This window comes from bacterium (assembly GCA_035505375.1).
GTDB lineage: Bacteria > Hydrothermota > Tepidihabitantia > Tepidihabitantales > Tepidihabitantaceae > UBA2258.
This window is the reverse complement of record DATJQV010000025.1, coordinates 1-57,671: the sequence shown is the minus strand read 5'-3', so window position 1 is coordinate 57,671 and position 57,671 is coordinate 1. Positions and strand designations below refer to the sequence as shown.

General features: G+C 62.1%; 48 protein-coding genes, 1 other RNA gene and 1 CRISPR repeat array (1 of these 50 running past the window's edge). Of the genes, 14 read left to right on the top strand and 35 right to left on the bottom strand.

Annotated features, from left to right (window positions below):
• The 14 genes from lon to cas6 all read right to left on the bottom strand — a co-directional run.
• On the bottom strand, window positions 1-1,158 hold the start of the coding sequence (gene lon / locus VMH22_04225; GenBank protein ID HTW90894.1) for an endopeptidase La. It extends 1,260 nt beyond the left edge of the window; only the first 1,158 of its 2,418 coding nucleotides appear in the window; its start codon is at window positions 1,156-1,158; its stop codon lies beyond the left edge, outside the window.
• Window positions 1,151-1,573, bottom strand: a complete 423-nt coding sequence (locus tag VMH22_04220) for an Hsp20/alpha crystallin family protein (protein ID HTW90893.1) — start codon at window positions 1,571-1,573, stop codon at window positions 1,151-1,153. Before VMH22_04220 ends, lon begins: the two co-directional genes overlap by 8 nt.
• Before the next feature lie 15 nt (window positions 1,574-1,588).
• Window positions 1,589-2,488, bottom strand: coding sequence for a TIGR00282 family metallophosphoesterase (locus VMH22_04215; protein HTW90892.1), 900 nt, complete (start codon window positions 2,486-2,488; stop codon window positions 1,589-1,591).
• 36 nt (window positions 2,489-2,524) lie between these two features.
• A complete protein-coding gene (gene rny / locus VMH22_04210) occupies window positions 2,525-4,099 on the bottom strand; it encodes a ribonuclease Y (protein ID HTW90891.1) in 1,575 nt (524 codons plus the stop codon).
• A 17-nt stretch (window positions 4,100-4,116) separates the two neighbouring features.
• Window positions 4,117-4,290, bottom strand: a non-coding RNA gene (ssrS, locus tag VMH22_04205) — 6S RNA.
• 56 nt (window positions 4,291-4,346) lie between these two features.
• Window positions 4,347-4,631 carry a cell division protein ZapA gene (locus tag VMH22_04200; GenBank protein ID HTW90890.1) on the bottom strand — a complete coding sequence of 95 codons (285 nt, stop codon included), beginning with the start codon at window positions 4,629-4,631 and terminating at the stop codon, window positions 4,347-4,349.
• 20 nt (window positions 4,632-4,651) lie between these two features.
• Window positions 4,652-4,891, bottom strand: coding sequence for a hypothetical protein (locus VMH22_04195; GenBank protein ID HTW90889.1), 240 nt, complete (start codon window positions 4,889-4,891; stop codon window positions 4,652-4,654).
• A 44-nt stretch (window positions 4,892-4,935) separates the two neighbouring features.
• Complete coding sequence (locus VMH22_04190; protein ID HTW90888.1) at window positions 4,936-5,739, bottom strand: hypothetical protein; 804 nt, start codon at window positions 5,737-5,739, stop codon at window positions 4,936-4,938.
• Between the two features lie 180 nt (window positions 5,740-5,919).
• The gene (locus VMH22_04185; protein ID HTW90887.1) at window positions 5,920-6,768 is read right to left on the bottom strand and encodes a hypothetical protein; all 849 of its coding nucleotides are present in this window, start codon (window positions 6,766-6,768) and stop codon (window positions 5,920-5,922) included.
• Window positions 6,769-7,072: 304 nt separating this feature from the next.
• Window positions 7,073-8,034: direct repeats of the CRISPR family, unit length 28 nt; unit sequence GTGCTCAACGCCTTTCGGCATCAGAGGG.
• Between the two features lie 19 nt (window positions 8,035-8,053).
• A complete protein-coding gene (cas5, locus tag VMH22_04180) occupies window positions 8,054-8,701 on the bottom strand; it encodes a type I-MYXAN CRISPR-associated protein Cas5/Cmx5/DevS (protein HTW90886.1) in 648 nt (215 codons plus the stop codon).
• Window positions 8,702-8,708: 7 nt separating this feature from the next.
• Window positions 8,709-9,638 (bottom strand): type I-B CRISPR-associated protein Cas7/Cst2/DevR, encoded by a 930-nt coding sequence (cas7i, locus tag VMH22_04175; GenBank protein ID HTW90885.1) that lies wholly within the window; start codon window positions 9,636-9,638, stop codon window positions 8,709-8,711.
• Window positions 9,639-9,648: 10 nt separating this feature from the next.
• Window positions 9,649-11,133: a type I-MYXAN CRISPR-associated Cas8a1/Cmx1 gene (cas8a1, locus tag VMH22_04170; GenBank protein HTW90884.1), complete on the bottom strand. Its 1,485-nt coding sequence runs from the start codon at window positions 11,131-11,133 to the stop codon at window positions 9,649-9,651.
• A 14-nt stretch (window positions 11,134-11,147) separates the two neighbouring features.
• Complete coding sequence (gene cas3 / locus VMH22_04165; GenBank protein ID HTW90883.1) at window positions 11,148-13,412, bottom strand: CRISPR-associated helicase Cas3'; 2,265 nt, start codon at window positions 13,410-13,412, stop codon at window positions 11,148-11,150.
• Window positions 13,412-14,065, bottom strand: coding sequence for a type I-MYXAN CRISPR-associated protein Cas6/Cmx6 (gene cas6, locus VMH22_04160; protein HTW90882.1), 654 nt, complete (start codon window positions 14,063-14,065; stop codon window positions 13,412-13,414). Before cas6 ends, cas3 begins: the two co-directional genes overlap by 1 nt.
• Window positions 14,066-15,564: 1,499 nt before the next feature.
• Here cas6 and VMH22_04155 point away from each other — a divergent pair.
• Complete coding sequence (locus VMH22_04155) at window positions 15,565-16,725, top strand: M23 family metallopeptidase (protein ID HTW90881.1); 1,161 nt, start codon at window positions 15,565-15,567, stop codon at window positions 16,723-16,725.
• An 11-nt stretch (window positions 16,726-16,736) separates the two neighbouring features.
• Here VMH22_04155 and VMH22_04150 read toward each other — a convergent pair whose 3' ends face one another.
• The 5 genes from VMH22_04150 to hypD form a co-directional block, all read right to left on the bottom strand.
• A complete protein-coding gene (locus VMH22_04150) occupies window positions 16,737-17,477 on the bottom strand; it encodes a ComF family protein (protein HTW90880.1) in 741 nt (246 codons plus the stop codon).
• Window positions 17,478-17,499: 22 nt separating this feature from the next.
• Window positions 17,500-18,297 (bottom strand): prolipoprotein diacylglyceryl transferase, encoded by a 798-nt coding sequence (gene lgt, locus VMH22_04145; GenBank protein HTW90879.1) that lies wholly within the window; start codon window positions 18,295-18,297, stop codon window positions 17,500-17,502.
• A 219-nt stretch (window positions 18,298-18,516) separates the two neighbouring features.
• Window positions 18,517-19,566 carry a site-2 protease family protein gene (locus VMH22_04140; GenBank protein HTW90878.1) on the bottom strand — a complete coding sequence of 350 codons (1,050 nt, stop codon included), beginning with the start codon at window positions 19,564-19,566 and terminating at the stop codon, window positions 18,517-18,519.
• Window positions 19,567-19,668: 102 nt separating this feature from the next.
• Entirely contained in the window at window positions 19,669-20,652 is a 984-nt protein-coding gene (hypE, locus tag VMH22_04135; GenBank protein HTW90877.1) for a hydrogenase expression/formation protein HypE, read from the bottom strand.
• Window positions 20,653-20,751: 99 nt separating this feature from the next.
• On the bottom strand, window positions 20,752-22,050 hold the full coding sequence (gene hypD, locus VMH22_04130; protein HTW90876.1) for a hydrogenase formation protein HypD: 1,299 nt from the start codon (window positions 22,048-22,050) through the stop codon (window positions 20,752-20,754).
• Window positions 22,051-22,313: 263 nt separating this feature from the next.
• Between hypD and VMH22_04125 the strand changes: the two genes are divergently transcribed.
• The 3 genes from VMH22_04125 to VMH22_04115 all read left to right on the top strand — a co-directional run bounded on the left by VMH22_04125 (window position 22,314) and on the right by VMH22_04115 (window position 24,915).
• Entirely contained in the window at window positions 22,314-22,655 is a 342-nt protein-coding gene (locus VMH22_04125; protein HTW90875.1) for a nucleotidyltransferase domain-containing protein, read from the top strand.
• Complete coding sequence (locus VMH22_04120) at window positions 22,652-23,047, top strand: HEPN domain-containing protein (protein HTW90874.1); 396 nt, start codon at window positions 22,652-22,654, stop codon at window positions 23,045-23,047. Before VMH22_04125 ends, VMH22_04120 begins: the two co-directional genes overlap by 4 nt.
• 419 nt (window positions 23,048-23,466) lie before the next feature.
• A complete protein-coding gene (locus VMH22_04115) occupies window positions 23,467-24,915 on the top strand; it encodes a FlgD immunoglobulin-like domain containing protein (protein HTW90873.1) in 1,449 nt (482 codons plus the stop codon).
• A gap of 471 nt (window positions 24,916-25,386) precedes the next feature.
• On the opposite strand, the gene VMH22_04110 is transcribed toward VMH22_04115, so the two are convergent.
• The 14 genes from VMH22_04110 to VMH22_04045 all read right to left on the bottom strand — a co-directional run bounded on the left by VMH22_04110 (window position 25,387) and on the right by VMH22_04045 (window position 42,978).
• Complete coding sequence (locus VMH22_04110) at window positions 25,387-25,812, bottom strand: hydrogenase iron-sulfur subunit (protein HTW90872.1); 426 nt, start codon at window positions 25,810-25,812, stop codon at window positions 25,387-25,389.
• The gene (locus VMH22_04105) at window positions 25,813-27,822 is read right to left on the bottom strand and encodes a CoB--CoM heterodisulfide reductase iron-sulfur subunit A family protein (protein HTW90871.1); all 2,010 of its coding nucleotides are present in this window, start codon (window positions 27,820-27,822) and stop codon (window positions 25,813-25,815) included.
• A gap of 70 nt (window positions 27,823-27,892) precedes the next feature.
• The gene (locus VMH22_04100) at window positions 27,893-28,852 is read right to left on the bottom strand and encodes an electron transfer flavoprotein subunit alpha/FixB family protein (protein HTW90870.1); all 960 of its coding nucleotides are present in this window, start codon (window positions 28,850-28,852) and stop codon (window positions 27,893-27,895) included.
• Between the two features lie 199 nt (window positions 28,853-29,051).
• Window positions 29,052-29,810: an electron transfer flavoprotein subunit beta/FixA family protein gene (locus VMH22_04095; protein ID HTW90869.1), complete on the bottom strand. Its 759-nt coding sequence runs from the start codon at window positions 29,808-29,810 to the stop codon at window positions 29,052-29,054.
• 403 nt (window positions 29,811-30,213) lie between these two features.
• Entirely contained in the window at window positions 30,214-30,411 is a 198-nt protein-coding gene (locus tag VMH22_04090; protein HTW90868.1) for a DUF2283 domain-containing protein, read from the bottom strand.
• The gene (locus tag VMH22_04085; protein ID HTW90867.1) at window positions 30,408-30,668 is read right to left on the bottom strand and encodes a DUF4258 domain-containing protein; all 261 of its coding nucleotides are present in this window, start codon (window positions 30,666-30,668) and stop codon (window positions 30,408-30,410) included. Before VMH22_04085 ends, VMH22_04090 begins: the two co-directional genes overlap by 4 nt.
• Window positions 30,669-30,701: 33 nt before the next feature.
• Window positions 30,702-31,220, bottom strand: coding sequence for a BRO family protein (locus tag VMH22_04080; GenBank protein ID HTW90866.1), 519 nt, complete (start codon window positions 31,218-31,220; stop codon window positions 30,702-30,704).
• A 128-nt stretch (window positions 31,221-31,348) separates the two neighbouring features.
• Window positions 31,349-31,861 carry a hypothetical protein gene (locus VMH22_04075; protein ID HTW90865.1) on the bottom strand — a complete coding sequence of 171 codons (513 nt, stop codon included), beginning with the start codon at window positions 31,859-31,861 and terminating at the stop codon, window positions 31,349-31,351.
• A gap of 43 nt (window positions 31,862-31,904) precedes the next feature.
• Window positions 31,905-32,141 carry a hypothetical protein gene (locus VMH22_04070; protein ID HTW90864.1) on the bottom strand — a complete coding sequence of 79 codons (237 nt, stop codon included), beginning with the start codon at window positions 32,139-32,141 and terminating at the stop codon, window positions 31,905-31,907.
• A gap of 304 nt (window positions 32,142-32,445) precedes the next feature.
• The gene (locus tag VMH22_04065) at window positions 32,446-35,286 is read right to left on the bottom strand and encodes a sigma 54-interacting transcriptional regulator (GenBank protein ID HTW90863.1); all 2,841 of its coding nucleotides are present in this window, start codon (window positions 35,284-35,286) and stop codon (window positions 32,446-32,448) included.
• A gap of 300 nt (window positions 35,287-35,586) precedes the next feature.
• On the bottom strand, window positions 35,587-35,736 hold the full coding sequence (locus tag VMH22_04060; protein ID HTW90862.1) for a hypothetical protein: 150 nt from the start codon (window positions 35,734-35,736) through the stop codon (window positions 35,587-35,589).
• 877 nt (window positions 35,737-36,613) lie between these two features.
• Window positions 36,614-38,746 carry a tetratricopeptide repeat protein gene (locus VMH22_04055; protein ID HTW90861.1) on the bottom strand — a complete coding sequence of 711 codons (2,133 nt, stop codon included), beginning with the start codon at window positions 38,744-38,746 and terminating at the stop codon, window positions 36,614-36,616.
• A gap of 281 nt (window positions 38,747-39,027) precedes the next feature.
• A complete protein-coding gene (locus VMH22_04050; protein HTW90860.1) occupies window positions 39,028-40,767 on the bottom strand; it encodes a T9SS type A sorting domain-containing protein in 1,740 nt (579 codons plus the stop codon).
• Window positions 40,768-41,139: 372 nt separating this feature from the next.
• Entirely contained in the window at window positions 41,140-42,978 is a 1,839-nt protein-coding gene (locus VMH22_04045) for a T9SS type A sorting domain-containing protein (protein HTW90859.1), read from the bottom strand.
• A 436-nt stretch (window positions 42,979-43,414) separates the two neighbouring features.
• Here VMH22_04045 and VMH22_04040 point away from each other — a divergent pair, with 436 nt between their 5' ends.
• The 7 genes from VMH22_04040 to VMH22_04010 all read left to right on the top strand — a co-directional run bounded on the left by VMH22_04040 (window position 43,415) and on the right by VMH22_04010 (window position 53,343).
• Window positions 43,415-44,029, top strand: a complete 615-nt coding sequence (locus VMH22_04040; GenBank protein HTW90858.1) for a TetR/AcrR family transcriptional regulator — start codon at window positions 43,415-43,417, stop codon at window positions 44,027-44,029.
• A 9-nt stretch (window positions 44,030-44,038) separates the two neighbouring features.
• Complete coding sequence (locus VMH22_04035) at window positions 44,039-45,424, top strand: TolC family protein (GenBank protein ID HTW90857.1); 1,386 nt, start codon at window positions 44,039-44,041, stop codon at window positions 45,422-45,424.
• A 7-nt stretch (window positions 45,425-45,431) separates the two neighbouring features.
• The gene (locus VMH22_04030) at window positions 45,432-46,325 is read left to right on the top strand and encodes an efflux RND transporter periplasmic adaptor subunit (protein ID HTW90856.1); all 894 of its coding nucleotides are present in this window, start codon (window positions 45,432-45,434) and stop codon (window positions 46,323-46,325) included.
• On the top strand, window positions 46,322-49,465 hold the full coding sequence (locus VMH22_04025; GenBank protein HTW90855.1) for an efflux RND transporter permease subunit: 3,144 nt from the start codon (window positions 46,322-46,324) through the stop codon (window positions 49,463-49,465). The genes VMH22_04030 and VMH22_04025 overlap by 4 nt, the downstream gene beginning before the upstream one ends.
• Before the next feature lie 132 nt (window positions 49,466-49,597).
• Window positions 49,598-51,241: a hypothetical protein gene (locus VMH22_04020; GenBank protein HTW90854.1), complete on the top strand. Its 1,644-nt coding sequence runs from the start codon at window positions 49,598-49,600 to the stop codon at window positions 51,239-51,241.
• A 595-nt stretch (window positions 51,242-51,836) separates the two neighbouring features.
• Window positions 51,837-51,998, top strand: a complete 162-nt coding sequence (locus tag VMH22_04015; protein ID HTW90853.1) for a hypothetical protein — start codon at window positions 51,837-51,839, stop codon at window positions 51,996-51,998.
• Window positions 51,999-52,095: 97 nt separating this feature from the next.
• Entirely contained in the window at window positions 52,096-53,343 is a 1,248-nt protein-coding gene (locus VMH22_04010; protein HTW90852.1) for a hypothetical protein, read from the top strand.
• 336 nt (window positions 53,344-53,679) lie between these two features.
• Here VMH22_04010 and VMH22_04005 read toward each other — a convergent pair whose 3' ends face one another.
• Complete coding sequence (locus VMH22_04005; GenBank protein ID HTW90851.1) at window positions 53,680-55,182, bottom strand: MFS transporter; 1,503 nt, start codon at window positions 55,180-55,182, stop codon at window positions 53,680-53,682.
• Between the two features lie 64 nt (window positions 55,183-55,246).
• Window positions 55,247-55,564 carry a DUF6506 family protein gene (locus VMH22_04000; GenBank protein ID HTW90850.1) on the bottom strand — a complete coding sequence of 106 codons (318 nt, stop codon included), beginning with the start codon at window positions 55,562-55,564 and terminating at the stop codon, window positions 55,247-55,249.
• A 308-nt stretch (window positions 55,565-55,872) separates the two neighbouring features.
• On the opposite strand from VMH22_04000, the gene VMH22_03995 reads away from it, so the two are divergent.
• The 3 genes from VMH22_03995 to VMH22_03985 all read left to right on the top strand — a co-directional run.
• Window positions 55,873-56,124, top strand: coding sequence for an AbrB/MazE/SpoVT family DNA-binding domain-containing protein (locus VMH22_03995; GenBank protein ID HTW90849.1), 252 nt, complete (start codon window positions 55,873-55,875; stop codon window positions 56,122-56,124).
• Between the two features lie 18 nt (window positions 56,125-56,142).
• Window positions 56,143-56,937: an ATP-binding cassette domain-containing protein gene (locus VMH22_03990; GenBank protein ID HTW90848.1), complete on the top strand. Its 795-nt coding sequence runs from the start codon at window positions 56,143-56,145 to the stop codon at window positions 56,935-56,937.
• Window positions 56,938-56,940: 3 nt separating this feature from the next.
• The coding region (locus tag VMH22_03985) for an ABC transporter permease (GenBank protein HTW90847.1) at window positions 56,941-57,671 on the top strand (731 nt) is incomplete at its 3' end.

The window sequence follows — 57,671 nt, the reverse complement described above, 5'->3', positions numbered from 1 at the left end:
CTTGCCCACGCCTGGCGGTCCGATGAAGCACAGGATTGGACCCTTGGAGTCCTTCTTCAGCTTCCGTACCGACAGGTACTCCAAGATCCGCTGCTTCACCTTCTCGAGATCGTAATGGTCCTCGTTCAGTATCTTGCCGGCCTGCTTCACGTCGAGGTTGTCCTCGGTCCGCACCTTCCACGGCACGGCCAGCAGCCAGTCAAAGTAGTTGCGCGTCACCGAGTACTCGGACGCAGCGGGCGACATCCGCGAGAGCCGATCCAGTTCCCGGCGGGCCGCTTCCAGCGCGGCCTGAGGCATGCCTGCCTCCTCGACCTTTTTGCGCAGTTCGTCGATTTCTGCCTGGGTCTGGTCAGACTCGCCCAGCTCTTTCTGGATCGCCTTCATCTGCTCGCGCAGGAAGTACTCGCGCTGGGACTTGTCGAGCTCACCCTTGACCTGGTCGCGAATCTTCGCGCCCAGTTCCAGGATGCCGATTTCCTTGGAGAGGAGCGGCAGCAGCGCCTGTAACCGCTCCTTCACGTCGAGCATCTCGAGCAGCCGCTGCTTCTCTGATAGGTCGAAGTTGACGTAGGTGGCTGCGAAATCAGCCAGCCGGCCAGGCGAGTCGATGTTCGTCACGACTGTGGTGACATCATCCGGCAGATAGGGTGCCAGCTCGGACAGCTTGCCGAAAGTATCTGCCACGCTGCGCATCAGGGCTCGGGTAGCCACATCCTTCTGGCCCGCATCTTCCAGCGGCTTCACCTTTGCTCGCAGGTAAGGAGTGGTTGACACGTACTCCTCGACTCGCGCCCGCCGCATGCCCTGGAGCAGCAGCCGCATGGTCCCGTCCGGGAAACGCAGCATCTTGAGTATGACGGAGATTGTGCCGATGCCGTACAGGTCAGCCGGCTCGGCCTCGTGTTCAAGCGACGAGTCGCGCTGTGTCACGGCGCATACCAGCTTGTCGCCGGCAAGCGCATCGTCCACCAGCTTTGCCGAACGCTCGGTCGAGACGACCAGCGGTGATACCAGTCCGGGAAATACCACGCCGCCCTTCACTACCAACACCGGCAACTCGGCCGGGAACTGGCCGAGACGAACCTGCGGCAAGTCCTCCGGCCCGTGCTTCAACTGCTCATCGGTTTTGACAATTGTATCAGGTTTATCACTCAAGTCGTATCACCCTCACGGTGCTGACACCCGTCCGGTCCAGCTCCAGGCTCAGCACACCGTCCTTGATCTCAACTTTGATGCTGTCGGGATTAACCGCAAACGGCAGGCTTACCCGCTTCTCAAATCCGCCGTACGGAATCTGGGATTCATAGAAGGTTACTCCGCGCCGGACCTTTTGCGGCGGCCGCTTGATGCCTAGAATCTGGACCATCCTGGCGCCGACCCGGACGTGCACCTCAGACCCGGGGACACCCGGCACCTCGGCCATAAGGTAGACTTTTTGCTCGCTGGCGAAGAGGTCGACCGGCGGCTCCCAGACCGCGTTGCTCTCCTGAACCCCGAAGAACCTCTCGAACAGCTCGTCTATCTCATGACTTACAGATATTATTGCGCTGACGCGCCGCTGCCCATACATCGACTTTGTTAGACGCTACCCGGTCGGGAGCTGATTCGGGCCAGGCGCAACCGTGTGGACCAGTCGTCCGATTGACAGGGCGCGACCGCTCGACGGCTCGACATCGACCCACACACCGTTGATGCGCACGTCCCCGGTCGCCGGCTGCAGCCTCACCGGCACCATCTCGATCATCCGGCGCAGAGACGTGTCCTTGCTCATGCCGAGCACCGAGTCGAACGAGCCGCACATGCCGGCGTCGGTGATGTAGGCGCTGCCGCCCGCCAGTATCGCCTCGTCCGCGGTCTGGACATGCGTGTGGCTGCCCAGCACGGCCGACACCCGTCCATCCAGGAACCAGCCCATTGCCTGCTTCTCTGCGGTCGCCTCGGCGTGAATGTCCACGAATACCACCGGGGTTTCGCGCCGGATTTCGTCCAACGCCGGCAGCATTCGGCGGAACGGGCAATCCAGCGGCTTCATGAACACGCGCCCCTGCAGGCTCACCACCGCCACCTTCACTGTGGTCGCTTCCCTTTCGCCTGTGCCTTCGGCATTCGTCATTCGACACTCGTAGATCCCGCTGCCCCGCCCCGGCGCCTGCGGCGGGAAATTGAGCGGGCGGAGAATCCTGGACTCGGTGCCGAGATACTCCCAGACTTCCTTGCGGTCGAACGCGTGGTCCCCGGTCGTGATGCAGCCGACCCCTGCCTTCAGCAGTCCGTCTGCAATAACCGGCGTAATCCCGTACCCGCCCGCGGCGTTCTCGGCGTTGGCAATGATGAAGTCGGCACCCAGTCGCTGCCGCAGTCCGGCGATCTCCCATTCTACCGCCTTGCGTCCCGGCTCCGCGCATACGTCGCCCAGAAAGAGCACGCGCAACGCCCCGGGGAGACGCCGAGGTCCGAGCTGAGGTTGATATTCAGACGGACTCATGTCCTGTCTTGACCTTAACCTTGACCTTGGCCTGTCCTAGCGAGCGTAGTCGACTGCACGCGTCTCGCGGATGACGGTGACCTTGATCTGCCCGGGGTATTTGAGTTCTGCCTGAATCTGGGCCGCAACCTTGGCCGCCAGTTCCGCCGAGTCGTGGTCCGTGACCTTGTCCGGCTCGACCAGCACCCGGATCTCGCGCCCGGCCTGTATCGCGTAAGCCCGCTCGACCCCCTCCATCGAGGACGCGATTGTCTCGAGCGTCTCCACGCGTTTGACATACGTCTCGAAACTCTCACGCCTGGCCCCGGGCCGTGAGCCGGACACACCGTCGGCCGCAGCTACGAGGAAAGCGTAGGGCGAATCGAGCATCACTTCCTCGTGGTGCGCCGCCACCGCGTTCACCACCAGCTCGTCCTCGCCGTACCGGCGGGCGAGTTCCGCGCCGATGCTCGCGTGGGGTCCCTCGATCGACTGGTCCGCGGCCTTGCCGATGTCGTGCAACAACCCGGCCCGCTTGGCCAGGGCCGGGTCGAGGTCCAGTTCCTGCGCCATCAACGCGGCAAGATAAGCGACCTCCTTCGAGTGAACCAGCACATTCTGTCCGTAGCTGGTTCGGTACTTCAGGCGGCCCAGCAGCTTGGAAAGCTCCGTGTGGAGGCCGACGATGCCCAGTTCCAGCACGACCGATTCGCCGGTCGACTTGATGAGAGCGTTCATCTCGTCCCGGGTGCGACCGACCACCTCCTCGATTCGCGCCGGGTGAATCCGGCCGTCGGCCACGAGCCTCTCCATCGCCAGCTTGGCGACCTCGCGCCGGACCGGGTCAAACCCGGAGATAATGATCGCACCGGGGGTGTCGTCGATCATCACCTCGACGCCGGTCAGCGTCTCGAAGGTACGGATGTTGCGGCCCTCGCGGCCGATAATCCGGCCCTTCAGCTCATCCGAGGGCAGGCTCACGACCGATATCGTGGTTTCGGCCGCGTGCGACACGGCGCAACGCTGGATGGCGCACGTGATAATCTCCCGCGCCTCCTCCTCGGCCTGTCCCCGTGCCTCTTCCTTGATGTCCCGGACGAGTTGGGCGGCCTCGAGCCGGGCCTGGTTCTCCAGGTTCCGACAAAGCTCGCGTCGCGCCTCCTCGGAAGAGAGGCCCGCGAGCCGTTCAAGTTTGGAATTCTCCTGGCTGATGAGCTGGTCCAGCCGCTCCATCTTGGCCCGTACGATCTTATCCCGGGCAGCGATGTCGCGGTCTTTCCTGATGAGGTCCGCCTCCTTCTGGGTCAGAACGCTGTCCCGGCGGCCGATGAAACTATCGCGCTCGGATAGCTTCGCTTCCAGCCGTTCCAGCTCCCTGCGCGTGGTCGCGGTCTGGGTCTCGAACTTCAGCTTCTCCCGCTCCCACTCCAGCTTGGCCGCGGCCTCAGACTTCTCCCGCGCCCGGTTCACCTCTTCCTGCGCCTGCTTTAAGGTCCGGTCGCGCTCCTGCTCGGCGCCGTTCACTAATTGGCGGGCGGCGCGCCGGCTGATGACGAACCCGAACCAGAATCCTGCCACTCCCAGAACTAAGAAACCGGCAATTGCCAGCACTATTTCCACCATCAGACTCATGATTCCTCCAAACAAAACAAAACCCCGCGGTGCCGTGTAGTGACCAGTCTATGAACCCGTCGTAAACCGGGGCGCCTCAGTGCCGCTTCGCGCCGCTCAACGAGGAGTGGCAGTCCACGGCGCTATCGAGCGCCCACTTCACGGGTGTTGGCTCAAGACTTAGCCAACTATCACGAACACAGCAGGGAGCCTTATGTAAAAGTGCGAAGTGCGAAGGACGAATGTCGAAGTCGTGCCCCGACATTCATCACTTGGCGCTCGTTACTCCAAGAACGGACTCCAACTTGTCAATCAGCAAGCCGACCTGTCGCGACGCCCAGCGCGCGTCCTCCTGACGCTGAATGAGGTGTTCATCGACCAGATTCATGCTGGCCAGCACCGCCGTGCGCGTGCTTGAGCCCTGGTGAAACTGGCCATCGATCTCCTTCATCTTGTGGTCAACTATTTCCGCAACTCTCTTAACGTGATCGCCGTCACTGTCGGCTCTAACATTATAATCACTGCCAAAGACACTAACGATAACTGATTTCATCGGCTCCCATCGAACTCAATCTATAGCAGACCGTCAATCTTGTCAATCAGCGCGTCAATCCGCTGCACTGTCTCGGCCCGGGCCCGGGTCGCCTGCTCAAGCCGTGCCTGGAGTTCCAGCTTCTCGCGCCTCAGGTTGGCGATCAGCCGCGTCGCTTCATCGACCTTGGCTTCAAGCCGCCGGAACAGCTCGACCAGCTCCGACGAAGGGCCAGCACCTGCAGCCGGCTTTGGTTGAGGCTGAGATTGGGAGGGAATCATGTCCTATCTTGACCTTAACCTCTGCCTAAGCCTTAGCCTCGACCTCAGTGCCCGGTCAGCCGCAGCCCGGGTACGAGTTGGTACCACATCTCCGCCCGCAAGCACTGGTGCTCGACATCGACGGCGACAATCTTCACCAGCGCGTAGTGGTTGCCGGCGGTGAGACAGCCGACGCTGCAGGGGACCCTCAGGATATCGGTATAGTTGAAATAGGCCGTCTCCGAAAATGCCGGCAGCATCGCGTTCTCATCGGGCAGTGAGTCAGTGAAAGCGCTGGCCTGCCAGGAATCGGTCGGCACGACGTCGGCAGGGTCGCTCGGCCCCATGTCCGGACTGGCGATCGAATACGGCCCCTGGTTCATCCCTGCGGGCTTGAAATCGGTGACATAGAAGTCAACCGATTTCACGTTGTGCTCGTCGGTCATCGCAAGAGGCCGGCCCTGACCACTCTGCCGGTCCCAGCCGAAGCCGGAATTTCCCGTTGCATTCAGCTCTGCCAGCGTCACCGTGTCAGTCCACACCGGAACCGTGGTCGGATTCGCGCCGGCAGCATAGTTCGCGGTTCCGTACCTCGCCTCGACCCGGTACCAGCCGGTCGCGCCGCTCGGATTGTGGACCCAGATATTCGCGGTTGTCTCCCCAACCAGGCTGAAGCTGGTCTCGTGTGCCGCCCGGAAAGAGACCAGGTACTCATCCGGCTTGGCGTCGGTCGGCACGCTCCAGATGACCTTAACCGTGCTGTCGGTGTCGGCCTCAAGCCTCAGGTTCGACGGCGCTCGCCCGTTGCCGCCGCACCCGACCAGAACAAGCAAGCCAATCAGGACGGACTTCCCCAGCCAGTTGCTCATTGGTGTTGTGACTTCCGGTAAGCCTCGAGTACCGAAACTCGAATGACGAGTACTGCTGCAAGCGCGAACGACCGCTTCCGGCTTCTTCTCCATTGGGGCTTCAATCGTCACTCTGACTTCGCGCTTCGGGCCTTGCCGTCATCGATACCGCCACGCGGTCTTCGGACTGCGGCCTTCTCCTCAGTGCCTGATCAACCTCAGTCCGGGGACGAGCTGGTACCACGACTGCATCCACAGCTTGCCCGAAGCAACGTTGAAGCTGTCAACCTGTATCAGGGCATAGTGCTTCAGAGTATCACCGGCCGTGTAGCACCCGATGTAGCACGGCTGCGTCGTAATGACCGTGTATATGAAGTAGTCGGCGTTCGGCGGCGCCGTATAAGCGGGCAGCGGGCTCTGCGGGTCCATCACCGGATTCGAGAACCCGTTCGAACGCCAGCCGGCCTTGGGCACGATCCCGGCCCCGGGGTCGATGGTGTCAACGTTCGGGCTCACAACCTTGAGCAGTGACTCGCCGTACCCGGTTTGCCGGTCGGATATGTAGAAGTCAACCGACGCGCAATTCGCGCTCTCGGTCATGGCGTACACGTGGCCGATGCCCGAGTCACGAGTCCAGCCAAAGCCGCAGTAACTCGAGTCCTTGTTGATCTCGTACAGAACAGTCGCGGCGCTGTAAATCGGCACCGTGGACGGCTTCTCCGCCCCCTCGTACGTGTCTTTTCCGAACACGGCCGTCACCTTGTATTGACCGGTCATGCCGTGCGGGCTGTGAGCGTAGGAAGTCGCGGTTGTCTCGCCGACCACCGAGTACCCCGAATCGGTAAGCTGGCGGAACCACACCATGTACTTGTCGGGTGCGCCTTCGGCCGGAGTTGTCCACGACACCACAACGGTGCTGTCGGAGTCACCGGGGCCGGCACTCACTGCCACCCCGGTCGGCGGTCCACCCAATACGCCGCAGCCCTGAATCAGGACCAACGCCGCGAGCGCCCCCGCACCGGCCAGCGCGACCAATAGCATCCTCTTCATCGCATACTCCTTTGTCAGCTTGCGTAGTTCCAGGGGCTGTTCCACTTTGCCGGGAACCGCCCCGGAACCTCTGTTAGGCTACTACCAAAACCGGCACTGTCAAGAAACAGGAACGCACCCCATCGCGCCCCTGTCCTATCTCCGCCCGCCCGGCCGCGGTACTACTTCGTCAGCACCACCTTGCGGACAGATTGGGGCTTGTGCTTCTCCAATCCACCTGCACGACGGCCTTCCGCCCTCCGCCTTCATCCCTCACCATTTCTCAACTCGCTGAGCAGGCAGGGCCTCGTATTGTATCACGATTTGCCGCAACGCCTTTCGGCATCAGAGGTTTCGTCATTTCGGTCAGGATAGCCCTGACGATAACATCATCAAGTGCTCAACGCCTTTCGGCATCAGAGGGTTCATCCTGGTCCCCGCAGTCATCGAACGCATGACCTACCTGGAGTGCTCAACGCCTTTCGGCATCAGAGGGTTCGTCACCGGTGACAAGGTCAACGAGGAGCTCGGTTGCCCGAAGTGCTCAACGCCTTTCGGCATCAGAGGGTTCATCATTAGCGCTCAAGGATTGGGTCCCAAACCTCGGCCAGGTGCTCAACGCCTTTCGGCATCAGAGGGTTCATCGCGCCACGGAAGTCGAAGGTGGTCTCGGTGGCGTCGAGGTGCTCAACGCCTTGCGGCATCAGAGGGTTCATCACGTCTTGCCAAGCAGGCGCTCGGCGGCGTTCCACCCGTGCTCAACGCCTTTCGGCATCAGAGGGTTCGTCACGTCATTCTCCTCGGTCCAGACGACAAGCCAGAGGCGTGCTCAACGCCTTGCGGCATCTGAGGATTCGTCACAGCTGCAAGGTAATGTCGCAGCCGACTGCGTTAAAGTGCTCAACGCCTTTCGGCATCAGAGGGTTCGTCACCAGCCCTGCATCTCGATGACTCTGCGTCGGATGTGTGGTGCTCAACGCCTTTCGGCATCAGAGGGTTCGTCACGTGTAGGAAGCGACCAGCTTGGATCCGTCTTGGTTGTGCTCAACGCCTTTCGGCATCAGAGGGTTCGTCACCCGAATCCCGCGATTGAATCGAGCACGGCACGTTCTGTGCTCAACGCCTTTCGGCATCAGAGGGTTCGTCACGTCACCACAGCGGCTACAATGCTACGCGGCTGGCACGGGTGCTCAACGCCTTTCGGCATCAGAGGGCTCGTCATTTGAGGACTTGTCCGGGAACAGTCGATACTTCCCGTAGTGCTCAACGCCTTTCGGCATCAGAGGCAATCGTCTAGCTCCGTAGCTCACGCAGGCGGGCGGATTGCGGTCCACGCCTCCGTCGGCGGCTCGGCGGGCAACGGTGTGCGGTCGCTCAGCCGGAACTGGCACCAGCGGGTGCCGATGGAACCGACGTGGTCGGGCCAGACCGGCAGGCTGAGGTCACCCTGAGGGTCGTTCAGCACGAGGTTGCCTTCGGGCGGGTCGCTGTCACGCCACTGTCTGACCTCATTGACTAGATGTGTGCTCTCGCCCAATGACAGGCCGCCGGAGCGCGACACGTCGCCGGGGCTGAGCATGGCTGCTGTCACGCGGTCGTACAAGCTCGACGGCGCTTGCTCTGCTTCGCCGCGGCGAAGCCAGACCGAAAGCCGTACGTCGCTCAGGAGTTCTTGAAAGTCCGGCCGCTTGTTTGAGCCTTGTCCCGGACCGGACTCAGTCTCCTTCACGCGCCAGAGCGTGCGCAGCACGGTTGACCTTTCCGGGGCAGAGACCAACGCGACCGCTATCTCTGCGCCCTGATGAGTGAGGCGGTTTGGCTCGCCGACGAGTGAAAGCAACATGCCGTAGACCGTTGCCGGCGGGGGAATGGGATAGGTTTCCCAGAACTCGCGTGCCTGTGCCACACGAAACCCGGCAACCGGGACAGACACGAACAGCCGTAAGCTGTCCATGGCTGTCCTACTTCAGACCGAGGTCAGTCCTGATGCGTTTCTTCACCTCGTCGGCCGCGGCCTTGACGCCGGACGCGAGGAAAGCACCTTCGTCCATCAGTTCTCTCACGCCCGGGTCCGCCGCGATTGTGCCTCCGATGACCAGTTCATCCGGGTCGATGTCGCCGGACTCAACGACGCGAAGCAGGGCCGGCACTGTGAGCTTGCCCTCGGCGTCCTGCGCGTAGGCGTAGAGCATGCGGGGGGCAAAGTCGTCGGTCCAGCGGAAGACGACCGACTCGGGTGAAAAGTCGAAGAGGAACCGCGACTGATTGCCCGCGACTTCAGACAGGCTTATGGCGGCGTCCACGACTGCGAGTGCCCGCTCAGGCTCGGCGAGCGCCTTGGGCGTGAGCGCCAGCCCATACTGGTAGCGCGTCGCGTGGATTTCGGTTCCGTAGAGACTGGTGCTACCCTTTTCGCCGCTCTTGGCGTTGAAGGTGATGTCGCCGGAGAACGGTGTCAGCGAGACTGAGCGGGTGAGTTCAAGCGGGCCGCGACGTTTGTCACAAGTGCCCTTGGTCCTTTTCCCCTTGCCCGCCTCGGCGTCGTTGCCTTCCGTCTTGCCGGCTTCGGCCAGCATGAAGCCCATGACGTCATCATCGATGAACGTGTCCTTGCCCTTGCCTTTGCCGGTCGGGTCTGTCCACGGCAGCCACTTCGGGTCCTGCCAGACGTGGTCGTTCTTCTGTTCGTCCCACTTGCGGTTGACCGGCAGGCCGGAACGCTGCCAGAAGTAGCGATATGCCCAGCGGATGGCCTCGGCGGACACGGTCGAGTGGACTTCGCCGTTCCAGAGCATCTTCTGGAGCGTCGTGATGTTGCCTTCGTTCTCACCCCGGTTGTTGGCGGCGGTCCCGAACGGCGTGACGATGATACCGAAGAGATGTTTACTCATGCTTTCCTCCTTACTTGTCTTCTTCCTTGCCGCCCGGATACGACGCCAGCGCGAGCAGGGCAAGGTCCTTGGCGCGGCGCCAGTTCTTCTCGTTGAACAGCGGCAACACCTGCTGCCACCAGAGGCCTTCGCTCTTGAGCAGGGACTTGTCGCCCTGGTGCAGCGCGCCACCTCTGGCCCAGAAATCGGTCATGGTCTCCCTCAACGTATGTGCGTTCTTGCACCGGGCAAAGCTCACGCGTACCTTCTCAAACTCGGTGCCCCAGTCTGCCCCGCCGGCTCGGCCGAACTTCTGGCCCATGTACCGGCGCAGGGCTTCCTGGCAGGCAAGGATGAACGTCCGGTCCGCACCTTCGGGCATGGTCTGTGAGTCATCTACCATCTTTGTCAGTCCTCCTCTCTCATATCTGAATACGTGTTCGCGGCGGTCTTTGTCGGCTACTAGGTCCGCGAAGCCAATGTACCACGGTTGTCCGGATGCCGCGTTGCGAGCGACCATGTCGGGCACAAGCGGTACGTCCCAGAAGGGCGGCTTGTCCTCGCGCCGCACGAGCTTCGGGGACAGGACCGCGCGGCAGGCAGCATACGTGCGCAGTCCTTCTGCCGAGCCGGGCCGCACCGTCAGCAACTGGACGCGGGTCTTCTGTTGCGACGACCACGGCACAACACCGAATGACACAACCCGGCAGGAAGCCGAGCGTACGTCGGCGAGGATGCCCGCAGCATGGAGTTCGGCCAGCACGCGCATACCGGCGTCGGCTGAGCCGGACGCAACGAGCTGCTGGATGCCGTAGCGGACGAACAGCGCGCGGGCGCGGGCGTAGGCGCTGAGGTCTGTGACTTCGGGCAGCACGATTGAGTACGCTGTCCGCGTGCCCTGACCGCGCCGCCTGACTTCGAAGTATACTGCGCCCACAACTGCGAACTGCAAGGCAAGCGTCCGGCCAAGCGGTTCCTCAAGCGCGGTTGTATTACCGAGCCCAGTGTGGCGAACCGCGCCGCCCGGGAAGTGCCAGCCGGCAAGCCGGACGAGTCCGTCCGGTGGGAAGTCGGCGTCCTGATGAGCGTAGTGCTGCACGCGCCGATACGTAACGACCAGTGGCGCGTCGTCTACCGTTACGGACAGGCTGCCTCCAGCCTCGATGGACTTGTCGGCCTTGCGCGTTCGGCCATGCTGCAGGAACGACCCCAGCACGGCTGACTGCAGGACTACTGCCTGCTGCGGGTTGGCTATTGGCTCGCCAAGGGCCGGGAACCAGAATAGCCCTTTCTTGTCCAGCTTGAAGGACTCGTCGATGAGCCAGGCGAGGAACTGGGCAAGGTTGCCGTCCCAGACGAGCTTCACAGCATGGTCGCCAAGTTCCCATCCGCATCCGGTCGGGCGGCGGAGGATCGCGGCCTTGTCTGTGTCGAGCACCTTGAGTGTCATCCACAGTCCGGCAAGGCCCACCTTGTGCAGGGCGGTCATGCCTGAATCGAACAGCCCTATGGTCAACGGACTCTCAACGGTCATTTGTTTTTCTTTGCCCATTTGCCTCCCCATTGTTCGGAGTATTCGATACGACCGGCGGGCGCAACCAGTGCAGACCCGACGTGGTCCCAATGCTCAACTTCCTTCGCGACCCGGCCCAGCGGCATCGGAATTGCGAGACGAGTCACCTGCTTCGTGTCCGGTCTGCCCGAGCGAGTCAGGCATGCCGCTTTGTCCTCGGGCAGTAGCACCGACACTGACCCTTCGCCTTCGCGCGCGGGTTGCTGATAGGCCAGCGGGCCACCGTCGAGCCACGCAGATTCCACGGGCTGAGGTTCGACGCCATTGTCCTCGGCGGCAAAGGCCTCGGCCAAGTCACGCTGAGACACCGGTCGTCCGGCAAGCCGAGCCAGCCACTTCTCGATAGTCGCGAAGTCGAATTCCTCTTCATCATAGGGGAACCGATTGTCAGGGCGCAGAACGAGCGCGCGGCACACCGGCCTCGGGTCGTCCGGCGACGCGCGACGGTTGAGGCGACCGAGGCGCTGGATGAGCGCGGGTATCGGTGCCATGTCGGTGACGAGCAGGTCGGCCGAGATGTCCAGGGACACCTCGCATACCTGCGTTGACACGGCCAGCGAGACCTTCGGGTTGCCGTCGTCAAACGCGGTCATCACGGCCGCGTGTTTCTTCAGGCGGTCTACGTAGCGGTAACGGCTGTGATAGATGAGCGGGTTGCGGCCGTTCGCGGCCTGCGCGAACGAGACCGCCCGGTCTATCGTGTTCGCTACCCACAGGACCTTGCCGCCTCGGGCGAGCGTCTGGTCAACCTGCTGCCAAGGTTCCTCGGTCTGAACGCCGGCCACTTCGTACCGCGGTAGCTCTTCGAGTCCGGCCGGGCCATCGACCACCTGTAGTTCCGCGCCCGAGTCGGCCGTTGCCTGCCGCAAAGCCTGAAGGCGCTGGTCCGGCAGCATGGCGGTCATCAACAAGACCGGCGTACCACGGAACGTGTCCATGAACCTCAGTAGCTCGGCGAAGAGGCGGTCACCGTACTGGTGCACCTCATCGAAGACGAACGCACCGTTGGCTATGCCCGGAAACGAGAAGAGCGCGGAACGGTAGTTCTGGATGAGGCCGAGAACATAGTCCACCGTGCAGAGCGTGATGGGCGTGTGCCACGTGGTCAGCGACTCGTAGCGTTTGGTGCGTTCCAGCACGTCGGCGGTGCGGTCTTCGAGCAGGAGTTCGATGTCGGCGGCGCTGCGGCCGTGCTTGAGTTGGGCGTGCTCGGCCATGTCGGCAGCCTCGATGTAGTCGCGGAATCCTTCAGTCGTGGTGCCGGTAGTCGGGTAGCAGACAAAGAGCTTCCTGCCGACTGCCTTCTTCTGGGCCCACATGTATGCGGCCAGTGTCTTGCCGCTGCCGCAGCCGGCTCGGACGAACGTGAGGCGGCCTGGCGTGTCCCGCACTTGTTCCTGGAAGGGCCGCGAGGCATGCGCACCAAGGCGCTTGGAGACCACCTCGGCGAGCATGTCCACCGTGCAGGCTTCTGCCACGGCCGACTCAGTCCATCGCTCCGGGCTTTCCCCTGAGCGCGGTACGGCGGAACCGGCTACATCGGCGCTGATGAGCAGGGCTTTGACCAGAGCCACGAACCGTTTCTCTTCGGTGGTTGCCTTCTCGGTCCACCAGTCGTCGTCGCGGAGCCAGTCTCGGAGTTCGGCCAGCGGCCGAGCCAAGAGGTCAATGCTGCAGGACGTCAGCGATGGAGCACGAGGCAGGCCAGCGAGCGCCTCGCCGTGCTGAAGGCAGGAACGGAAGTCGGGGTGATTGAGTGACAGCCTCGCGGTGGTTCCGGCGGTGCGGACAGCAATGTCAGCGGCGTCCTTCAGCTTCAGGTGATGTCCCAGCGCCGCGTAGAGGGCCGCGCTGCGGACGACAGGCGTGCAGTCCGCAAGGAGCCATCGGTTCAGGCGGTCGTCGCGCAGGGCCAACCAAACGCTGACCCATTCGTGCCTGAGCGCTTGAGCTGTGCCGGGCTTGCGGACGGCAAGCTGGAACTGGTCGTTGGCCTTGCCGAGGTCGTGGAGGACGGCCGCGCGTAGGAGAGCGGCCCGAAGGAACTCTGCATTGAACGCATCATTGAGGCCAAGCGAGCTGAGCGCTTGCTGGCCGACCGTGTCCGCGAGCGTTGACGCCGTGGCAAGCACGTTGCGCGTGTGGCCCGGCAGCGTTTCGGAATCGAGCGGTGCGTCGGGATTGTCGCTGGACTTTGCCAGCAGACGCACGAAGTCGGCCATCAGGCGTGCCGCGTCGGCACGAAGATGCCGCAGCCGAAGCGGCGGCGACCGCCGAGGCCATGCTCTTGCAGTCGGAGGGAATCGTCGGCAGAGAGGCCCGAGACTTCCATCGCGAAGCCCACGACTTCCTTGTCGTGGATGCGGAGAGTGCGACGGATGGAAGGCGAACGGTCAGCAGTCATCTCCTTGCGGCCTTCAAGTGACTTGGTCCCACTGCGACGGATGAGGCCGGGCGTTCCCATGATTCCGAGTCTGGAGAACTCCTCCTGCGCCTTGGCGAGGAACGACTCGGGGTCCATGCGGTGCTTGAACGTGACGAGTCGGCTGCGAAGAGTCGCCGCCGGCTTGAGCAAGTACGTGGTCGGCACACCGACACGGAGCTTATAGCCGTCCAGGTCGAGTTCCTCGCCGGCGAGAGGTAGGAGTTCGCGGACATGGTCGGAGTCGAGTCGGAAGGTCAGTCGGCTTGACGGGGTCAGATGTAGCAGGCGGTTGCCAGCAAGAAGGCCGTTGATTGGGTGTATGCCCAAGGTCTCTTGGGCCGAGTCATGAGTCCAAGGGACGTGGCGCGACACAGCGCCATAGAGCGCATAGCTGTGGTCGGCAGGTATTTCTCTGCCAGTCAGTCTGAATCCGATGTCTATGGTCGGCATCTTTTACCTCCCGGGAGTGACATGAAATATGCCCCAAAAGCCTGAGATGTCAAGCGACAAAAGTTCAGGAACGGCTGTATGAGGGCTGAGACGGTTGCTGGCTTGGCTCAGGCCCAGAGCGGGTGTCGGTACGCGGGCGGGGACGGCGGCTGTTGTTTGACCTGCTGCAGGAACTGGAGCGATCGCTGTTGCGGCACTCGAAGCTGGTGCCGTTGCAGAGCTTGGTGCGAGCGCCGGACGAGGTGCTGTTGGCGGTCGAGGCCGGCGGTACACTGACGCGAGTAACCAGTTCTCAGTTGGCAGCTTGCAGTAGTCGGAAACGGACGGCTCCGCGCGAGAACACAGCGCGGCGGACTTCAGATAATCCAGAAATCAGAGATCAGAAACCAGAATGCAGAATTGCCGAACCGAAGCCGGCTAAGCGCGTCTGAGCCGGCGGTCGAGGCCGCCGAGGGCCAAGTCGGCGAACTGGCGGGCCGGCACGCGCCTTGCGTCAGCCGGGCTCGGATGCGGGGAAGTCTGAGTTCGCCGCGAGTCCTTCAGCCACGGGTGGAGAGCAGCATTTTCATCGCTCAATCCAGATCCTGTTTGTGTAATATAGTACACACTCCTCCAACCGCGAATTCCTGTCCTAACTTCCCTATTCCCAATACCCTAACCCCTATTCCCTTCCCAACCCCTCCTATGCTCCCCCCGTAGCTCCGCACATAGCTTCCGAGGTAACGACCGGAGCAACTTCCCGAGGAACGACGCGGGTTACTTCACCGGCAACTTCCACAGCTACGTCTACCGCTACTTCGCGGGCAACGAGTAGAGTTCCTCGTCCGGTTCATTGCCGGGTAACAGGTCGGGTTCAATCCCGGGTTCCTTGCCGAGTTACAGTCGGCTTTCCCGTCAGAGTTCCTTCCCGGATTACTCTGCGGGTAACCCTCTAACCAACGAGCGGAGTTCCTTGGAGAGCTACGAGGAGAGCCCCGACGCGCGCCGCGGTTCGGTTCAAACCCCCGAATGGTCGCAGATAAGCCGCCAAGGACGCCAAGAGACGGAGCCGGAATCCAGCCACGAAGAGAGTAGCCACGGATAAACACGGATGGACACAGATAGAGTCTCGTCTTGCTGGAGGGACCTCCCGACAACAGGGAGGATACGATGAGACACACCATGCACTCACGAAGACACGCAGACCACGAAGCGGGCCGAGATAGAACTCGAAGATGCGTTTCATGCACCTGGTTCGTGGTGTCCATGTCGGTTTCCGGTAAGTTCGCGCGCTGTTGCGCGGGACGCGGGGTGCGGGTATCATCTAGTCCGTGCCCGAGAACCCGGATACCCCCCAACGTCAACCCGGACCTTTGCCGCCCTTCCCCGGGCGGTCGGCTCCGCCCAAACCTAAAGAGTCACCCCGCTACGGCCGCTGGGTCGCGGTCGGAATAACGCTCGCCTTCGTCCTCGCCCTGGTTCTTCTGGCTGTGTTCGTGTCCCTCGCTCACCGGGCACACGTGGCAGGACTCAAAGACCAAGTCAAGGTGCAGACGCAAGCTCAGGCAGCCCCCATACCATACGACACATCCGCGTACTCGGTGAAGCCAAGCGAAATCATGGCGAAAGTCCTCGCCCGCGCCGGCCTCGCGCCTGAGGATGTCGGCCGCGTTGTTCCGGCCCTCAATGCCGCGGGCTTCAACTTCCGGGCAATGCGGCCCGGTGACAGTCTGTTCGTGCTGAGACGGCGTGGGGCCCAGTCCGCGCCGCGCCGCCTGCTCTACCGGCAGGACGTCGAGCACGTCTATCGCATTGACCTCGACTCGGCCGGTGCCCGCGTGTCGATGCTGTTCCGGCACATCACCCAGACGACGGCATTCGTCAAAGGGACCATCACCAGCTCACTGTATGAGACGATGATGGCGCTGGGCGAGTCACCGCAACTCATAATGGACTACACCGACATCTTCGGCTGGGAAGTCGATTTCTTCTCCGAGGTCCAGAAGAACGACAGCTTCGCGATTCTCTTCCAGCGGAAGTACTGCGACTCGGTCTGCGTCGGCTACGGCGACATACTGGCGGCGAGCTACTGGGGCCAGGTCGGCTCTTTCTCGGGGTATCGCTTCACCGATCCGGAAGGGATAACCGACTACTACAACGCCGACGGCCAGAACCTGCGCAAGACCTTCCAGAAGTCGCCGCTCCGTTTCTCGCGCGTCACCTCCTTCTTCGGCCGAAGGTATCACCCGATTCTGCGGATAGTCCGCGAGCACTACGGCGTCGACTACGGTGCGCCCGCGGGCGCGCCGGTTGAGGCGGTGGCCGACGGCCACGTAGTCTCTGCCGGATGGGCCGGCGGCTACGGACGGTTGGTTGTGCTAGGCCACGCCGAGGGGTACGAGACCCGCTACGGACATCTCAGCGGATTCGGCAAAGGAATCAGGTCCGGCGCAACGGTCCGGCAGGGGCAGGTTGTCGGGTATGTCGGCCAGACCGGATTGGCGACCGGTCCGCATCTGCACTACGAAGTCCGCATTCATGGCACGCCAACCAACCCGCTGAAGCTCAACCCGCCGCGCCGCGACCCGGTTAACGCTGCATTCATGTCGCAGTTCCTGCGGACGCGGGATTCATTAGCCCGAACCATGGTCCGGTTGGGCTCGGGACACGATCCGAATTGAGGACAATTCGGTCATGTCCCTGCGCCAGCGTGGGCAGCCGCCACCACCACCCCGAGCACGCTAGCGGCGCCGCCTCTGAGCAGCGGCTGTGCCGCCTGGTCCAGCGTCGCGCCGGTCGTCATCACATCATCCACGAGCAGAACCGTCTTGCCGCCGACGCGCGCATCAGACCTGAGTCGGAACGCGCCGGCGAGGTTCTTCATCCGGTCCTCGGGTTTTGGCTTCGCGGTCTGAGTAGACGTGTTCTTGATGCGGGTTATGTACTCAGCCAGTGGAATGCTCGTGCTAATCGAGATGGCCGCGGCCAGCAACAAAGACTGGTTGAATCCGCGCTCGCGCAGCCGCGCCGGATGGAGCGGCACGGGGCAGACCGCGTCCGCGGCTGAGAGCACCTCGTCCTGCTGAACCAGGGCTGAGAGCGCGAGACCTAGCAACTCCCCGACCTTGGTCTTGCCCGAGTACTTGAAGGCCTGAACCAGCTTGTCGAAGGGCGGGACATACAGCCCCAGCGCCCGCACGCGGCTGAGGCTGAACGCTGTCCGACACTGGCCGCAGGTCTCCGCCGTCCGGGTGCAAGGCCGGCCGCACTTCGGACAGACCGCAAGTTCATGCGTGAAGAGCGCCAACCGGCATCCCTCACAGACCAGCCCCTCATCTATCTCGGTGTCGCAGCCATAGCATATCGGCGGGTAGACAAAGTCGGCGAGTGACTTAAGAAGGAAGCGAACGCTACCTGGGAAGCCCAAGCTCAAGCAAGGAAGCTCAAGCCCAAACTCAGCGTCGCGTGCCGCTGCTTGTGCTCGCGCCCTTGCCTGGCCAGCGCAGGAACAGGATTAGCAGCGCAACCCCGACCACGGTCAGGCAGAGCGCGACGATCTGGTTGCCCCAGAGGTTCGTGGTGTTCTCGTAGTAACGCAGGAAGTCAATCCCGAACCGAAAGATCGAGTAGATGATTAGCAGGATTGCGGCCAGCACGCCCGGCTTCAAGTTCCTCTTCTCCAGCCAGAGCGCGAACAGGAACAGGACGAATCCAGCCGCCGAAGAGTAGAGCTGGGTCGGGTGAATCGGCTGTCCGATGAAAGTCGCGCCGGCCGGCGAGTTGGGCGGGAATACCACGCCGAAGGGGCCGCACGTCGGGGAACCAAAGCAGCAGCCGTTCAGGAAGCAGCCGATGCGGGTGAACCCCTCGCCGAGCACTATCGCCGGTGTGACCGCGTCCATCAGCTTCCGCACCGGCAGCTTGTTGAGCCAGACGAACAGCGTACCCGCGATGATGCCGCCCAGGAACCCGCCATAGAACATCAGTCCGGCCAGCCCGCCCCGCCAGAACGCGATGATGCCGATGAGGTCGTGGTTGAACTCCTGCCAGTGGAACGCGACGTAGAAGAGCCGGGAGCCGAGCACGACCGCAAGCAGCACCCAAAGCGCGAGGTCCGTCACATGCTTCGAGTCAACGCCGAACTTCTTCGCCCTGTGTTCAACTACCGCGATGCCGCACACGAACGAGATGAAGAGCATCACGCCGTATGAGTAGATATGCAGATTGCCGACTCTGAGAATGGTGGGGAACATCGGACTATCCTAGACGCAAGGCCAAACTAGTCAAGAAAAGGGACCAGGACAGGAGTCTTACCACCAAGACACAAAGACACAAAGAGGAAGGGATGAAACCGGAAAGGCTGAATCATGAAAGGTCGGCGTCAGGACATTCATCCTTCATCCCTCCGCATTCGTCCTTTTCGCCTCAAGCTTGGTGACTTGGTGTCTTTGTGGTGAAGTCCGCGTCCGGACCTACAGCCGCACCGACCCGAAGGGCGCGGGCGTGAAGGTCAGGACCATGATCACCACGGCGGCTGCGACCAGGCGCCAGTCCGCCTTGTTGAGCGGGGTAAGGTCGTCCATCGGCGGTGGGTGCCTAAGGCCGAGTATGATGGCGAGCAACGCCCAGAAAGGCCAGCCCAGCCAGAACATCCCCAGCACTGCGAGGACGGCGATGACTATCCAGCTTAGCTTCTGCCAGCGCCTGCCGAACACGGCGTAGGCGACGTGCCCTCCGTCGAGCTGCCCGATTGGCAGCAGGTTGAGCGCGGTCACGAACAGCCCGAGCCAGCCCGCGAACGCCACCGGATTCAGCATCAGGTCCTTGCCCGGCCCCAGCTTTGGGTGCAGCAACTCCGACATTAGCCAGAAGACAAGCGGGGAGCCAAGTTGGATGCCGGGCGAGCCGGTGACGGCAACCGACTTGGAAAGGAGCAGGCCGATGAAACTGACCGGCAGCGCGACAAGGAACCCGACCAACGGCCCTGAGACTCCGACCCGCACCAGCGCGCTCTTCGTCGGGACCGGTGATTCAATCCGTATGAAAGCACCCATCGTCCCCGTCATCGGATGGGGGACCGGCAGGAAGTACGGCGGCGTGGCATCCACACCGAGGCGACGAGCAGTCAGGAAGTGCGCCAGTTCATGGCTGCCCAGCACGAGGATGATGCTGAGCGAAAACGGCCAGCCGAGCAGCAGCATGTCGAGCGGATGCTTGAACGGATTCCCGCCGTTGTTGAACGAACCGACCAGGAGGGTCGTGCCGATGGTCAGAACGAACAGCAGCGCGTTGATCCAGAGCCTGCGCCGGCGCTTCGGTGGCGGAAAGCCGTAGGTCACCGCGTGGCCCTCGGTCGTTTGCTCGAAGAAGGCGTAGAAACCGGCCGCCTTGAACACGTCCTTCAGTGCGGCGAGATTCTCGGGCACCGGGTCGTAGATACGCCCGGTTATGCGGTTTCCCCGTATGCCCTCGATCTGCATGTACGGGCTCAATTGGTCCAGCGTGAACCCGGCTTCAGTCATGGCATCCGTCTTATTTGCGATTCTAGTTAGACGACCTGATTCTCACCAAAGACTCGTGCCAGAGTACATTCGACAATCGCCAATCGTCACTCGTCAATTCCTCTAGCAGATTCTCGGCAGTTGCTCACCTTCCAGCATGATCAACTTACGGAGCGAGCCCAGGTGAGTCTTGAGCCACACGCCCTGGGGTTGCTTCACGACTTCGCCGATACTCGCGGTCTCTCTCCCCAGCCGATGCCCTCGCATCTTCGCGAGCGTCCTTGCTTCGGACCTTGGCTCGACAACCACCACGACCTTGCCCTCGTTCGCCATGTACAGCGGACTCAGTCCCAGGAGCTCCGCAACGCCCTTCACGTGTTGCGCTATCGGCAGCGCCGCCTCGTCAATGACGAATCCCAGTCCGGTAGCATCGGCAAACTCATTCAAGGTTGTGGCCAGCCCGCCGCGGGTCGGGTCGCGCATCAGCCTCACACCGGGCTTCTCCAGCAACGGCAACACCAGACTGTCCAGCGCGGCGCAGTCACTCTCGGCCTTGCCCTTGAAACGGTAGGCCCCGCGCGCGACCGCAATCGCGGCCTCGTGCTCGCCAATCGGACCGTTGATGAGAATCTTGTCGCCCGGTTTCACATACTCCGGTCCCAGTTGTGCTCGCGGAAGAAGTGTGCCGATGCCCGTCGTGTTGACATACAACTCCTCTTCTTCTCCCCGCTCGATGACCTTAGTATCGCCGGTCACGACTTGAACGCCCGCCTTCCGGGACGCCGCCGCGATCGAGCGGCAAATAGCCTCAAGCTTCGCTACCTCCAGCCCTTCGCGGATGACGAACGCAAGCGAGATAAAGAGAGGTTTGGCGCCCATCACCGCAAGGTCGTTGACCGTGCCGCAGACCGCGAGCTTGCCGATGTCCCCGCCCGGGAAGAACAAAGGCTGCACGACGTACGAGTCGGTGGTCATCGCCAGATTCCCGTGCAACTCGGGCAAGACCGCCCCATCGGCCAGTTTCCTCAGTGCGGGACTGCCGAAGTGCTTCACGAATACGTTCTTTATCAGCCGGTGCATCTTCCTGCCGCCCGCGCCATGCCCCATCACGATGCGCGGGTCAACGATGTCGCCGACAATCCCCGGCGGATTCCACTCCGGTCCCAGTTGCTTTGTCCTTAGCCCTTTGTTCTTTGTCATTGCGTCCTACGCTCGTTCATATTTGTAGTACGCTGCGCATGCTCCCTCAGTCGACACCATGCACGGCCCGACCGGCGATTCGGGCGTGCACGCCTTGGCGAACAGTTTGCACTCCGGCGGGACAATGACGCCGAGCATCACGTCCCCGCACCGACACCCTGATTTACGATTTACGATTGACGATTGACGATTGCGGACGTGGAAACGACTCCGAGCATCGAATGCGGCGTAGTCCTTGCGAAACGCGAGACCGGAGCCGGGAATCGCGCCGATACCCCGCCACACAGCGTCACAGGGCTCGAAGACAGTGTCCATCACCTGCCGAGCCTTCGCGTTGCCCTCGGGCTTCACGCTTCGCATATACTGGTTTTCCACCTTCGGGCGCTGGTCATGACCCGAAAACAGGGACTGTACCGGATTGCGGCCGCGTCCTCGCGGTCGGGGACTGTCCCTGTTTTCGCCCAAGTCATCATGCATCCGCCTGAGCAGCATGTAAATTCCCTGCAGCACGTCGAGCGCCTCGAACCCGACCACGCAACTCGGCAGATGGTACTTGTCCCGGAGGAACTCGTACGGTCGCGTGCCGATAATGGTAGAGACGTGGCCGGGCAGGATGAACCCGTCCACATTCACTCGGTCCGAGGACGCAATCGCTTCCAGCGCCGGCGGGATAGTCTTGAACATAGGGAGCACGAAGAAGTTTGAGACCTTGGATTCCTGCGCCGCCAGCACCGTCGCCGCCACGGTGGGCGCGGTTGTCTCGAACCCCACCCCGAGAAACACGAACTGCCGGTCCGGCGCTTCTTCGGCCAAGCGCAGGGCATCCAGCGCCGAATATACGACCCGCACGTCCGCGCCTTTTGCCTTCTCCCGCTCCAGCGAAGTCAGCGTGCCCGGCACGCGCATCATGTCGCCGAAGGTCACAACGGCCGGACCCGGCGCGGGACATGACTCGAAAACGGGGACTGTACCGCGCGTCCTCGCGCTCCGAGGGACTGTCCCCGTTTTCGCCGAATTGTGTCCCAAGCCCCCCCGGGCGATGTCTATTGCCGCGTCGATCTCCTCCTGCGCGGTAACGCAGACCGGGCAGCCCGGCCCGGAAAGCAAACGCAGCCGCGGGTCCACCGCGCGACGGATACCGAAACCGGAGATTGCCATCGTGTGGGTGCCGCAGACTTCCATCAGGTTGATTGTCTTTCGGGTCTTACACAACTCAGCGACGAGGCCGTTCACCTTGCCGAGCAAGGCGCGCTCCATCGCGCCCTCGTCCAGCTTCCTCGTCGCCTTGCGCTGCTCAGCTTTCACCGTTTGATTCTATCCGCGCGTCGTCCCGGGTCAACCAACCCGACCGAACGTTGGGTGAAATCCGGCTTCGGTGATTGGTTGCCTCCACAAACGAGGAACTCTCGACCACGTCCGGAGTACGGATGTCGCGGCCCACTGCCGATGCGCATCTGTCCTGACATCAGGGTAGAGCGGATACGACTACCCTGTGCTATCGGTTCCCAGATTCGAGGGACGTGGAGTTAGACAGGTGTCCCCGACAAGCTCCTTGACTTTCTCGGCCGGTGAGTTACATTGACTGCGAGATGACGTCCAAAGTCAGGCAGGTCCTTGCCGAACTCCATGCCAGACTGGGCGAGCTGTACGGCGAACGGCTCGTCCGGCTTGTGCTGTTTGGTTCTCAGGCACGCGGTGACGCCCGAGCGGATTCGGACATAGACGTGATGGTAGTGCTCCGAGGGGACGTCAGTGTCGAAGAGGAGCGGCGTCGCGTGCTGCCAATCACCTCCGAGTTGTCGCTGGAGCACAACGTCGTGATTCTCTGCGTATACGTGTCGGAACGCCGCTTCGACCAGGAACAGAGTCCGCTGCTCCGCAACGCTCGGGTGGAGGGCGTCGCGGTATGAACGAACAGCAGAGGGCGCTGCTGGCGAAGGCGCGCGAAAGTCTGGACGTCGCCCGCGAGATTGATGCCCGAGGGAGCCATGGATTTGCGGCGTCACGTGCATACTACACGATGTTCTACGTCGTCGAGGCTCTACTGCTTAGCGACGGACTTGAGTACAGCAGTCACTCCGCGCTCATTGCCGCCTTTGGCGAGAGATTTCAGAAGCCCGGTCGGGTCCCTGCGGGCTTCCATCGAATGCTCCTGGATGCGGCGGAATGCCGCCAACTCGGTGACTACGAGGTCAATGTCGAGGTCAGCGCCGGCCTCGCGGGTGAGCAGATAGCGAACGCCCAGCGGTTCATAGACTTCGTCCAGAACATGCTCGCCTCGTCAACCGGGAAGCCGTTGTGACAGCGCCTTCGGCCATGCGCCCGGAACATGACTTCTCCGGCGCCTCACGCGGCAGAACCGCAGCGCGGCATGCAGAAGGTACCATCGTCGTTGTTGTAGGGCACGATGTCATTGACGTCTTCCCGGACAGCGCAGCCGTCAACGAGGCCTTGAGGGCTCTAGCGCCCGTGATCCGTCGGCAGCGCAAGGTATGGAAGAAGACACAACGAGTCACGGCACGCAACTGACGCGGGAGTAAGACACGCCGTTCGTGTGCCCGCCTTGACGTTTGAGAATGAGAAGATTAACGTGTCCCCGTCTTTCACCTGCACCGATCACTTGACACGGATACGGAGAAAGCTAGGCTCAAGGCAGTTGCAGAGTAGATTCGCTGGTCGGAGAGGCGGATTCTCCGCTCCTCCGAGATTGGAGCATGGTCTATGATGAAGCTGTTGCTCGTCCTCTTTCCCGTGGCGTTGTTCGCGCAGGTACAAGTAGACACGGTCATCAGGGTTCCCCATTCTTCAGCTCAAGGCTGTGGGTTGGGGACCGCGGCCTACCTTCCGGAACTCAACAAGCTCTACGTCGCCAGCGATACCGGGCGCTACTACGTGGTTGATTGTTCGACGTATCAGGTGGTGGACTCCATTTCGGTCCAGACGTATGGCTACGTCTACTATGCCTGGAACTGGCGCAGGCATAAGCTCTACACCCTTTGTCGTAACACAAGCGACAGCACGTTGGTAATCGACGCCGCAGCCGACACGGTCATTCACTGGCTGCATGTCTGCTATGACATGCCCTCGCATGTCTATCTGAGTGACGTTGACCAACTGTACAAGGCTGCGGTAGAAACCCTCTATGCATTTGATGGCGCTACCGATACGGTCGTGAGCCGCTTGGCACTGGGAGGGCTCAGCACGAACGCGTCGTGGGATTCGGCCGACCAGAAGCTCTACGTGGGGCAGGGCGGCGACAAGAAGCTTTACGTCTACGACTACGTCGCCGACTCGGTCTTGAAGGTGATTGACGTGAGCCGAGTGAGCGGAGTACAACCCGACGCTCTCCTCTTCGACAACACCTGCCACAAGGCGTACCTCGCGCCTTTCCAGGGAGAGCCCGGACCTTCGAATGTGGGTATCATCGACACGGAACGCGACACGCTGGTCGGCACCGTGCCCGTGCGAATCTGGGGCGGGCTATACAACACTCAGGTAGCGGTCGATGAGCGGGACAACAAGATCTATCTCGCTGACCGCGGCACCGACTGGCACACGCCGGACACGCTGTGGGTGGTGGACTGCGCGACGGACTCGGTTCTAAGGAAGATCGAATACGAACAACAAGGAGGCGGTGCGTATGTCACATGCTGGGTGCCATGGAGCGACCGTCTGTATCTCACCCTCGCGGCGGGCGATTCCAGTTACATCAGAGTTCTCGACTGCAAGACCGACTCGTTCATAGGAACACGAGTGTTGCCTAACAACTGGAACATTCAGGACATTCAACTCGACCCGGTTCGACGGCGCATGTTTGTCGTTGCGGTCGACAGGGATTACGTCTACGTTCTGCACGACACCGGGTACGGCATCGCTGAAGTGAATCGCGCCGGGCCGCGACCGTCTTCGGGATGGCAGGTGCGGACGATGTCTGGCTGGTTCGACGTTCGGTATTCGCTTGCCTCGCCATGCCGAGTAGCCCTCTCCGTCTACGACCTGACCGGCCGGGAGGTCAAGCGCCTGGTCGCCGAGGAGCAATCTGCCGGCCAACACTCTGTCGCCTGGAACTGCACTGACGGCAACGGAGCCGCAGTCGCCCGCGGCGTCTACTTCATCCGTCTCGATACGCAGGCAGCCCGCGACGTACAGAAGGCCGTCGTCACGCATTAGGCGGAATGACGCAGAGCAGAAGCCTCCGGCTGACAACCCCGACCGCTTTCAGCGTAAGTTTCTGACCGTTGAATCCGGTGGAAGGCACCGGTTGGCGTTTCCGGGTGTGGTTAGTCCACGGTCAGACGGCCTAAGTAACTGACAAGTAAGCCGTTAGACGTCAGATTGGTCGCGTAGACGGTCGCTCTGGGTGTCGCCTTGGGAACCGTTCCGGGAACGGTTCGGGGGGTGGTTCGGAAGGCCTCTCGGGACGCGAGTTGCACGGCGATTCTGGCGGGCACGGCCAAGGCCAATCGCAGAGCGACTTGCGAAGGCACGTACAGGAGGATTCCTGCGGAGATTCGCGAGTGGACTGGGAAGGTCAGTCGCAGAAGGATTGTGGCGGCGACTTCCGGCTGGATTGAGAATGCGGTTTGCGGAGGCACTCCCGAAGCGACTGCGACGATGACTTGCGGTGCGTCTGAGAAAGCCTCAGTACGCGCCGGCCGGCTCGGTCAGCGCGAGCGGCCCTAGCTGCCGTATCCGCTCGGTGAAGGCGGTAACCGCGTCTGCGAATATCTGCCCTTCTGATGCTGACACCCATTTGAGCTCCAGCCGCTCCGGCTCGATACCGAGCCCCGACAAGAGACCTTTCAGCAGGTCGATTCGCTTCTCGGCCTTGTAGTTGCCGGAAACGTAGTGACAATCGCCGGGATGGCAGCCGCCGACGAAGATGCCGTCCGCGCCTTCCTTGAACGCCCTCAAGATGAACTGCGGGTCAATCCGTCCCGAGCACATCACGCGGATGATGCGCAGGTTGGCCGGGTACTTCATACGCGAGGTCCCGGCCAAATCAGCACCGGCGTAGCAGCACCAGTTGCAGGCAAAACCGATGATTGTGGGGTTGAACTCAGCCATCTACGCCTCCACCTTCTCCGCCACTGCTCTCTCCTCCCTGCTATCTCCTCCCTTGCTCAGCAACGCATCCAACTGCGCGTCAATCTGGATACTGGTGTAGTGCCTGAGCTGGATGGCCGCGGACGGGCAGGCCGACGGGCAGACGCCGCAACCCTTGCACAGAATCTGGTTCACCGTCATCACGTGCTTCTGCGTGTCATAGACCAGTGCCTGGTACGGACAGAGCGCCTCGCAGATATGGCAGGACGAGCAGGCCTCTTCCTTTATCTCCGCGACAATCGGGTCAACCTTCACCTTGCCTTTGTTCAGCAGGGCGATGGCCGACGACGCAGCGCCCTTGGCCTGCGCCACCGTATCCGGGATGTCCTTCGGCCCCTGGGCGCAGCCCGCCAGGTACACGCCTTCGAGGTTCGTATCCACCGGTCTGAGCTTGGGATGGGCTTCGAGGAAGAACCGGTCGGACGAAAGCGAGAGCTTCAGGGTCTGGGCCAGCTCGCGGTAGCCTTCGCTCGGCACCAGGCCAACCCCGAGCACAACCATGTCGGTCTCGTGCTCGATGACCTTGCCCGCCAGGGTGTCGTCGACGCGCACCACCAGCTTGCCCTTGCGCCGGAATATCTCAGATGGCTTGCCGCGCTTGAACCGGACGCCTTCCTCGCGCACCCGGTCGTAGAACTCCTCGAATCCCTTACCGTAGGCGCGGATGTCCATGTAGTAGCTCGTGACGTTCGCGTCCGGCATCTTGTCCTTCAGCAGGTGGGCCTGCTTGATGATGAACATGCAGCAGACGCGCGAGCAATACTCATTGCCCACTGCCTTGTCGCGCGAGCCCACGCAGTGAATGAAGACCACGTCCTTAGGCTCCTCGCCGTCGGATATCTTGATGATGTGGCCGCCGGTCGGCCCGCCGGCCGAGCAGAGCCGCTCGAACTCCAGCGACGTCAGCACGTCGGGATACTTCCCGTAGCCGAACTCGGCCAGCGTCGTGGCGTCGAACACGTCCATCCCGGTCGCGAGCACGATGGCTCCGACCTCGTAGTCCCGCTCGATATCCTTCTGGTCGAAATCGATGCACTTCTTCTCGCACGCCTGCAGGCACTTCCCGCACGCGAGCGGCAGCGCGCCCAGGCACTGCTTGTCATTCCGGCAGAACGCGGCCGGCACCGCCTGCGCGAACGGCTGGTAAATGGCGGTGCGGGTCGAAAGCCCGAGGTTGAACTCATCCGGGAATCGCTGCGGACAGACCTTGGCGCAGTCGCCGCAGGCCGTGCACTGCTTCGCGTCAACGAACCGCGCCTTCTGGTGCACGGTCACGGTAAAGTTGCCGACAAACCCGGACACCTTCTTCAAGGTCGACAGGGTCAAAAGCTCCACGTTCGGATGCCGGGAAACGTCCACCATCTTCGGGGTCAGAATGCAGGCGGAACAGTCCAGGGTCGGGAACGTCTTGTCGAGCTGGGCCATGTGACCGCCGATCGACGCTTCCTTCTCCAAAAGGTACACCTTGTGCCCGGCCTCGGCGATGTCGAGCGCGGCCTGGATACCGGCGATGCCGGCCCCGACCACCATCACCGCCTTGGTCACGTCCGCGTACCGGTCCTCCAGCGGTTCCAGCAAAGACGCGCGCGCGACCGAGCTGCGAATCAGGTCCTTCGCCTTCTCGGTTGCCTCGGCCCGGTCGACGTGCACCCACGAACACTGCTCGCGGATATTGCACATCTCGAACAGGTACGGGTTCATGCCGGAGCCGAACACCGCGCCGCGGAACGTCGGCTCGTGCATTCGCGGCGAACAGGCGGCGACGACCACGCGGGTCAGACCCAGTTCCTTGATGTCCTTCTTTATCAGGTCCTGTCCCGGGTCCGAGCACATGTACATGTAATCGCGGGCGACCACGACATTGGGCAGGGTCGCCGCGTACTCGGCCGCCGCCTTCACGTCAACGGTCTGGGCGATATTGATGCCGCAGTGGCATATGTAGACGCCTATCTTCGGGGCATTCTTCGCCATTCCTACTCCCCGCCCGGAATTCTGGTTTCTTGTTTCTGGTTTCTGAATTCTGCTCTATCCGGGACCATGGTCATGCCTTCATCTCCTTAACCTTCTGCCGTAGCGCGGGGATGACCTTGTGCAGGTCGTCCACGATGCCGTAATGGGCGACCGAGAATATCGGCGCCTTCGGGTCCTTGTTCACGGCGATAATCGTATCCGCGCCCTTCATCCCGGCGATGTGCTGGAACGCGCCTGAGATGCCGAGCGCGATGTAGAGCTTCGGCTTGATGGTCTTGCCCGATGACCCGACCTGAACTTCCTTGGGGAGCCAGCCCGCATCAACCACGGGCCGCGAAGCGGCCAGCACCGCGCCGATGTCCTGGGCGAACTCCTGCACGAGCGGCAGGTTCTTCGCTTCCTTGATGCCGCGGCCGATGCCGACGACGACGGTCGCCTTGGTAATGTCGATCCCGGTGGTCGGCACTTCCTCGAGGCTGATGAACTTCGTCTTGGCCCCGGAAACAACGTCCCCTGCGTCCCACTTCTCGATGGTGCCGCCGAGGCTCGCCGGCTCCGGCTTGAAGTTCGATTGCCGGACCATGATGACTGCCGGCTCCGAACCGACTGCCCAGTCTGCAACAATCTTGCCCGCGTACATGCCTCGGGAAACCGAGAACCCACTGTCCGCCTTGGTGAACGCGACCGCGTCGGAGATGAGTCCAGCGTTCAACGCAACCGCCAGGCTCGGCCCGAGGTCAGTGCCGAACGCCGAGTTGGCAATCAGAACTGCCGACGGCTTCTTCTCGCCGACCAGCTTCACCAGCGCCTTCTGGTACGGCTCGTAATTGAAATCCTTGAACGCCGGGCCGGAAACGCAGACGACCTTGTTCGCGTGCGGAGCCACGGCCGCCGCCAGCGAATCGTTCTCGGCCAGGAGCACTGCCTCCACGCTCCCCGCGCCCATCTTCCGGGCCGCGGTCAGCATCTCGAACGTCACATCCCGAACCGCTCCCTGCCGATGCTCGACCAGAACGAGAATACTGCTCATGACGCACCACCCGCACACAGCTTACAGCTAACAGCTAACAGCTCTCCGGACTTCTGACATCTGACATCTGACATCTCACATCTTGCTTCGTCCGATGCCCAGACCTTTGTGTCTTTGTGTCTTGGTGGTAAGACTCCGTGTCCGGAATTCTGCATTCTGGTTTCTGGTTTCTGACTTCTGAATTGTCTGGAATCGCTCATCAGACCGCTCCCTTCTCTTTCAGAAGCTGAGCCATCTTGAGTGCCTTTTCGTCCAGCGTTCCTTCCAGCATCTGCGCCGCTCCTACCACCTCCGGCACGTAGACCTTGATGAGCGATGTCCTCGCCTCGGGCTTGGCTGCCGCGGCCTGGTCAATCGGCTTGGCCCCGGCCCGCTTGATGCCCATGATTGAGGCGTAGCGCGGGGTGTTCCCGCCGGTCTGGATGGTGACGACTGCGGGCATGGCCAGTTCCTTCACCTCAAGGAACCCGCCCTCTAGCTCGCGCTTCACCACAATCTTCCCGGCCTGGATGTCGAGCTTGGTCACGTAGGCAGCGTGCGGAAGGCCGAGCAGTTCGGCCAAAGCCGGCCCGACCTGCGAATTCCCGTCGTCCGACGCGATGGCGCCGGTGACGATGAGGTCGAACTTCTTGTCCTTGAACCAGGCAGCCAGCACCTTCGCCGTCCCGATCCCGTCCGTCTCCCCGAGCGCCGCGCTGTCGATTCTCGCCGCCGCGGTCGCGCCCTTGGCGAGGCCCATCCGCAGCACCTCTTCCGACTCCTTGGCGCCGACCGAGACGAGCGTCACATTGGTGTTGTGCTTCTCCTTGGCGAGCAGCGCCTCTTCGAGCGCGTAATTATCCGCCTCATTGATGGTGAACGCGAGCTTGTCGCGGACGATGTCCTTGCCGCTTGCGTCCACCTTCACGTCGGCCTCAGCGGTGTCCGGGACCCGCTTCAGGCAAACCGCAATCTCCACGCTAGCCTCCAATCTCCTGAAAGGAAGACGCGACGTGAATCCCCGGCTGCGCCCCGCAGCCCAAGGCCTCGCGCCGCGACTGGATAATCATATGTTAGGTTAAGCGGACTGCTAGCATATCCCAAAACCTCGACGGGTCAACAGTCTGCGAACCCGAATCCGACTCCGGCATCTCCCTCTGCCAATCTACAGTCGGCAATCCGGAATCTGGTGTCCCCTGGTATCACAGGTGCACGTGCGGGAAACGGAGGCAATCGCGAGGGAGCCGCCAAATGCGGCAGGGCGGCTCACCTCAAAGGCTGGACGTGGACGCGCAAGTCGTCGGCTGTCATCAACCTCTCGACCAGACCGACCGTATTGTCATGCCGCGGTATGCGCCCTGATTAGGGCCAAGGGATAGCGTTCAGCCTGCGACGGCGTACTCCACTGAGCGGGGGTTCTCCACGCGCTTCGAGGCATTCAGAATCTCAATGCCTACGACGTTGCCGTCCTTGTCATAATCCAGAACGACACCGGGCTTGTCCTCATCGCTCTCCTGTATCTTCGCTCCGCTGAATACAACTCTCAGAACATCCACTTCCTGGTCATACGTGACTTTCACTCCGACCTCCAGTACTTGCCAATCTTGCTGGTTCGATACACCGTCACAACGACAGTCGCGTCCGAGCGTTCGGCGACAACCACGCGAACCAGGTACTGCTTGCCCTCCAACTCAATGCGTGACTGCCGGGCCAACAGATCACCGTGTTCGGGAACGACCTGCTCAGGGCTGTTCAGCACGCGCTCGACGACCTCAAACGGAATGCCCCGCCGGACAATCTCCAAGCGTGCATGGCCCGAAAACCTGACCGGCTTCATGGTGTGTCAAGCCATTCTAGCCGCGTCTCGACCTCATGTCCAACACGGGCAGGCTGCAAGCTGTAGGCCGTCGGCTGTCATCATCGTCTTGACCAGCCCTGCTATCCCGTGGTGCCCGTTGCTCATCGTTCCGGGCTTATCGTTCATAGCTCTCCGCGAGCCCGACCGTCTTGTCATGCCGCGGCGGAAATGGCGGAGATCCTGCGACAAGCTACCCTTTCCGCCTGAGCGCCTTTCGTTTCTTCGATTCGACTGCCTTGATGCTCTCAGCCGCGGGCATATTCTCGGGCATGACTTTGCCCATTGACCGCCCTTGCCAATCTCGATCAATTCGGTGACGTCAACGAAATGATCCTCCACCTTCTGCCCGCTGTTGAAACAGGCCAGCCGCGCCTTCTGAATGACCTGCTCGAAGTTCCGGTAGTCGGAATAGCCGAGCACCTGGGCGAACTCGCGGCTCGACCAGAACTCCGCGCCGGACGCGTTGACCCGCCGAATCTGCTCGAATGGCGACACGCGCCCGCCATTCGACCTCATAACGTTGTCACTCACCTGTTACCTCCTTCGACGATCCGAATCTCATCCTCGTCCGGGCCGCAAGCTGTGAGCTGCAAGCTGCCAGCCGTTTCGTCATGCCGCGCCTTGACATCGCTCCGTAACAGGCAACTGTCCATGATGCCCTACCACACAAGGGTAATCGTACCGGCGTTGTAGTTGGACGTGACTTCCTTGAACTCGCTGAAGAACCCGACCTGGCCGAGCAGGCCGGCGTGACCGTGCGCGAAGTCTGCGACAACGGTCCGTGTGCCGTCGATTTCCTCGTAGGTAGTTTGGCAGATGCCGACCGGCACCTTGATCGTCCGGCGCCGGAACTCTGCGTCTATCAGCGTTATTGACAAATCGTGAAAGAAGGCTAGAATTCGCACCCCGCTGATGCCATGCCGCGGGAATTTCCTGGGGCTACCGGTCTGCCACTTCCCCTTGCCGAACAGCGTGTCGCCCATCTCGGACCTGAAGTAGCAGTAGTCCGACCCCGAGTCAACAACCAAGTCCCAATTCCGCTTCTGCTCGCCATGTTCGACAAGTGCCGGGATCACTGGGTAACGGATGTACCTCTGAGTGGGCAGCAGCAGTCGGACCTCAGGGACAAGCGGGCGTAGGGTGTCAGCGTAACGCATAAGGAGGCGACCCATTACTCGCCTCCCTCAAGCAGACAGAGTTGTTGTAGCGGAGGGACTACTCCGGCACTCTCAGCAGCCGGTACTCGCCTACTAAGTAGCCCCTCTTCTGGGCCCTGGCATCGACTTCGAACATGTCCGCGTGTGCGCTGCAGATTGGCCGGTTGTTCCTTCGTTCGACAGCTACCCACTTGCCCGAGTTGCGAGCGCAGTATGCTTGGTCTTCGAGGATGTTGGTCTCTTCCAGCACATCCACTGGACAGTCGGACTCGGTCATCGCAGCAAGTCGATGCATGGCATTCGTCATACCTCCCGGTATGCACGACACGTGCCACGCCCGCTTTCCTCGACAAAGAGCTAAGGAATGAGTTAGTAAACAGTTGCGTCACGGTGTAACCTCCTTGGTCAGGCGCGACGATTCGGTTACTAGCGAATTGGATACACTCATAAGTCATTATGTATTAAGGCCATAGACGGTTGCGCGACAACTCCTCGAAGCTGGACATCCGCATGCGCTTGGGTGGCTTCGAGCCACGAAAGTAGCGTGATAGCTTGGATTCGCCTAGCACAAGCACTCACGATACCACGCCTCTGTCGCATCATCTGCTAGGGTGGCCATCGGAGGTTACGTCAGCTAGTGACACTTGGCGCTTTGTCGCACCTAGAATGCGGTGGTCGTTCACATCTAGACCGTGCTTGTGCACTAGCTTGTAGAAGTACGGCCGGGCGTATCCACAGATTTCTGCCGCGCGACTGACGTTGCCGCTAGTGGCTGCCAGAGCGTCTTCTAGCTGTCGGCGCTTTGCTTGTGTGCGCTGGGCTGCAATGCGATTGGCCTCTTCCATACTGGCTGCAAGGATCTCCGGGGTTGGGTGCGGATAGATGCCGTGGCGCATACATGCTCGCTGGAACGTCTTGCGGGGGACGCCGACCATTCGCGCCGCTCTGGAAACGTTATTGTCGGCAGCGGCCAATGCTCTCATCACGACCTCCCTAGTGAGCACGGACCCCATAGCAGCGACCTCCGTGTCTGCAGCACCAGCGGCCGGAACAGAGGCAGCAGTTCTCCATTCCGGGTTCGTTTGGTCTATCCCGTAGCGGTCCATCAATCGCTGCAACTGCCGGCGATGAATGGCGAGAACATTAGCGGCTTGGCTTACGTTTCCACCGGTCTCGCATAGCGCTTTCACAACTTCTTCGCGCCCAAGGCGCCGCCGCTGCGCCCGGCCGGAGTCAGGCCTCTTCTCGACTTCAGAGAACTGAGTTCCCACGTCGTCGGTCGTAATCAGATTCTTCTGTGCCATTATGACCGAGCGCTCGACGACGTTCTGCAGCTCGCGAACGTTGCCCGGCCATGCGTAGCCGGCAAACGATTCCAACACCGCGTCTTCGAATCCGTCCACAGCCTTGTTGAGCTGACCGGCATAGCGTTTGACGAAATAGGTGGCCAGCAATTCTACATCGCCCGTGCGCTCGCGGAGAGCCGGGACATTGATGGTAACGCCGTTGATCCGGTAGAACAGGTCCTCGCGGAACCGCCCGGTCTGTACCTCTTGTTGGATGTCGCGGTTTGTCGCACAGATGAGCCGGACGTCCACCTGCCGCGGCTTGGTCTCACCGACCCGGCGAGTGACTTTCTCATCGAGAACCTGCAGCAGTTTGGCCTGGACGCCGAGGGTCGTGTTGCTGACTTCGTCCAGGAATACCGTCCCGCCGACCGCGGCCTCGAACAGCCCTTCTTTGTCCCTGACCGCGCCGGTGAACGCGCCCCGGGCGTGCCCGAACAACTCGGACTCAAACAGGTTCTCCGGAAGCGCGCCGCAGTTGATCGACATAAACCCCTGGGCGCGGCGCTCGCTCTTCGCGTGGATCAGCCGGGCAAGCACGCCCTTGCCTGTGCCGGTCTCACCGGTCAGCAGCACGGTGCAGCTTGAATGCGCGATTCGGTCGATCACCCGGTACACTTCCTTCATCGCCCGGGAGCGGCCCATCAAGAACCCGGTGGCCGCATCCACCAGCATGTCCTCGCGCAGTGCGTACACCTCCTCCTGCAGCTTCTTGAAGGCCGCCGACTTGTCGATGGTCGCGGCCAAGAGGTTTGCCACCGACACGAGCAGGCTCATGTCCTCTTCGAGAAAGAGGTGCGCGGTAACCCGGCTGTCGATGTAGATGGTGCCGACAACCCGGTCGCCGACGGTAAGCGGCACGCAGAGCAGCGAGCGGATCTTGTTGAGCATGACGCTGTTCGCGCTGTTGAAGCGGGGGTCGGTCATGGCATCGGCGCTGAAGACCATCTCGCCCTGCCGTTTCACCTTCCGCAAGACCGAATGGGAAATCTCGGTGGCGTCCTCGACGGTCGTGTGGTCGACGTTCCGCGCCGCGGCCAGTACGAGTTTCCCTCTCTGCACGAGGAACAGGAGGCCGCGTTCGGCCCGGATGACGTCAATCACTAAATCCAGGATGTGTTCGAAGAAGTCGTCCCTCTCCAAACCCCTGCCGATGAACTCGCCGACCTCGTAGAAGACCCTGAGATGCTCGCGTCGTTCTTCTTGCCTCGGTTGTGGCCTGTCCGTCACTTCGCTTGGACCGTTGGGGAGTTCCCCTGCAGACGACGCTGGTGGATCGGAACCTGACAACTCGCGGACTGCAGCAGCGGCCGACGGCGGCCGACGGTCCGGCTCAAAACGGACAAGCGACATCACGAAACGCTCGAACCGCTCAGGTATGTTCGGATCGAGACTGCGCGGCAGCTTCAAAAGTGAGTAGTACTGGGCTCTCAGCCAGTCGCGCAGGTCGCGAGCCTCGCCAGGTCCTTCTTTGGTCAGGATTTCGTATAGCACAACACCGAACGAATAGAGGTCTGCGCGGGCGTCGAAGTCCATGCCCCTTAGCACCTCGGGTGCGGCATAGCCGAGAGTGCCGCGTGCCTCCATCGAACCGCTCAGGGCCGTTCTATCTGTGAAGCCGAAATCCAGGAGCTTGGCAAACGGCCGACCGTCGACGTCACTTACAAGTATGTTCGTCGGCTTGATGTCGCAGTGCACGAGCCCCTGAGCGTGGATGGCGTCGAGCGCCTCAAGAACCTGCTTGGTCACGTCCTCCAGGGCCGGAGTGTATCCCTTGGCGAAATACTGGTTCATGGGCCGACCGTCGACGAATTCCGCCGTCAAGTAGGGACGTCCGTCTAGCGAGCCAAAGTCAATCACCCCTACTATGTGGGGATGGGCGAATCGGCTCAAGGTGTGATGCTCGCGACTAAGACGCTCTTCCGCCTCTCCGCCGGCGCCCTCTCGAAGAACTTTGAGCGCCAAGACCATTTGGGCCGCGGCGTCACGGACCCGATAGACTTCAGAATCAACGCCGCCGCCCAAGAACTCCAGCACCTCGAAGCGGCCGGAGATTTTCGTACCAACAGCCAGTCTTCGTGATACTGAAGCCATAAACTATGATATACCCCACCAAGTTGCCTGTCAAGCAGCACGTGCGACAGCCGCCGCACCGATTACATCACTCTAACATTCAATCTGATATGGACTTACGATTGTACAATGTAATGTTGTCCGGCGACTTGGCGACCGGCATGACTCAGGGGTGGCGATCGTCAGGGAGTCGAAGTCGAGCACATACCGACCAAGAGAGCGGTTCACTGCTGTCATCAAATACTTGGGCCGACTGCGTCCGGCCAGCCTCTCGCTACTCTTGGGATCAGGCCACTCCTGCATTCCGAGGCGGGGGCATTGTCAAAGTCTCGGGCCGAGCGAGGAGAAGAAGGGGTTGAGGAACTCAAGGCGGAGTTGCTCCTCCTCGCAGTCACCGGAGAGGAAGACCTTGCGGTTCGGGTCGAAGCGGTCGACCAAACGTTTGACGGCGTCGGGCGCGGGCATTCCCATGGTTGAGAAGGATATACCCGAAGGACGTCAGGTCAAGGCGCGGCGTACCGAAACCGCCGGGCCGCGGCGAGATGTAGGCGATAGTTCTGTGCGGGTCGCTATGGCTTCGGCCTGGCGATGTCGAAGATGTCCTGGCGCGCTTTCGGCGCAAGGTTCCAGTTACCAGTTTGCAGTCCGCAGAGGCGGCCGCGGACCGACGGCTAGACGGGTTGGCTTCAGCGACCCGTCAGGCTGAGCGCCTATGTCGAAGACCTGCGAATCATGGCGGCGCGCAAAGAGATTCCTGAGCCGCGGACGATTGATTTGGGGTACACCGAAAGCTCGAAAAGAACCGAGAGTCTAGCGACTCTCCCCGAACGAGCATAACCTCATTACAGTCCGTCGGTTAAGCCCTGTCGCGTCGAGGAATTCCCGCATATAGGGGTCGCCTGGGGGCTAGCCTTTGAAGGAGCTTTCGATGAAGCCATGAAACAAGCTTTGAAGCGAGCTTTGAGTTGAGCTTTCAGCCGAGCTTTGACGCGAGCTTTCGACGGAGCTTTGAGCTAAGCGATGTAAGAAGCGATGCGCTCAGCTTTGAGACGAGCGATGCGCTGAGCGATGTGACAAGCATTGAGATGAGCAATGAAAGAAGCTATGAAGTAAGCTTTCGAGTAAGCATTCCAAGGTACTTTCCAGCGAACTCTGAGGCGAGCTTTCTAACGAGCTTTCAGGGGAGCTTTCAGAGGCGCGTTTGTGGGTGCGTGAAGCACCCGAATGGCCAGTATGCAGGCGAGAGATGCTCTCGTCCAACTCAGGGCGGCCTTGGGCCGGTTTGCAGTCAACGACCAAGCCACGGACACCGGCGACCACATGGCAAGAGGCGGGCCGAAGCCCGCCCTTACTTCAGTTGCTCCAAGGCCTGTCTGGCTTTGGTGAAAGACGGGTCGAGCTTGAGGACTTCCTGCCAGCGGGCGTGGGCTTCAGCGACCTTGCCTTCGTAGTAGTCACAAAGGCCGAGGTAGAACATCGGCTCCGCGAAGGTCGGCCGTATCTTTAGCGCCCCTTCGTAGTAGTACCGGGCCTTCTCGAAATCCTTGCGTTGCACGTTGACGTTGCCGAGGTTAATCCATGCCTGCATCGAGTACGGGTCGTGCTGGAGCGCCACTTCGAAGTAGTGCGCGGCCGAGTCGAGCACGCCGGCGTGCGCGAAGACGTTGCCGAGTTCACCGTACGCATCCGATTCCTGCGGATGAAGTCGCACCGCGGCCCGGGCCGAGCGCTCGGCGTTGACGAAGTCGCCCTGCCTTTCGAGCAGCGACGCCTCAAACGAGAGCACGTTGGTCTCCGAATCAACCTGCAGCGCCTGTCGCACTTCCGCCAGCGCCTCGGCGTCCCTGCCCTGGTTGTGCAGTCCGAGCGCGACCGCGAAGTGGCTCTGGTCCCGGCGCGTCACGCGCCCCGCCCCGGCGATGTTGGCGTTGAGCAGGAAGAACGCGGCGAGAAAAATCAGGAACGCGACGCCGCGGCCAGACCTGAGCGAAAACGGGGACAGTCCCTCGGAGCGCCCGGCGCGCGGCACAGTCCCCGTTTTCGCGGGTATGGGTCGTATGAGACCTATGAGTCCTATGGCTGCCAGTATCGCGACAATCGGGACAACCGACGTCCGGTATCGGCCGGTAACGAAGAAGACGATGAACGAGAGCGAGTACGCCACGACAAATAGGTACAGCGGCAGAAACCGGCGCCACTCCTTGCGCCGAAACCAGACCCCGGCCAGCGCCAGCGGCAGCAGTATGCCGAATGGGAACTTCAGAAACCCGGAGTTGAAGAGGAGGTAGTTGATGAATGAGTCGTGCTTCACCGCGTACAGGTCGGTCTCGTTGCCGACCTCGTAGCCCGCGAACCAGAGGAAGGTCTTGCGCGCAAGCAGGCCCAGCGCCTTGCCCGGCTGCTCGCGCCAGAACTCAAGACCCTTACCCAGCCAGTACCGGTCAATCTCCGCGCCCTTGAGCGGCCGCCCCAGAGCCTGCTCTGCCAGCCGCTTGACGTCATCGAAGCCGCCCCACCAACTGCCGCGCGTGCCCGGGAGGATGGCAGTAGTGCCGTCCGACTGCGGCGAGTTGCCGATGTAGAAGTTCGTGCCCGCCTGCCACGCAATCGGCACGAACTGCCTGCTCACGACATAGTTGCGAATCGTGACCGGCAGGATGACCAGCGCCGCCGCACCCCAGACGAGCAGGAGCCGGGTCCAGGTAGAACGGGTTCCAGGGTTCGAGGGTTCCAGGGCTCTAGTCTCGGACTTGGACCCTTGGACCCTTGGACCCTTGGACCCTTTTCCTTCGACGAACAGCCAGACCGGCAGCACCGCGAGGAACGCGAGCACGTTCGGCCGGGTAATCGAGGCCAGCCCGAACACGATGCCCGGCAGCCACCACTGCCGGTCCTTGTCCCGACTGCGGTAAAGCAGCACGAATCCGAGCATGAGAAGGAAAGTCAGCGTGCCCTCAAGAAGCAACTCGCCGTCGTACCAGATGGCGAGCGGGTAGGCAGCCATGACAAGACCGGCGATCGTCGGAGTGAGTGAGGAAGGAAGAGGGAGGAGGGAGGAGTGAGGATCGGACTTCAATGGCTTGCGGCTTGAGGCTTGGGGCTTGGGGCTCGAGGCCTGCGGCTTGAGCAGTTGCCGCGCGAGGATGTACACGAGCCCGCAGCCGACGCTGCCGATTAGCGCCTGTACTATTCGCGCCGCCATCTGGTTTGCGCCGGAGAGCTTGTAGACGATGCCGAGGAGGTAGGGATAGAGCGGGGCGCGGAAGTAAGCGTCGGCGATGAACTCTTTGCCCGCCGCGATGGCCAGCGCCCACTCGTGGTGATAGAGCGCGTCCATCTGAGGTGAGAAGAAGAGCGGGTCGCTGTGTCGGGCCTGCAGCAGGTGGATGATGCGGAGGGCGAACGCGACCCCGGAGATGACGAGGAACCAGACAACCGGGGATTGCCGATTGCCGATTGCCGGTTTTCGACTAGCGGACATCACAGAAGTATCTACGACCGGCGAGTGAGGTCAAGTCGTGAGGACACCCTCAGAGCCGATATTGAGCCACGAAAGCACGAAAGCCACGAAACGAATGGGTGTAGGCTACCACAATTCCGTTTCATTCCGTTTTCGTGTCTTCGTGGCCATCGATTTCGGAATCAGGGGACACGTGAGGCAACGGACTAACGCGGAAGTCTGAATGCCGATACCGGTGGCAGAAATCCCGGACACAAAATACGGGGCGGGATAACCCGCCCCGTTGTGAGTCTGTGTGTGGCCTACCGGTCGATGACCAGCTTGCGGGTCGCCGAACCCTCGGCAGTCTCCAGCCGCACCACGTAGATTCCGGTGGGCAGAGACCTGGTATCCGCGTTAAGCGTACCCACTCTGGACTGGCTGTTGGCAGCGTACAGGTTCCGCACGAGGCGTCCGGACGCGTCGTACAGGTTGACGGAAACCGGCTTGCTGCTCGGTACCTGCCATCTGAGCGTCACATGGTCCGCTACCGGGTTCGGGTAGTTCGTGATTTGGAGATTCGGGCTCGTCAGACTGGGGTCGAGACCCTTCTCTTCAATCCCGGTGGCGCCCGCTGCGGCGGAGATGAACCACTCACCCGAGGTGTACTGGGTCCAACTGCCGGCGCTGCCGTACCAACTGCGCTGGCTGGTGCCCCGCGCGGCGCTGTCACTCTCGAGAGTGGGATGGCCGGTTCCGTCATGCGACGAAACGTCCACCCAGAATGTCCCGGACGAGATAACAACCGGCGGGCTCAAGGTGAGCGCTATGGGCGAGCCCGGCGTGCCCGCCGGCGCCCGGAGCGTGTCGCTCGTGTACAACGGTGTCGCGCCGTCGTCTCCGTAGATGATGAAGCTGAACAGTGAATCCGACCACGGGAGCTGCGGGTGGAGGTAGAATTCGGCCCGCACCCGCGTCACACTGAGCGGGTACGTCAGACCGAAGTGGGCCGGGTCGAACTGCGTAGCCTTGTCCGGGCCGTCCGCGCTTATCCACCACATCTTGCTCTCGTTGACGTACTCAAGCCAATTCGCGCAGTCCAGGTCCCACGCCATCGTGTCGTTGGTCGTAAACAGCTCGCCGGCGGCGGCGGTGAAGACCTTTATGTGGTAGGTGCCGGGTACGTTCGGTATGTGCCAGGCCGGCGAGAAGTTAATCTGCGCCATCCCGCCGTGGGCCAGCTTCGCGAGGGTGGCCGCCGACTCGTTGAAGACGTAGCTGCTCGGTCCGGTTACGTTCAGATGAACCGGCGTGCCGACCGGCAGCGTGTCGGTGCCCAGGTTCCTGATCGTCGCACGAACCGTGAAGTTGATGTTCGGGACTGTGTCGTCGATAACCGACGTGGCGAAGCGCATGGCCTCGGCGTTCTTGGCCTGCGGCGTCCAGCTGATCGCCGCGCGTATCATCCAGTCGCCGGCCGCCTGGTGGTCCTCGGAGAACCCACCGCTCTGGATGCTCCACTTCCGGTGCTGGGGCGCGTTGTTGGTGGCATCGATTCCCAGCGCCAGCCCGCCGGCGGAGTCAACCGCCTGAACGTAGAATATGTAGAAGTTGCTCGCGACGATCGGGATGTTGATCGGCACCGCGCTCCACTGACCCGCCGTGACGTTGCCGCTGTCCGTGGCGAGCAGAGTCCCCGGTGAACCGCCCGCGCCGTCATCGGCATACACTTTGGCGATCACCTTGGTGCTTGAGCCCATCGCCGAGGTATAGAACAGAGCGTTCGTGAGGGTCACGTTGTCGCTCGGTCGGATGAACTTCATGCCCCAGCCGTTGCCCTTCGCGAACCAGTAGTAGCTCTGGGCCGCAGTGCCGTCGTCGTAGTACAGCGTGTCGGCCGAGGTGGGGAACAGCGCCGGCGTAGATGAGGTCGGCGTGGACGGGAAAATGCCGGGCTGGGGGTCGCGAACCGGGCTGGACGCGCACGGGCTATGCCCGATCCACTGCCCGCTGCTTGCCATTGCGAGTCCTACGGCAAGACACAGAATTACCAGCTTGCGCATCGGTACTCCTCCTTAAACGTTGCTTCACGGACATGACTCAGGGACTGCCCGGCTTGGCCGGCTCGGCGGTGCCGGCGGAAAACCGACCCGGCGGGATGTGGCCGAACCGAGGAGTCACCGTTCTTTCGAAACCTTGTCTGAGCCTGCGTCGCCCGCAGGCGACCAATAATAGCCGGCGCTAGCCCGGGGTCAAGGAGTGGGATGGCAGGACATCATCCGGGAATTCAAGGAGCCGGGGGGTCCAGCGCGGAACACTCGAGTCCAGGAATCCTCGATTCCTGCCTCTCGCTGCTTTGGGAAAAACGGGGCGGAGAACCCGCCCCGTAATCAAGCCAAACGGAACTGTCCTCAGACGGACAGTGTCCCGGATCGCTATCTGCCTATCACGACCTTGCGGGTGACCGAACCGCCTGCGGTCTCCAGCCGCACCAGGTAGATCCCGGCGGCCAGCGACCTCGTGTCGACAGTAAATGTACCGGACCTCGTCCGGCCGTCGGCGCTGCACAGGTTCCGCACCATCCTTCCGGTCGCGTCGTACAGGTTGACCGAGACCGGCATGCTGACGGGCACCTGCCATCTGAACGTGACCTGATCGGCTACCGGATTCGGGTAGTTGGTGATCCGGAGGCTGGGGCCGTTCAACCCCGGCGGAGGTCCTTCCTGCAAGGCCGTGGTCGAGAGCGGGATGAAGTTCCAGGCGCCTCTCTTGATATTGACCGAGTCGACGGCATAGAGCAACGTGCCCGGCGCACCGTTCCCGCCGTCGTCTTTGTACACTCGGAAAGAGGCCCAGGTGTCGCCCGGCGCGGGCCAGCTCGCGTAGTAGATGTGCACCAGCGCTCCAGTCAGCCTGAAACTGTCTGCCGGGCCGATGAACTTCACTCCGCGGCCGCTGCCCGCCACGCTGTCAGCCCAGCCTCTCAGCGGGGTGCCGATGTCGTACTTCAGCGTATCGGTTGCGGCGGGGAAGAAACTTGACGGGGACGGCAGGACTTCGGCCTCTGCGCCGGGCGAGACATCGGCTTGTCCGCTCGGCTGCGCTTCGTCTATGGGTCTGAGCGAGACACTTACCGCACACGAATTCACGCTCCGCTCGGGCGGTTGCGCAGGGCGCGCCGGAACGGCCTGGCTCGAGTAATCCACGCCCGGCCCGACCCAACGCGCACTGCCGGCCATGCTGCCGCTCTGCACCGCGGCCGAGATGAACAGGTCGCCGCTGGGCGTGATACCGGGCCAGTTGTACCACAGACCCGGACTGCCCCAGAAACTGTGCCCGCCGACCGAGCTGTCCCCGGCCGTAGTGGGTTTGCCGGACGTATCGACCGGCACCACTGACACGTAGAAGTCACCGGTGTCGATGACGACCGGTGAACCGAGGCTGCAGTACTTGTACGCGTTCGGTATCGCCTCCAGCGTTTCACTTTGATACAGCAACGTCTGGCCGTCGCCGCTGTAGATCTTGAAGGTAAATGACGTGTCGCGCCAGGTAATCGTGTCCTTCGAGAAGTAAGATCGCACGCGTGAAATCCGGACAGGATACTGCGCGCCGAAGCTGGCCGGGTGGAACTTGACTGCCCGCTCCGGCGCCGCCCAGGTCACCCAGCGCAACTGGGCGTCAGTATGGTACTGTATCCAGTCCGCATTGAAGTCGTAGAAAATGGAATCGTCCGCCTTCCACCGCTCGCCCGCGGCCTCGACCCACACCATGACATTATACTTGCCGACCATGTTCGGGACGTGCCAGGCGGGCGCGAAAGTGATCGTCGTCGTGCCGCGGTGAGCCAGCTTGACGGTCGTCTGCTCGGTGTCGTTGTAGACGTAGCCGCTGGGGCCGGCAATCGACAGCCGCACCGGCGTGCGCAGGGGCAGCGTGTCCGTGCCCATGTTCTTGACTACCGCCTTGACCTGGAAATTGATGTTGGTCAACGTGTCGACCGGCATGTTGCTCGCGAACCAGACGGCCGACGCGTTCGTATCCTGCGGCGTCCAATCGAGCACCGCCCTAATCAGCCAGTCGCCTCTCGTCGTATCATCCTCGCTGAACGTGCCGTTGCTGTTCAGCGTCCACTTGCGGTGGGAAGAAGCGTTGTTGGCCGCGTCAACCGAGAGCCCCGGGCAGTGCGGGTTGACCCCGACCTGCTTGTAGAAGATATAGAAGTTGCTCGCCACGGCGAGCCCTGCGGCAAGGAACAGAACTACCAGCTTACGCATCGGCACCCCTTCCTTACGTTGCCCTGCGGACATAACTCGGGGTCATCCCGGTCTCGCCGGGAGCAAACACGCAGGCAATCACGCACTTGCCCGCGGCAAGGCCAGGGAACCCGTCTTCCTTTACAGTCTTACCTGCATCATCGCAGGCAGTGAATAATAACCGGGGTCACGCCGTCGTCAAGCAGACAATCGTTCCGCATAACTCAGACAGGAACCAACCACCACAAAGCGGAAGGGATGAAACCGGAAAGGCTGAACCAGGAATCCGGGACCGACATTCATCCTTCATCCCCCCGCCTTCATCCTTTCTGTCATATGCCCGGCGGTTCGATATCGGATTCGGAACCATCCGCCGGACGATGGGACACTCCGCTTGACTTGAGCGCCAGGGGTCCTATAATGACTGACCGGTCAGTTTCCCAAAAGCGACGACCAGATGAAGACCAAATCCGAAGAGAAGCGGCTCGCCATTCTGAAGGCGGCGTTCGCCGTCGTCACCGAAAAGGGCTACTTCGAGACCAAGGTCGACGATGTGGCGCACCGCGCCGGCGTGGCCAAGGGCACGGTCTACCTCTATTTCAAGGACAAACCCGCCATCTACATCGGCCTTGTCGACTCGCTGCTCGAACAGGCGCTGGCGATAACCGCCGCGGTACTGGCCCGACCCATCTCTCCCCAGCAGAAGCTGGAGGAACTCTTCTCGTCGTGGGCGTCCGGCGTGATGTCCAATCCCGGCGTGATGGCGTTGCTCTCGATGGAGAACGTCCACCAGGACAACACGGTGATGAAGCGGTTCAAGAAGCAAGTCCTTCCCCATATCGTCGAGATGCAGGACGCCATCGCCGGCGTCGTGAAACAGGGCATCGAGCAGGGCGAGTTCCGGCCGGTCGATCCGCGTTCCGCCGCGGCGATGTACCTGAGTGCGTTCCGCGCCGAGTTGCTTTCCATTAACCGCCACACGGCGGCGCGGCGGGCGGAGTCTATCCAGGAATTGTTCTTTTGCGGCATCCTTGCCGACGGCAGGGGCCGAACCAAACACGGAGACAAATAAGGAGTCTTGATGCGTAAGTTCGCGATAACGCTGCTGGCCGGGCTGCTTGCGGTGGCCGTGGCGTCGAGCTCAACCGACACGCTGCGCCTCGACGCGGCCAAGGCGGTTGAGCTGGCGCTGCAAAACAACCGCCAGATTGCCCTGGCCCAGGCCAGGCTGGATGAGGCGACCGCGGGCAAAGGCGCGGCGTTCGGTGCGTTCCTGCCCCAGGTGTCGGCCTCGGGCACCTACACGCGGCTTGGAACGGTCAGCGAGTTCACCATGTACGCGGCCAAGGAGTCAGTCTTCGGCCTGCCGGTGTTCGACCCCACGGGCCAATACATCGGCAAGACCATCCCCATCCCGGTCGCGGTCGGCATGGAAACCCTCAACCTGAAGCTCGGCAGCGCCGACAATCCCTCGCTTACCGGCACGGTACAGCAGACGCTCTTCACGTGGGGCAAGCTCCTCAACGCCTACCGCATCTCGGGTCTGAACGTCGACCTGCAGCGGGCGGCAGCAGACCAGGCGCGCTCCCAGCTTCGGGTTGACGCGACCTCAGGTTTCTACCAGGCGCTCCTCGCCCGCAAGACGGTCGACGTAATGAACGATGCGCTCCGCCAGCTCAGGGGCCACGTGGGCCAGGTCCAGTCGCTCTATGACAACGGCATGGCGACGAAGCTCGACCTGATGAAGGCGACCCTCGGGCTCCAGCAGATGGAGGCCCAGGTTTCGCAGATTGAGAACGGCGCCGAGCTGACTCTCGCCGCCCTGCTCAACACGCTCGGGCTCGACCCCGGCACGCCGGTCAGCTTCACCGGGGACTTGGCGCCGGACACGATGACGGTCGACCTCGACCAGGCGACAAAACAGGCGCTTGACAAGCGGCCCGAGCTGCTGCAGCTCCGCGACGCGGCCCGGATGGCAGGCTTGGCCGTCAACATCAGCAAGACCGCCAACCTGCCCACGGCGTTCGCCCAGGCCAATGGCTACTACAAGGACCCGGTCGGCTTCTCTCCCGGCTGGGGCACGGACTGGAACGCGACCGTCGGCGTCTCCATGCCCCTGTTTACCGGGCTGTCGAACGTCAACAAGCTGAAGCAGGCGCAGGCCCGCGAGCGGCAGGCCAAGGTGGGCCTGGCCCTGGCCGAGGACGGCATCCGGCTCGACGTCCAGGCCAGCGTTCTCTCGCTCAACCAGGAAACGCGCAACCGCGCCTACCAGCAGAAAAACGTGGAGGTGGCCCAGGCCGCGCTCGCACTCGCTGAACAGCGGTTCCAGAACGGCCTGTTGACCAACCTCGACTACATGGATTCGGAGCTGGCCCTTACCCAGGCGCGAGTCGCGTACCTCAACGCGCTGGCGAACTACCAGATAGCCAAGGCGAGATTGCAGAAGGCGGTCGGAGAGTATTAAGGAGATCATGATGCCAAGACTGCGCACGATTATTACGGGTTCGATAGTCCTCGCCCTGTTCGCCGGCTGCGGCCCGATGGGCAAAGGCCGAGGCAAGACGGAGAAAGAGGCCGCGACCGTGGCGGTCGAGACCGTGGCTAAGGACTCGGTCATACGCACTACCGACCTCATCGGTGCCCTGCAGGGAAGCGAGCAGGTCTCCGTTTCGCCCAAGCTGGCCGGCCGCGTCACCCAGATAGCGAAGCCGGAAGGCTCGTCCGTCAAAACAGGCGACCCGATCATCTACGTGGTCAACGACATTCCCGGCATGGACTACAAGCCCGGCCCGGTGCTTTCGCCGATTGACGGCGTGGTCGGTAAGGTGAGTGTGGATGTGGGACAGAACGTATCCCCTGCCACGTCAGTGGCGACCGTGGCGAGCTACTCGAACCAGGTCAAAGTCCTGGCGCCGGTGAGCGACTGCGACCTTCCTTTCGTCAAACTCGGTTCTACCGCGTCGGTCCAGATCTCAGCCCTGCCCGACCAGACCTTCAGTGGACGCGTCACCAAAGTGACGCCGATTGTGGACGCCACGTCCCGGGCGGCGACGGTCGAGATCACGGTCCCGAACAGCGAACACCGGCTCGTGCCGGGCATGACCGCCGGTGTGAGACTCGTCCTCGAGCGCCGCGAGAACGTCGTCGTCCTGCCCCTGGCCGCGCTCTTCTCTACCGATCAGACCAAGATCATCGTCGTTGACGGCACGACCGCGCACTTCCGCCACATCGCGACCGGGCTGGTGGGCGACGACAAAGTCGAAGTGGTCTCCGGCGTCAACGTCGGCGAGAAAGTTGCGACGACCGGCAAAGAGCGGGTCGAAGACGGCCAGACGGTAAAGCCCATTGAGGCAGGCGCCAAGTGAAACTGACTGACAGCTCCATCGCCCGGCCGGTGACCACCGCGATGGTGGCTCTGGCCCTCATCGTTTTCGGGCTCGTCGGTATCACCCGGATGCCCGTTGACATCTACCCGCAGATGACCGTCCCGATGGTCATCGTCGGGACCATCTACCCCGGCGCGGGACCCCAGGAAATTGAGTCGGCAGTGACCGAACCACTGGAAAAACAGCTCAGCAGCACGCCGAACCTCAGCAAGATGTCCTCCAAGTCGATTGAGAACATCTCAATGATCACGCTCCAGTTCGAGTGGGGTTCTAACCTCGACGCGGCCGCGGCCGACATCCGCGACCGGCTCTCAATCGCCGCCTCGGCCCTGCCCACCGCCGCCCAGACTCCGTTTGTGCTCAAGCTAAATACCTCGATGATGCCCATCTGCCAATACACGCTCACCGGCGACGTGGACCAGACCGAACTGCGCGAATTGGCCGACAACGACATCTCCAACCTGCTCCAGCGCGTGCCGGGAGTCGCCTCGGTTTCGACCTCGGGCGGCGCGCTGCGCCAGGTCCACATCGACGTGGACGGCCGCGAACTGGCCGCTGCCGGCGTCACCAACGAGCAGTTGATGGGCACGCTCCAGGCCCAGAATCTCAACTACCCGGTTGGTGAGATTTCCTCGCGGGGACAGCACTTCCTCGTTCGACTCGTCGGTCAGTATGACGACGTCGAGCAGGTCCGCAACACGGTCATCGGCATGAAATCCGGGACCCCGATTCTGCTGCGGAGCGTGGCCGACGTGCAATGGGGCCCGGAAGAAATCACCAGCTACGCCCGCTACAACGGCAAGCCTTGCATCTACATTACGGTCCAGCGCCGGCCCGACGCCAATACCATCCGCGTGGCTCAGGGTGTGCGCGACGAGATCGCCCAGATGCAGAACATCCTGCCGCCCGGCGCCCACCTGGCCCTCATCTACGACAGTTCGGACCAGGTGAAGAAGTCCATCAACAGCGTCGTGTCCGACCTCCTCATCGGCATCGTCCTCTCCGCGCTCATCCTCTTCCTGTTCCTGCGTCACTTCCGCCCGACTTTCTTCGTCACGACCGCGATACCGATTTCGATGTTCTTCGCACTATTCTTCATGTTCGTGGCCGGGTTCTCTGTCAACATCCTCTCGCTCTCCGGCCTCGCCATCGCCCTCGGTCGCGTGGTGGACGACTCCATCGTCGTGTTCGAAAGCATCTTCCGCCACCGGGAGCGCGACGCCGACGGCAAACGCGCCGCCGGCATCGGCACGGCCGAGGTCGGCATGGCCATCACCGCGTCGGCCCTGACCACGATCGTCGTCTACCTGCCGCTTCTGCTCCTGCCCGGATTGTTGCGGATTTTCTTCCACGAAATGGTGTGGGCCGTGGTCGGCTGCATGGTCGCGTCGCTGGGCGTGGCACTGACCATCGTCCCGATGCTCTCCAGCCGCTGGCTCGCCATGCCCAAACCGGGCAGCGAAGATCGCGGCATCCGCGGCTGGTCCAACCGGACCTACAAGAACCTCGAGGACAGCTACGGCCGCATCATCGGCTGGGCGGTCGGCCACCGGAAGCTCGTCGTCATTGTCTCGGTCCTGCTGCTTGTCGTTACCCTTGGCTTGGTCCCGCGGCTCGGTACCGAGTTCATGCCGATGCAGGTTGGCTTCTATCACCAGCTTACTGCCGAAATGCCGATCGGCACCAGCGTGGAGAAAACCGACTCCGCGGTTTCGGTGCTGGAAAAGTACATCATGACCGACTGGAAAGACGACGTGGTCGGCACCTCGGTCCAGGTCGGCCTGCCCTCGGGCGGCGGCCTCTCCAGCCTCCGCGCCGTATTCGGTGGAGCCAGCGACAACGTCGCGACGCTCAACCTGATTCTCAAGCCTAAACAGCAACGCAAACACTCGGTCGACGCCCTGGATGCGGCGCTCCGGGCCAAAGCCGGCGATGTGCCCGGCCTCAAAGTCTTCAGCGTGGTCAACATGTTCTCGACCATCATGGGCGGCAGCAACAACCTTGAAGTGGACCTCCTCGGCCACGACCTGGCCACGGCCGACTCCCTCACCACCAAGGTGGTCGCCGCGCTCGACACCATGCATAGTCTCGTGGACGTCAAGTCCAGCCGGGAACCGGGCAACCCGGAAATCGAGTTCACCATCGACCGGCAGAAGGCCGCGCTCTACGGCCTCACCCCGTACCAGGTTGGCGCCGCCCTGAACACACAGATTACCGGGTATGCGCCCACTGAATTCCGCCTCGGCGGCAAAGAGTACGACATGCTGGTCCGGCTCCGGCACGACCAACGCGCCACGCCCAACCTCGTCGAGAACCTGACCGTCAACAGCCCGATGGGCCCGGTTCCGCTGAAGAACATCGTCAGCACCCGCATGGGCACCGGCCCGCTTGTCATCGAGCATGAAAACACCGAGCGCGTGGTCCGCATCACGGCGATGCCGGTCGGCACGTCCACCGGACAGGCGGCCGCGCGGGTGACCCGCGCCCTGCGTAACATCGCCTTACCGCCCGGCTTCGAGATACAGCTCGCCGGCTCCTACAAAGACATGATGAAGAGCTTCGGCGACCTCGGGCTCATCGTCATCATCGCGCTCATCCTCGTATTCATGGTCATGGCCTCGCAGTTCGAGTCGCTGCGCGACCCGTTCATCATCATGTTCACCGTGCCCTTCGCGGCCATCGGCGCCATCTGGGCGCTCTTCCTCACGCACACCTCCCTCTCCCTCATCTCCGGCATCGGCTTCCTCGCCCTCATCGGCATCGTCGTCACCAACGGCATCGTGTATATCGACTACGTCAACCAGTTGCGCCGGAACCGCGGCATGGAACTCCTCGAGGCGGTCAAAGAAGGCGGTCGCGTCCGGCTCCGCCCCATCCTTATGACCGCGCTCGTCACCATGTTCGCGCTCGTGCCGCTCGCATTCGGGCTCGGCGAAGGCTCCGAACTCTGGTCGCCGATGGGCCGGGCCATGATCGGCGGCATGGTCGTCTCCACCTTCCTGCCGCTCGTCTTCATCCCGGTGCTCTACGTCATCTTCGAGAACCGGGCCGAGCGCGCGCGCGTACGCAAAGCTGCCCAGGCCGCGGCCACGCGCGACAACGAGGCAACCGGCCAGTAACTTCCCTACCTCCGACCTCCGCGGGGCGCGTTCATCCGCGCCCCGCTTTCGGCTTCCGGGAAGCACGCGGGGCTTTGACACTCTCATTGCGCTCCGGTAGCATTTCACCCGCCGAACAGGAACGCCAATACTATGAAGATACAGCATTCGCTGAGAGCCGTTGTCCTTGCCGCCGGCGTGGCCGCCATGGTCGTGACGTCCGGCTGCAAACAGGGGCCGGTGAGCTACGACAAGTTCGAGCAGCGGACGATAAAGGCGAACCTTGCGGTAATTGACTCGGCCCGGGTCCTATACGACGCGCAACTGGCTGCGGGCAACATTGACGCCGCGGCCCAGCAGGCGTGCGCATTCCTGCTAACTCAGCCGGGCGTGGACACGGCCAAAATCTCGCTGGACAGCACGGTCTGGGCCTATTTCTCGAGCGGGCTTCTGGCCGGCACCGGCAAAGACGAGCGTCCCGCCAGCGGATTGACGGACGCCGGACGCCAAGCGGCGAACCGCGAGCCCGCAGTGCGGGCCGCGTCCGGCGGCGAGGTGTCTAACCTCGCCCACTACTTCATTCCGTTCGATACTGAGCTGCCCGGCACGTGGAAAGCGGCCAACGCCCTGGCTGATATCTTCCAGCGCCGCCTCGGCTGGGAGAGCAGAGAGATGTCCTCGGGTAGCGATGCCGATCTGGAAACGGCCCTGAACCTCATCCAATATGGCAACTCGGTCATCTACTGGAGCGGTCACGGCCTACTGATTCCGTCGGACGGTGTTGAGTCGACGTGCTCTCCCGGTCTGGAGCTGGGCAAGCCCTACGACGACGATGACTTGGCCAGTGCCGCGGCCGTGCAGTATGTCGGGTACCTGAACCCTGGCGCGGGACAGGAGCGGCAGGTCGCACTCTTCCTCCGCACCCGTGACCACTCTTGGCATCTTGTCGTCATGCCCGGTTTCATCCGCGCCAACGGCAGCTTCGACGCCAGCGAGGCGACGCCCGCCTACAATCTCTGCAAGACGGTGGTCATACTGTCGTGCTGTTACAGCGCCTACTCGTACACATCGGCCCCCGGGTACTTGATGCAGGCGTTTCTGGACGTGGGAGCGGACGTGGTGTGCGGGTATACGTGGGAGGTACACGACGGCTTCTCCTGCGACAGGGACACGACTTTCCTGGCGGCGATGGCCGACACTTGTCTTGCCGGCGAGGCCCTCAAGACCATCGGCGGCCGGGTGGACCCGGACACGGGCATAGACGGATTCCACGCCGTGTTTACCATGGTCGGCGACTCGACGGTGATGCTCCAGGCGGTGGTGCAGGCGCGCAAGAACGGCGAGCTGTACCAGGCGTTGACCGGCGACGAGGTATTCCAGTCCGAAAACACGAAGGTCGTAAGTACGCTTCACGCACCGGGCAACTTTGACATGGTGGACTGCGTGCAGGTTACATTCCCGGGCACGTCGGGAGGTACCTTCGACGTCACCTCGACCGACGGCGCCTCAATCGTCTGGTCGAACTACGCCAGCAATCACTTCTGGTACGCCGAGAAGAAGTACCAGGGCGTGTCAGGGACCATCCAGATTGACACTTGCAGCGGCGGGTACGTCCATGGCAGCTTCTCCGGCACCCTGGGCTGGTGGAACTCGAACCACGACCCGACCAAGGACCCGCCGGACGACGTCATCACCATCACCGAAGGCAGGATAAAACACACAGGCAAGGTGGATAGCGGCGACGCCTTTGGACCTTCACCACGCGTTGCCCACCGGATTCCAAGGACGCTTCACTAACTCGGACTCCAACCTGTGCCGAGTCGGGCCGCGGTCGGGACGCGACGGGCCGATGAGCGATCTTCTCCACGTCTGGCCGACGCGTAGGGCAATGGAAGGACCAATCCGGGAAGCAGATCTCCAAGCAAACCGGAGAGCAACGGCCGGAGCTTACTCGGGAGCAACTCGGACAGGAACCCGCGGACTTACTCGGGCCACAACGTTCCGACCAAACCGGAGAGGAACCGGTGGAGCAACACGTAGACTAACCCGGAGAGCAAGTCGGAGGGCAACCGGTAGACCAACCCGTCGAATTCCGGTGGAGGTTCATCCGGGAATTGCGGTGGAGGTAACCCTTCGGGCTATACCCTAACCTATCCCTTAACCTATCTGCGGGGCAATCCCCTGGGTGGGGGTGTCAGTCGGGTAGCCTCAAGCTTAAGACCCTGAGCCGCAAGCACATAAGCCCGAGAACCGGCTTCGGCACCGTCCTACAACTCTGTCGCATTGCTGGTCCGCTCCGCCGCTTCTGGAATGACCTCGCGTCCTCAAACTGTCAGAACCTCGCGGGACGTCTGCTTGACTTACAGCAACGGACGTCTATTCTGTTGCCGCAATGGGCGCCACTGCACCCGACTCTGTAGGACGTCTGGTTGACCTGTCTGCGTGCAACGCACAGGCAGACCGCCTTGACCATGACCGCCTGTCCGGTTACCACAAGGAACAACTGTCAAAGACCCAGATGCCGCCTCTAAGTGCTAAAGAAGGCTACACTTGACGCCTGCACCGGGTGAGAGGCGCTGGAAGGGGCGAGGTGCGTTCTGACAAGACGGTCGAGAATCCGACATCGTTCGGAAAGTAGCAGGAGGAAAAGCATGAAGAAGCTGATGGTCGTCGTCGGAATCGTCGTGCTGCTGGTCGCTGCCCACTTTGTCGCAGTGACCACGCTGAACCGGCAGGTTCAGGACGTGCGACGCACAGTCCAGGCCGCGGGACATCCAATGACAATGAAGGAACTGGCGATGGACCGAGCCCAGGGGAGCAAGGCAGTGTCACGCCTGCTGGCTCAGGCCGACACCGCCCTGGATGAGAAGAAGGAGAAGGGGCTGCTTGCTCAGGCTGACTCCGGCCGGCTCGACCCGGCTGCGGCCAAGGCATTGCTGGGCCGCAATGGCCGCGCGCTCGATTTGCTGCTGGCCGCGGCCCGGTATCCGGCCGGGAGCATGGAATTCGACCCTGGCGCCGGGCTAGCCGCGAAGTTGCCGCCGACCCTCAAGCGCACATTCGACTTCGGGGCGCTGCTCCGCCTGCAGGCACGTGACCTGCTCGCCGCGGGCAAGCCGGATGAGGCCATGGACGTCCTGATCAGCAACCTGCATCTGGCCGACCTGCTGCCGAGCGGGACCGAGCTTATCTTCTCGCTGGCGCGCGCCACGGACTTGAACCGCACGCTACGCGTGATGCGCGACGTCGGACCGAGATGCAGCGACCCGGCGTTGGCCCGGGCCGCGGACGCGGTGGCGGCAGTGGCCCGGGACAAGGAACTGCTCCGGGTCTGGGAGACGGAGTACGTCACAATGGACGAGTATCTGGCTCGGCCCACGACGGCCGCGCTCGGGCTCGCGAACGCCGACAATCTGGTCAACCGCTTTCTGATTTTCTTCCCGTTGACCAATCGCATCGCCCAGAGCTACAGCCAGGCTGTCCACAAGCGCTGCCTCGAAATCGCGGCCTGTCCGTGGTACGAGGCGAACCGCCAGTGGGACAGCCTGGACCGAGTGCAGCAGCTACGGGGTCGGCAACACTCACCGCTCGCCGGCCTGATGCTCCCGAACGGCAAGCTGGTCGCGACTCGGATTGCGAAGCTTCAGGCTGAACAGGCCGTTACGCTGACGGGTCTGCGGATTCTCCAATACCGAAAGAATCATGGCACGTTTCCGTCGGGCCTGGCTGACGTCTCTGTTCAGAATGTGACTGACCCGTTTACGGGCAAGTCGCTGAACTACCGGGCCGTGGGAACGGGCTTCCAGCTCTACAGCCTGGGCGAAGACCAACAGGACAACGGCGGTGACCCGAAGACCGACATCGCGTGGAGCGAGCTGCAGGTGGTGAGCAGCAAGTAGAAGTGAGTGAGAGGCACCTCCCTTATTCCCGGGCGATGTCAAGGCGGGGCGAAGTATCGTTCATTGTTCATTCGTACATCGTTACTTCGGCGGACTCACACATCGTGGTTCGTTCTCCGAGGAACAGCGCATAGTGCCGGGCAACGATTTACTTTGTACGAATCAGCCGGACCAACGTTGCGGGTCGAGACGATGATGACAGCCGACAGCTTGCAGCCAACAGCTCACGGCCCCGCGGCGTTCAGATTCCCGACTGACGATTGATGATTGGCCCGAACGCACGACTCGGCGTCGGCTTGCAGATTGCTGTTAGCGGATAGCGGTCAGTCGGTCCGGTCAGTCCGCGCGTTCGGGTGAGACGGTGGCCAGCAAGCCCGCCGCGCTGGTGCGAGACTCGCGGCCGCGCACGATTGAGAAGCCCACGGCGACAAGACACAATAGGAACGAAACCATGAACGCCCGGTGCATCCCGAACACAAATTCCTGCATGACTGTAGAACCGAGACTGACGCTCGTGCCGACGAAGAGCTTGAGCATGACGTCGCGCGGCAGGGCACTAGCCGCGACCGCGAGGCTCAAGGCAAAGGATATGACCATGCCGGTCTGGCGCATGGTGCCGAGCGCAGCCGAGGCAATCCCGAGACGCTCCCGCGGTGCGGCGCTCATTGCCGCGCTCGTGTTGGGCGGGAAGAACGCGCCACCGCCGAGTCCCATCAGCGCCAGCCCGCAGGCCAGCGACAGGTAGGGAGTTGTCGGAGTGAGCCGCATGAACCAGACGAGTGCCGCGGCTTGAATCAGCAGGCCGACGGTCGCCGGCACGCGGGCTCCTATGCGGTCAGCGACCACCCCGCTGAATGGGCCTATGACTGAGCTCAAGAGCGGCATCGGAATGAGCAGCAGCGCCGCCTTGAGCGGGTCGTAACCGCGCACGCCCTGCAGGTAGAAGACAATCATGAAGTTCACAGAGAAGAGCGCGAGCGACTGGATGGTCGCGGCCAGGACCGAGAAGTTGTAGACGCGGTTGCGGAAGAGCGATAGGTCAAGCGTCGGAAATTCCGCCCGGCTCTCACGGAAGAGGAATGCGACGGTAGCGACCGCAAACACCGCGAAGAGACCAAGAATCGGCGCAGAGGTGAAACGGTACTGGATGCCGCTCGTCAGGGCGAGGAGCAATGCGAGCAGGCCGACGCTGAAGATCGCGGCCCCGCTTCCGTCGAACCGCTCGCGGCGTCGCTCGGACTTCTCTTTGAGCGCGATGTAGCCCCAGAGCGCGCCGATGATGCCGATGGGAATGTTGATGAAGAATATCCAGCGCCAGCTCGCCACCGAGAGAATGAGGCCGCCAAGCACGGGGCCGATGATGCCGCCCGCGGCCCAGGTGATGCCGTTGATGCCCAGGGCCCGGCCGCGCTCGTTCGGCGGGAAGACCTCGGTCAGGATGGCCATGCTGTTCACCATCATCATCGCCGCACCGGCGCCCTGGACCAGACGGAAGAGAATCAGTTGTACCGCGGTCCCGGACAGGCCGCAGAGCAGTGAGCCGATTGTGAAGACCACAAACCCGAGGTTGTAGAGCCGGACCCGGCCGAGCATGTCGGCGATGCGTCCGAAGGTAAGCAGAAAGACCGTGCTCACCAGGAGGTAGCCGATGATGACCCAGACCATCTCGATGAGCCCGGCGTGCAGCTCGGACATCATCGACGGCAGGCCGAGGATGACGATGGTGCTGTCGATGGCGGCCATCAAGGCGCCGAGCGTCGTCACGCTGAGCGCGATCCACTTGTACTCAAATCGGCGGTGGAGCCGCGTCGGGTGAAATGGCTGCTCGGACTTGCTCACTTGCTTAGAAATCCTCTCGACTATTATGCGCTCTGCGGATGAACGGGCGGTCGCTCGGCCCGGCCTAGGCGAACCAGCCTTCCCGGCGGAATACTTCGGCGGTAACGCGACTGCTCGGACCGTCACCGCGGGCCACGGTCACACTTACATTCGGGCCGACTGCCTCGGCAATCTCGGCGATGTCCTTGTGGGTAAACCCCGGGCAGAGCATGACCGAGTGGATGCCTTCCTTCTCGGCCATGTCCCGGCATGCGCTGAGAGCCTGGGCCTGGTTTCGGACAAGAACGGTGGTCAGCTTGTACTTGCCGGTCTCAAGCACGGCCCGGTGCTTGTCCGGGTCGGCATCCGGTGTGTGCGCGATGAACAGAACCTTAAAAGCCATAGAAGGTAATTCTACCTCAGTGGGGTCGCAGAGTCAAAATACCCGAGGCCAAGACCCGAAGGACAAGAAGTAAACCGCAGATGCCGCAGATACGAAAGATGGAGCGGCAGACCAAGAGGAAACATCCGCAGACGCCACAGGTCTCGCAGATTCTGTTCCGGATTCTGAGACATCTGTGTAATCTGCGTAATCTGCGGTTAAGCTCCGTGTTCGTCCATCTCTCGTGGCTTCAGCACCCGTGAATCTAACCGGCTCCGGAGTGCGTCTAATCTTACATATCATACAATTCCTACTTGTAGGAGACCACAATGAAGTTAAAGACTGAGAAACCACCGCGACACGAAATGGTCTACGGCACCACGACTGTCGGCGAGAAGGGCCAAGTTGTGATTCCGGCCGAGGCCCGTAAGGCGCTCGGATTGATGCCGGGCGAGAAGCTGCTCGTGTTCGGCATGGGCCGGGAGATGCTGGCCCTGGCTAAGCTCTCGAATCTGGAAAAGTTCGCCGCTCACCTGGCCAGCCACGCGGAGGCCATCCGCGGGGCCATCGCCAAGTCCTGAACCACCTCTGATCGCATCATGGGCATAATAGAAGTCAAAGACCTGACTCGGAAGTTCAAAGATTTCGTCGCGGTAGACCACATCTCGTTCTCGGTCGAGACCAAGGAGATCTTCGCTTTCCTCGGCCCGAACGGCGCGGGCAAGTCCACCACCATCAAGATGCTGACCACGCTGCTCCGTCCCAACTCGGGCAGCATGACGCTGAACGGGTTCGACCCGGTAACGAATCCGAAGGCGGTACGCAACTCCTTCGGCATCGTGTTCCAGGACCCGAGCCTCGACGAAGAGCTCACCGCGGCCGAGAACATGGAGTTGCATGGCGTCCTCTACAATGTGCCGCGCCGCCTTCGCCGCGAACGGACGGAACAACTACTCAAGTTCGTCGAGCTATGGGACCGGAAGGGCAGCTTGGTGAAGCAGTTCTCCGGCGGAATGAAGCGCCGCCTGGAGATTGCCCGGGGTCTCCTCCATCACCCGAAGGTCATCTTCCTGGACGAACCGACGCTGGGCCTCGACCCGCAGACCCGTAACCACGTCTGGACCTACTTGAAAGACCTCAACCAATCCGAGGGCATAACCATCTTCTTCACGACCCACTACATGGACGAGGCCGACCGCGTCGCGCAGCGCATCGCGATCATCGACCAGGGCAAGATCGTCGCATCGGGCACGCCGCAGGAACTCCGAACCCAGACCAACACGACCTCGCTCGAAGATGCATTCCTCGCCCTAACCGGCAAGACCATCCGCGAGGAAGAAGCCGGGAGCATGGAACGCATGCGCATGATGCATCGCGCGCACGGAAGGCGGTAACCCATGAAGACAATCTACATCCTCTGGCTCCGGCAACTGAAGCGCTACTTCCGGTCCAAGTCGCGAATCATCGGCTCGCTCGGCCAGCCGCTGCTTTTCCTGCTCGCCCTCGGCTTCGGGTTCGGCCCGACGTTCCAGCGGGCCGGGCAGGGCAACTACATGCAGTTCCTCGCCCCGGGCATCATCGTCATGAGCATCATCTTCACCGCGCTCTTCTCGGGCATAGAGATTATCTGGGACCGCCAGTTCGGGTTTCTAAAGGAGACGCTGGTCGCCCCGGTATCGCGGCTGAACATCATGATCGGCCGCACGCTCGGCGGGGCCACGGTCGCCACCCTGCAGGGCATCATTGTGCTGTTCATCTCGATGCTGGCCGGGTTCCGGCCGGTCAACTGGGCCGCGACGCCGCTCGCGGTTCTGGCGATGGTTCTGACCGCGCTCCTGTTCTGCGCGCTTGGCACCGCCATCGCCTCGGCGCTCTCCGACATGCAGGGCTTCCAGCTCATCATGAACTTCCTCGTCATGCCCCTGTTCTTCCTCTCGGGCGCTCTCTTCCCGCTTCCGGCCAAGGGCGCGATGACCACGATCGCCCGGTTCAACCCGCTCTCCTACGGCGTCGATGCCCTGCGTGGCCTGCTAGTGAACATCATCCACTTCGGCCTGCCGCTGGACTTCACCGTCCTGGCCGTGGTTACGCTGCTCTTTCTCTTGGTGGGGAGTTTCCTCTTCTCGCG

What these genes read in the sequence shown, in the direction of transcription:
- VMH22_04115 (HTW90873.1), top strand. Translation starts at nt 23,467, where the DNA reads ATGATGAAGCTGTTGCTCGTCCTCTTTCCCGTGGCGTTGTTCGCGCAG.
- VMH22_04010 (HTW90852.1), top strand. Translation starts at nt 52,096, where the DNA reads ATGAAGAAGCTGATGGTCGTCGTCGGAATCGTCGTGCTGCTGGTCGCT.
- VMH22_04195 (HTW90889.1), bottom strand. Translation starts at nt 4,891, where the DNA reads ATGATTCCCTCCCAATCTCAGCCTCAACCAAAGCCGGCTGCAGGTGCT.
- cas5 (HTW90886.1), bottom strand. Translation starts at nt 8,701, where the DNA reads ATGGACAGCTTACGGCTGTTCGTGTCTGTCCCGGTTGCCGGGTTTCGT.
- VMH22_04065 (HTW90863.1), bottom strand. Translation starts at nt 35,286, where the DNA reads ATGGCTTCAGTATCACGAAGACTGGCTGTTGGTACGAAAATCTCCGGC.
- VMH22_04100 (HTW90870.1), bottom strand. Translation starts at nt 28,852, where the DNA reads ATGAGCAGTATTCTCGTTCTGGTCGAGCATCGGCAGGGAGCGGTTCGG.
- VMH22_04000 (HTW90850.1), bottom strand. Translation starts at nt 55,564, where the DNA reads ATGGCTTTTAAGGTTCTGTTCATCGCGCACACACCGGATGCCGACCCG.
- VMH22_04075 (HTW90865.1), bottom strand. Translation starts at nt 31,861, where the DNA reads ATGGGTCGCCTCCTTATGCGTTACGCTGACACCCTACGCCCGCTTGTC.
- VMH22_04070 (HTW90864.1), bottom strand. Translation starts at nt 32,141, where the DNA reads ATGCATCGACTTGCTGCGATGACCGAGTCCGACTGTCCAGTGGATGTG.
- VMH22_04085 (HTW90867.1), bottom strand. Translation starts at nt 30,668, where the DNA reads ATGAAGCCGGTCAGGTTTTCGGGCCATGCACGCTTGGAGATTGTCCGG.
- cas3 (HTW90883.1), bottom strand. Translation starts at nt 13,412, where the DNA reads ATGGCCGACTTCGTGCGTCTGCTGGCAAAGTCCAGCGACAATCCCGAC.
- VMH22_04110 (HTW90872.1), bottom strand. Translation starts at nt 25,812, where the DNA reads ATGGCTGAGTTCAACCCCACAATCATCGGTTTTGCCTGCAACTGGTGC.
- VMH22_04215 (HTW90892.1), bottom strand. Translation starts at nt 2,488, where the DNA reads ATGAGTCCGTCTGAATATCAACCTCAGCTCGGACCTCGGCGTCTCCCC.
- hypE (HTW90877.1), bottom strand. Translation starts at nt 20,652, where the DNA reads ATGGGGCATGGCGCGGGCGGCAGGAAGATGCACCGGCTGATAAAGAAC.
- VMH22_04060 (HTW90862.1), bottom strand. Translation starts at nt 35,736, where the DNA reads ATGGGAATGCCCGCGCCCGACGCCGTCAAACGTTTGGTCGACCGCTTC.
- VMH22_04140 (HTW90878.1), bottom strand. Translation starts at nt 19,566, where the DNA reads ATGACTGAAGCCGGGTTCACGCTGGACCAATTGAGCCCGTACATGCAG.
- VMH22_04030 (HTW90856.1), top strand. Translation starts at nt 45,432, where the DNA reads ATGATGCCAAGACTGCGCACGATTATTACGGGTTCGATAGTCCTCGCC.
- VMH22_04105 (HTW90871.1), bottom strand. Translation starts at nt 27,822, where the DNA reads ATGGCGAAGAATGCCCCGAAGATAGGCGTCTACATATGCCACTGCGGC.
- rny (HTW90891.1), bottom strand. Translation starts at nt 4,099, where the DNA reads ATGAGTCTGATGGTGGAAATAGTGCTGGCAATTGCCGGTTTCTTAGTT.
- VMH22_04045 (HTW90859.1), bottom strand. Translation starts at nt 42,978, where the DNA reads ATGCGTAAGCTGGTAGTTCTGTTCCTTGCCGCAGGGCTCGCCGTGGCG.
- VMH22_03990 (HTW90848.1), top strand. Translation starts at nt 56,143, where the DNA reads ATGGGCATAATAGAAGTCAAAGACCTGACTCGGAAGTTCAAAGATTTC.
- VMH22_04185 (HTW90887.1), bottom strand. Translation starts at nt 6,768, where the DNA reads ATGAAGAGGATGCTATTGGTCGCGCTGGCCGGTGCGGGGGCGCTCGCG.
- VMH22_04055 (HTW90861.1), bottom strand. Translation starts at nt 38,746, where the DNA reads ATGTCCGCTAGTCGAAAACCGGCAATCGGCAATCGGCAATCCCCGGTT.
- VMH22_04190 (HTW90888.1), bottom strand. Translation starts at nt 5,739, where the DNA reads ATGAGCAACTGGCTGGGGAAGTCCGTCCTGATTGGCTTGCTTGTTCTG.
- VMH22_04200 (HTW90890.1), bottom strand. Translation starts at nt 4,631, where the DNA reads ATGAAATCAGTTATCGTTAGTGTCTTTGGCAGTGATTATAATGTTAGA.
- VMH22_03995 (HTW90849.1), top strand. Translation starts at nt 55,873, where the DNA reads ATGAAGTTAAAGACTGAGAAACCACCGCGACACGAAATGGTCTACGGC.
- VMH22_04020 (HTW90854.1), top strand. Translation starts at nt 49,598, where the DNA reads ATGAAGATACAGCATTCGCTGAGAGCCGTTGTCCTTGCCGCCGGCGTG.
- VMH22_04050 (HTW90860.1), bottom strand. Translation starts at nt 40,767, where the DNA reads ATGCGCAAGCTGGTAATTCTGTGTCTTGCCGTAGGACTCGCAATGGCA.
- VMH22_04120 (HTW90874.1), top strand. Translation starts at nt 22,652, where the DNA reads ATGAACGAACAGCAGAGGGCGCTGCTGGCGAAGGCGCGCGAAAGTCTG.
- cas7i (HTW90885.1), bottom strand. Translation starts at nt 9,638, where the DNA reads ATGAGTAAACATCTCTTCGGTATCATCGTCACGCCGTTCGGGACCGCC.
- VMH22_04220 (HTW90893.1), bottom strand. Translation starts at nt 1,573, where the DNA reads ATGTATGGGCAGCGGCGCGTCAGCGCAATAATATCTGTAAGTCATGAG.
- lgt (HTW90879.1), bottom strand. Translation starts at nt 18,297, where the DNA reads ATGTTCCCCACCATTCTCAGAGTCGGCAATCTGCATATCTACTCATAC.
- VMH22_04040 (HTW90858.1), top strand. Translation starts at nt 43,415, where the DNA reads ATGAAGACCAAATCCGAAGAGAAGCGGCTCGCCATTCTGAAGGCGGCG.
- cas6 (HTW90882.1), bottom strand. Translation starts at nt 14,065, where the DNA reads ATGCCGACCATAGACATCGGATTCAGACTGACTGGCAGAGAAATACCT.
- VMH22_04015 (HTW90853.1), top strand. Translation starts at nt 51,837, where the DNA reads ATGGGCGCCACTGCACCCGACTCTGTAGGACGTCTGGTTGACCTGTCT.
- VMH22_04035 (HTW90857.1), top strand. Translation starts at nt 44,039, where the DNA reads ATGCGTAAGTTCGCGATAACGCTGCTGGCCGGGCTGCTTGCGGTGGCC.